Below are 40,869 nucleotides of genomic sequence, written 5' to 3' on the forward strand. Positions count from 1 at the left end.
GCGCGTGCTGGGCGATCTGCCGGACCAGCGTCCGGCGGTAGGCGTCCGGCATCCAGTCGCGGGGCTCGATCCGGTCGGCCCGCGCGATCGTCGCGTCGAACCCCTCCCGCAACCGCTCCTCCGGCTCCACGGGGATGGTCGTCATCGTCCCTCCGAGACTTCGATCATATTTACTTACCGTTCGGTCGGTAATACCGTGACATGGGATGGCGGCCCCGCGCAACCGGCCACAGCGCCCGAACTTCGCCGGGCGGTGCGGCGGCCGCCGCGAAGGACTCACCTCGATGGACCCACGGAAGGAGGCAGCGTGAGCGCGCTGCTGGAGAGCTATGCCGCCGGACGGTGGTTCCGGGCCACCGACGACGGGGACCCCCTGCTGGACGCCGCGACGGGCGAGGAGGTCGCGCGCTTCTCGCGCCGGGGACCGGACATCGCGGCGATGGTCCGGTACGGCCGGGAGGTCGGCGGCCCCTCGCTGCGGGCACTGACCTTCCACGAGCGGGCCGCGCTGTTGAAGGCGCTGGCCAAGCACCTGACCGAGCGCAAGGAGGAGCTGTACGCGCTGTCGGTGCGGACCGGCGCCACCGCACGCGACACCGCGGTCGACGTCGACGGCGGCATCGGCACGCTGTTCAGCTACGCGAGCAAGGGCGTGCGGGAACTGCCGAACGACACGATCGTTCTGGACGGCGGCGTGGAGCCGCTCGGCAAGGGCGGCACCTTCGTCGGCCGGCACCTCTACGCGTCCCGACCGGGTGTCGCGGTCCAGATCAACGCCTTCAACTTCCCCGTCTGGGGGATGCTGGAGAAGCGCCTTCCTCGCGGGGCTGCCGTCGATCGTCAAGCCCGCGAGCCAGACCGCCTACCTCACCGAACTCGCCGTCCGGCAGATCATCGCGTCCGGCATCCTGCCCGACGGCGCCCTGCAACTGCTCTCCGCGAGCCCGGAAGGGCTGCTCGATGCGCTGACCGTCCAGGACTGCGTCGCCTTCACCGGCTCCGCGCACACCGCCGGGATCCTGCGCCGCCACCCGAACGTGCTGGACGGCGGCGTCCGCCTCGGCGTCGAGGCCGACTCCCTCAACTGCTCGATCCTCGGCCCCGACGTCCGTCCGGACGACCCGGAGTTCGACCTGTTCGTCAAGGGCGTCGTCACCGAGATGACCGTCAAGGCCGGGCAGAAATGCACCGCGATCCGCCGGGTCATCGTCCCCGAGACGATGGCCGACCAGGTGATCGAGGCGCTCGCCGCTCGGCTCGCGAAGGTCACCGTCGGCGACCCCCGCAACCCCGACGTGCGGATGGGCCCCTTGGCCGGCCTCGACCAGCGCGACCAGGTACGCAAGGCCGTCGAGGCGCTGCGGGCCGGCGCCGAGGTCGCGGTCGGAGACCCCGCGGGTGCTGCACTGCTCGACGGCGACGCCGAGCGCGGCGCCTTCATGACGCCGCTCGTGCTGCGCGCGCGGGCCGGCGCCACCGAACCGCACGATGTGGAGCCGTTCGGCCCGGTCAGCACCGTCCTGACCTACCGCGGCCTCGATGAGGCGGTCGCGCTCGCCGCGCGCGGCAAGGGCAGCCTCGCCGCGTCCGTCGCCACCCATGACCCGGACGTGGCGCGGTCGGTGGTGCTGGGTCTCGCGCCGTGGCACGGCCGGGTCCTGGTCCTGGACCGCGACGACGCGAAGGAGTCCACCGGGCACGGCTCGCCGCTGCCCGTCCTGGTGCACGGCGGGCCGGGACGCGCCGGTGGCGGTGAGGAACTCGGCGGTGTCCGCGCCGTGCTCCATCACATGCAGCGCACCGCCGTCCAGGCGTCCCCCGATCTGCTCACGGCCGCCACCGGGCAGTGGACGGCGGGCGCCGCCCGTACCGAATCCGGCGTCCATCCCTTCCGCAAGTCCCTGGCGGACCTGCGGATCGGCGACACGATCGCCTCACAGCCGCGGACGGTGACACTGGCGGACATCGAGCACTTCGCCGAGTTCACCGGCGACACCTTCTACGCCCACACCGACCCCGAGGCCGCCGCCCGCAACCCGCTGTTCGGCGGCATCGTCGCCCACGGCTACCTGGTGGTCTCCCTGGCCGCCGGACTGTTCGTCGACCCCGCGCCCGGGCCCGTCCTGGCCAACTTCGGTGTCGACGCGCTGCGCTTCCTCACACCGGTCAAGGCGGGTGACGCCATCGCGGTGACGCTGACGGTGAAGCAGATCACCCCGCGAACCGGCGCCGACTACGGCGAGGTCCGCTGGGACGCCGTCGTGACCAACCAGGACGGCCGGGCCGCCGCGACTTACGACGTGCTCACCCTCGTGGCCAAGACCTGGCCCGAAACCCCGGCGACGGAGGCCTGACATGGACACCGTCACCGACGAGAACGCGCCGGTGCTCCTCGAACGGGACGGGGGCGTGGCGGTCGTGACGCTGAACCGTCCGGACCGCCGCAACGCGCTCGACGCACGGACCAAGACGGCGCTGCGGCGCGCGCTGGAAGACGCGGCGTCCGACGCGGGTGTCCGCGCCGTGCTGCTGACCGGCGCGGGCGGTGCCTTCTGCGTCGGGCAGGACCTCGCCGAGCACGCGGCCGCGCTGCGCGACGATCCAGAGCATGCGTTCGACACCGTCCAGGACGACTATGCGCCGATCGTCCGGCTCCCGGCCACGATGGGCAAGCCGGTCGTCGCGGCCGTGGCCGGCACGTGCGTCGGCGCCGGCCTGGCCCTCGCACTGGCCTGCGACCTGCGGGTTTTCGCCGAGGACGCCGTCCTGGGAACGGCGTTCACCGGGATCGGGCTGACCTGTGACTCGGGGTTGTCGTGGACGCTGCCGCGGGCGGTCGGCGAGTCCCGGGCCAGGGAGTTGGTCCTGCTCGGCGAGACCTTCACCGCGGCGGAGGCCGTCGCGTGGGGCGTCTCGGGCCGGGTGGTACCGCGGCAGGAGGTGGCGGCCGCGGGCCGCGCGCTCGCCGCTCGGCTCGCCGTCGGTCCGACCGCCGCCTACGCCGAGTCCAAGCGGCTGATCGCCGACGCGTGGGAACAGGATCTCGACACGGCGCTCGCGTCCGAGGCGCGCGCCCAGGCGCGCCTCGGCCTGACCACCGACCACGCCGGGGCGGTCGAGGCGTTCCTCGGCAAGCGAAGGCCGGTCTTCGAAGGGCGCTGAGACCGAGGCCGGAATGCCCGGAGGGGCGGCCCCGGAAGTCGGGGCCGCCCCTCCGGCTCTCTCAGGGCCCGCACTGCGGAAGGCCCGCCCCGGCCGGTCGGGGTCAGGCGCGGGCGAGGTCGATCGCCGTCCACGCCATCGCGGTGGCGCCGTCCAGGACGGCCTTGTCGGCTGCCGAGGTGGCGCACGCCGCGGTGAACTCGGGCTGGTGGTTCACCGCGGGCAGGCAGTCCAGCCCGAGCATCGGGTGGATGGTGGGGACGACATGGGAGACGTTGCCCATGTCGGTGGCCGCGCCGGCCGGGGAGTCGCCGGACAGGTCCGGGAAGACGCGCCCGAGCGCCTCGGCGTTGGCCCGGTACAGCTCCAGCAAGGCGGGATCGGGCCGCAGGTCGGCATAGTCGAGGGAGACCGGCGTGGTCGTCAGCTCGCATCCGGTGGCCAGCGCACCGGCCTCGAAGCAGCGCTGCACGCGCCGCTTGAGCTCGGCGAGGCCCTCCATGGTGGACGACCGTACGATCCACCCTCCCCGGCTGGCGTCGGGGATGATGTTGGCCGCGGTGCCCGCCTCGGTGACGACGCCGGCGATGCGGTCGTCCGGGCCCGTCTGCTGGCGGAGCAGCCCGACCGCGACCTGCGCGACGGTCATCGCGTCGGCGGCGTTGACGCCGAGCTGCGGGTACGCGCCCGCGTGCGCCGGCTTGCCGCGGTAGGCGACCTGGAACTGGGAGACGGCCGAGCCCGGCATCGCGGCCATCTCGACGGCGGCGGGGTGCACCATCATCGCCGCGTCGACCCCGTCGAAGGCACCGCGCTCGAGCATGAGGATCTTGCCTCCGCCGCCCTCCTCCGCCGGTGTGCCGAGGACGGTCACCGTCAGGCCCAGGTCGTCGGCCAGTCCGGCGAGCGCCGCGCCGGCGCCGACCGCGGCGGCGGCGATGATGTTGTGGCCGCAGGCGTGGCCGATCTCGGGGAGGGCGTCGTACTCGGCGCAGATCCCGATGTGCAGCGGCCCCGTCCCGACGGTCGCGCGGACGGCGGTGGGCAGGTCGTAGCAGCCGTGCTCGACCTCGAATCCGGCGGCGGTCAGCGCCTCGGCGACCCACGCGCTCGCCCGCGTTTCCTCGAAGGCCAGTTCGGGGTGTGCGTGGATGCGGTGGGACAGCTCTACCAGGCGTTCGCTCCAGGCGCCGACGACGTCCGCGGCGTGCCGCTTCGCTGGCCGCTGCTGCGCGGTGGCCGTCACGCGTCCACCACCGGTGCGGTGTGGATCGAGACGGGACGGGTGGCCGCGTCGTAGGCGGCCCTGGATCCGGTGGCGCCCATCCCGCTGTCGCCCGCCGGTTCGTACAGCCGCTCGGGTCCGCCGCCCTGCCACTGGTTCACCCACACCACGCCGGCGGGGATCGCGCGGGCGGCGGCCATGTGCGCGGGATCGTTGGTGTAGACGGTGGCGGCGAGCCCGAACCGCGTCTTGGCGGCCTTCGCCACCCCCTCCCCGAAGGACGGCACCACCACCACCGGGGCGAGGGGGCCGAAGGTCTCCTCGTTCATGACGAGCATGGAGTCGTCGACGCCGGTGAGCACGGTCGCGGGATAGAAGAAGCCCCTGCCCTCGGGCCTCTTCCCCCCGGTGCGGACGGTCGCGCCGCGTTCGACGGCGTCGGCGACGTGCCGTTCGACGATGTCGCGCTGCCGCTGGTCGACCAGCGGGCCCAGCACCGTCGTCTCGTCGCGGCCGTCGCCGAGGACGTAGGTCCCGGCGGCGTCGACGAGGGCGTCGATGAACTCCTCGGCGATGTCCTGGTGCACGTAGATGCGCTCCATGGACGTGCAGATCTGGCCCGAGTTGGCGAACGCGCCGAACGCGACGGCCGCGGCGGTGGCCGCCGGGTCCACGTCGGCGTCGACGACCACGGGGTCCTTTCCACCGAGTTCGAGGATCGCGCGGTTCAGCCGTCCTCCGGTCTCGGCGCCGACCTGGCGGCCCGCCTCGACGGAGCCGGTGAAGTGGACGAGCCCGATCCGCTCGTCCGCGACCAGCGGCACGCCCGCACGGGAGTCCCCGTGCACGAGGTTCACGACGCCGGGCGGCAGGTCCGCGAGTTCGAGCAGGCGCACCGCCGACATAGGAGACCGCTCGGACGGCTTGATCACGACGGTGTTCCCGGCGGCGAGCAGCGGGCCGATCGCGCCGAGCGTCATCGGCACCGGGAAGTTCCACGGCACGATGACCGCGGTCACGCCGACCGGGTTGTGCAGGATGGTGGTGCTGCCGCCGTCCGGCGCTGGGACGGTCTCCTCGAACGGGTAGTCCAATGCCTCGGCGGCGGCCGCCTTGACCAGCTGCGCGGCGCCGCCGATGAAGCCCGTGCCGAGTGCGACGGGCTTGCCCATCTCGCGGCATTCGATCTCGGCGAGCTCGGTGGCGTGCTCGGCGACCGCGTCCGCCCACCGGGTCAGGCGCGCCACCCGCTCGGCTACGGGCAGCGCCGCCCAGGCGGGCTGCGCTCCGGCGGCCGCGTCCACCGCGAGGCGGACGTCCTCGGGCGAGCCGCTGGGACAACGAGCGACGACCTCCTCGGTCGCCGGGTCGACCACGTCGTGGAACGCGTCGCTGCGGGAATCCTCCCAGACGCCGCCGATCAGGTTCTGCAAAGTCTTCACTGGTGGTGCTCCTTGCGCGGGTGGGCGCGCCCGAGGGAACGGTCGGGGCCGGCGTCGTCGGGGTCAGTTGAGGCGGTCGGCCATGAGCTCGCCGGCCATGATCGTCGCCAGGTTGGTGTTGGCCCGCGGGACGGACGGGAAGATCGAGGCGTCCACCACGCGCAGGCCGCCGATGCCGCGGACGCGGCACGACGGGTCGAGCACCGCGGAGTCGTCGCCGGCCGCGCCCATCCGGCAGGTGCTGGTGCCGTGCTGGGCGTCCACTGCGGTGGCCAGCAGGAGATCGTCGAGTTCCGCGTCGTCGTCCAGCACCGCGAACAGGCGTTGATTGACGGCCTCCACCGATCCCTCGACGACGACGGCGGCCTCCGGGCCGCGCGCCAGATCGACCAGCGTGCGGACACCGTCGCGCAGGCGCGCCAGGTCGCGGGCGTCCGACAGCATCCGCTCCCGTACCTCGGGCTGCGCCTGCGGGTCGGCGGACGTCAGCGTCAGCACCCCGCGGGAGTGGTTCTGGTTGAGCCACACGCCGAAGCCGCCCACCGGGAAGCGCGTGTCGGCGCTCTCCATGGCGAGCACGTTCATGTTCATCGACACCAGCATCAGGTCGAAGGGCGTGCCGCCGGGCGCGCCGCTGCCGAAGCGGACGCAGACGTTGGTATGGCGGTCGTCCGCCGTCTTGACCGCGGCATCGGCGGTCAGCGGCAGCCCGACGACGACCATCGGGTGGTCCTGCATCCCTCGGCCCACCGGAAGGTCGGCCCGCACCTCGATGCCGAGGCGGCGCAGGTCCTCCGCCGGGCCGACGCCCGACCGCATCAGGATCGCGGGCGAGTGGATCACTCCGGCGCTGAGCACGATCTCGTCGGCGTACTCGGTCACCGCCGTCCCGGCGGTGATGACGCGGACGCCGACGGCCCGGTCGCCGTCGAACACGACCCGGTCGACCAGGGCGTCGCCCCGGACGGTGAGCCCGGGCAGGGACCGGGCCGGTTCGAGGTAGCCGTCGTTGACGGTGACCCGGCGCCCGGCCCGCGAATTGATCGGGTACGGCGAGACGCCCGCCGCCCCGGGAGCGTTGACGTCCGGCGCCCAGGCGTGCCCGGCTGCCTGCGCCGCCGCGGCGAGCGCGCCGTCCACGCCGCCCCAGCGCTCCCGCGGCATCCGGAAGATCGGGGTCGGGCCGCCGCGCCCGTGGTAGGCCTCGTCGCCGAACTCCTCGTCGTCCTCCAGCTTCGCGAAGTAGGGCAGGACGTCTTCAGGCGACCATCCGGTACATCCGGCGGCGGCCCAGTCCGCGAAGTCCTCCATCGGCGGGCGGATCGCGATCTGCCCGTTGATCGACGAGCTCCCGCCCGCGCCCCGGCCGCGCCAGTACGGTGCCTGCGGCTGCTTGTCCGTCCGGGACGAGGTGACGCCGTCCCACACCAGGCCGGATACGGCGGCCGGGTCCATCAGCGCGCGTGCCGGGTTCGGCGACCGCCACGCCTCCGGCATCTGCGCCGACCGGTAGTCGGGTCCGGCCTCCAGCAGCAGCACGCGCCTGCCCCGCTCGGCAGAACGGGCGGCGAGCGCGGCGCCCGCGGAGCCCGCGCCGACGACGATGATGTCCCAGCCCGTGTTTGCCACGGCGAACCTCCTGCGTTAGGCCAGGTGAGCGGCTTCGGGAAGGTCCGAACCGCCGATGGCGGTAGACTGCCCTTCACAATTAATTCAGTCAAGAGTGAAAGTTCATTTTTTTCTGATTGAATGGAGGTGGTCGTGTCCACCCCCGCCCGTGACGGCGACCCCACCGGCGGCGACGCCCTGATCGACGACTTCGGCCTGCGCATCGGCCGCGCGATGAGCTGGCCCCCCATGGCCGGGCGAACCGCCGGCGTCCTGATGCTCAGCGAGACGCCCATGACCATGGCGGATCTGCAGAACGCCCTCAACGCGAGCAAGGGCTCGATGTCGGAGATGACGCGCCTGCTGGTGGAGAGCGGCACCGTCCGGCGGTTCAAGCAACCGGGCTCCCGCCAGTACGTGTACGAGTGGTGCGAGGACGCGTGGGCGGGCTGCCTCCGGCACCAGCTTGACGCGACGACCGAACTACTGGCCCTCGCCGAGCGCGCGCACGCGCGAAGCGACAGCCTCCCTGAACGTCAGCGCGAACGCCTCCGTCAGATGCACGAGTTCTACATCTTCATGGTGAGCAGCCTCGAAGCGCTCCTCAGGGAGTACAAGGCGTCCCGCTGAACCGCGGCCCGGGTGAACCGCCTCCCGCCGCGCACTGGGGCACCGCCCCGACTTACTCGCCTCTGCGAGCCCAGTCCGCGCCCCGGCCGTGCGCCTCGTCGAACACCAGCCAGGTCCGGGTGGCGCGCACGCCCGGGATGTCCTGGATGCGCTCCAGCACCACGTGCCGGAGCGCCGTGTTGTCCGGCGCCCGAACCAGCACCAGCACGTCGTAGTCGCCGCCGACCATCGCGAAGTGCTCGACGTAGCGGATCTCCTGCAGCCGGGCCGATACCGCCCGCCAGGAGTTCTGCTCGATGGTGACCGAGACGTAGGCGCTGGTGCCGAGCCCGGCCCGGTGCGGCGCCAGTTCCGCGGTGAAGCCGGTGATCACGCCGTCGTCGGTGAGCCGGGTAAGGCGCGCATAGGCGTTGGCGCGGGAGATGTGGACGTTCTCGGCCAGCGCCCGCACCGAGATCCGGCCGTCCCGCAGCAGCTCGGCGACGATCGCGCGGTCCACTTCGTCCAGCCGGTCGGCAGAACGTCCCGGCCACCCCCCGCCAGGGTCCTCATCGGTCGACATATGGCCTTCCTGGTGTCTCGTAAGAAGCTATCTGTCGCTCATTATGGCCGATCTATTGAACAGATGGACCGCAAACTGGACGCTTGCCTTGTCAAACGTCCACCGAAAGCGAGGGTCGCCATGTCCATGCGGACAGACAGCCGGGTGACCGACGGCCTTCTTCCCGCGCCCGTCCCGGTCCGCTTCGTCGCCGAGGACGGCACGGCCGTCGAACCGCCCGCCGGATACCGGGCACCCGAAGACGAGCAACTCCTAGAGGCCTACCGCCGGATGGTCCTGGGACGCCGCTTCGACCGCCAGGCGACCGCCTTGACCAAACAGGGGCGGCTCGCCGTCTACCCCTCCAGCCGCGGCCAGGAGGCCTGCCAGATCGCCGGCGCCTCGCGCTCGGCGAGGACGACTGGCTGTTCCCCACCTACCGCGACTCGGTCGCGCTCGTCGCCAGGGGCATCGACCCGGCCGAGGTGCTCACCCTGCTGCGGGGCGACTGGCACTGCGGGTACGACCCCGCGGCCGTCCGCGTCGCGCCGCAGTGCACGCCGCTGGCGACCCAGACGATCCACGCGGTGGGGATGGCCGAAGCGCTCCGCCGCAAGGGTGAGGACGCCGTGGTGATGGCGTTCATCGGCGACGGCGGGACCAGTGAGGGCGACTTCCACGAGGCGCTCAACTACGCGGCCGTCCTCAACGCCCCTGTGGTGTTCCTCGTGCAGAACAACAAGTACGCGATCTCGGTCCCGCTGGCCAAGCAGACCGCCGCGCCGGCGCTCGCCTACAAGGGGATCGGGTACGGCGTCCGCTCCGAGCAGGTCGACGGCAACGACCTCGTGGCGACGCTGTCGGTCTTGATGGCGGCGATGGAGCACGCGCGGACCGGAAACGGACCGTTCCTAGTGGAGGCGCACACCTACCGCATGGACGCGCACACCAACGCCGACGATGCCACCCGGTACCGGCAAGCGGAGGAGGTCGAGGAGTGGGAGTCGGCCGATCCGCTCGCGCGGCTGGAGACCTACCTGCGCGGCCGGGGACTGCTCGAAGACGACGGCGTCGAGGCGGCGCGCGAGGACGCCGAGGCGTTCGCCGCCCGGGTCCGCGACGCGCTGAACGCCGACGCCGATCCCGAGGCCGACCCGTTGGAGATCTTCGATCACGTCTTCGCCGACCCCACGCCCCAGTTGTGCGAGCACGCGAGCGGGCCCTGCTCGCGTCCGAACTGACCGCCCCGGAGGACCGACGATGACCGCGATGACGATGGCGCAGGCGCTGAACACGGCGCTGCGGGACGCGTTGGCCGAAGACGCGCGGGTGCTCGTCTTCGGTGAGGACGTGGGGCCGCTGGGCGGCGTCTTCCGGATCACCGACGGGCTGACCGCCGAGTTCGGCGAGGACCGCTGCTTCGACACCCCCCTGGCGGAGGCCGGCATCGTCGGCCTGGCCGTCGGGATGGCGATGGGCGGGTTCCGCCCGGTCGTCGAGATGCAGTTCGACGCGTTCGCCTACCCGGCGTTCGAGCAGATCGCCTCGCACGTCGCCAAGATGCGCAACCGCACCCGCGGCGCGATGCCGCTGCCGATGGTGATCCGCATCCCCTTCGCCGGCGGGATCGGGGGCGTGGAGCACCACTGCGACTCCAGCGAGGCGTACTACGCGCACACCCCCGGCCTGAAGGTCGTCACCCCCGCCACCCCCGACGACGCCTACTGGCTGCTGCGCGACGCGATCGCCGACCCCGACCCGGTGGTCTTCATGGAGCCCAAACGCCTGTACTGGGCCAAGGACGACACCACCATCAGCGAGCGGCGCACCGGCGGCTTCGGGCAGGCGGCGGTGCGGCGCGCGGGAACCGACGCGACGCTCGTCGCCTACGGCCCCAGCGTCCCCGTCGCGCTCCAGGCCGCCGAGGCGGCCGCCGCCGACGGCATCGACCTCGAAGTCGTGGATCTGCGCACGATCGTCCCGTTCGACGACGACACCGTCACCGCGTCGGTGCGCAAGACCGGACGCTGCGTGGTCGTCCAGGAAGCCCAGGGGTTCGCCGGCGTGGGCGCGGAGATCGCGGCGCGCGTCCAGGAACGCTGCTTCCACTCCCTCGCCGCCCCGGTGCTGCGCGTCACCGGGTTCGACATCCCCTACCCGCCCCCCAAGCTGGAGCACGCGCACCTGCCCGACGTCGACCGCGTCCTGGACGCGGTGACCGGCTCCAGTTCGACGACCGGCCCGACATCCTGCACTCGGCCCGGGAGGCATCATGACGACGACCGCTCCCGCCCGGCAGGTGTTCCGCCTGCCCGACCTCGGCGAGGGCCTCACCGAGGCCGAGATCGTCGAATGGAAGGTCGCCGTCGGCGACACCGTCGAGATCGACCAGATCGTGGTGGAGGTCGAGACCGCCAAGGCCGCCGTCGAGGTCCCCGTCCCCTACGCCGGCATCGTGCTGAAACTGCACACCGAGGCCGGCACCGTCCTCGCGGTCGGCGAGCCGCTCATCGAAATCGGCGCGGCCGGCACCGAGGCCGACATCGCGCAGACGCCCGCCCCGGATGTGGATTCAGACGTCGACCCGGCCGCGGCCCGCTACCGCGAGGAGGAACAGGCCGGCTCGGGCAACGTCCTGATCGGCTACGGCACCGGTCACGGGTCCGGCCGGCGCAGGCGGCGCCGCGGCCCCGCGACCACCACGGAGCCGATATCCGTTCAATCAGCCGCCGAGCGTCAGGCTGATGAGGCACCGCCTATGGCGGCCGGGCCGGCACACGCGCCGCGCGTGATCTCTCCGCTCGTCCGCAGGATCGCCGCCGAGCACGGAATCGACCTCGCCGCCGTCGCCCCCACCGGCCCGCGCGGCGTGATCCTCCGCCGCGACGTCGAGCAGGCGATCGCCCGCCGGGCCGAACTCTCGGCCGCACCCGCCGCCGAACCGACGGCGACGCCCGTCCCGGCTCCGGCGGCCGTGGCGGACCGTATCCCGCTGCGCGGCCTGCGCCGGGCGGTGGCCGACAAGATGGCCCGCAGCCGCCGGGAGATCCCCGACGCGACGACCTGGGTGGATGTCGACGCCACCAGCCTGCTCACGGCCAAGGACGAGCTCCGGCAGACCCGCCCCGACCTCGGCATCGGGCTGCTCGCCCTGCTCGCCCGCATCTGCGTGGACGGCCTGCGCCGCTTCCCCGAGCTGAACTCCTCGGTCGACACCGACCGCGCCGAGATCATCCGGCACGGTCACGTCAACCTCGGCTTCGCCGCGCAGACCGACCGCGGCCTGGTCGTCCCGGTCGTCCGCGACGCCGACCGGATGACGACCGCCCAGCTCGCCGCCGAACTGGCCCGGCTCACCGGCCTCGCCCGCGCTGGAAAGCTGCCGCCCGAGTCGCTCACCGGCGGCACGTTCACCCTCAACAACTACGGCGTCTTCGGCGTGGACGGGTCCGCCCCGATCATCAACCACCCCGAGGCCGCCATCCTCGGCGTCGGCCGCATCATCGACCGTCCCTGGGTCACCGGTGGCGCGGTCACCGCACGCAAGGTCACCCAGCTGTCCCTCACCTTCGACCACCGGGTCTGCGACGGCGGCGCCGCCGGCGGGTTCCTGCGCCACGTGGCCGACTGCGTGGAAGCGCCCTCCGTCCTGCTCGCCAACGCGTGACGGCCCCCAACGACGAAAGCGAGACACCATGGTGCACGTGCGGCCGCCGCTCGTCCGGCTTCAGTCCTACGTGCCGGGACGCAAAGCGCCCGGGGCCACCCTGCTGGCCAGCAATGAGTGCCCCTACGGCCTGCTGCCCGGCGTCGCGGCGCGGGTCGCCGACATGACCACCGGACTGTCCCGCTACCCCGATATGGGTGCCGCCCGTCTGCTGGAGGCGCTCGCCACCCACCACGGCGTGACTCCCGACCGCATCGCCGTGGGGGCCGGGTCGTCCGAGGTGTGCGGGCAACTCCTGCACACGGTGGCGGGGCCGGGCACCGAGGTCGTCTACGGCTGGCGATCGTTCGAGGCGTACCCCATCCTCACCACGGTGGCGGGGGCGGCACCGATCCCGGTCCCGCTGCGCGACCACGTCCAGGACCTGGACGCGATGGCGGCGGCCATCACCGAACTGACCCGGCTGGTCTTCGTCTGCAACCCCAACAACCCGACCTCGACGGCCATCGACGAGGCCGCTCTGCGCGCCTTCATCGACCGGATGCCCGACCACGTCCTGGTCGTTGTCGACGAGGCCTACCGCGAGTACGCCGACCCGTCCGCGGTGCCGGACGCGCTGGAACTCTTCGGGGACCGGCCCAACGTCGTCGTCCTCAGGACCTTCTCGAAGGCTTACGGGCTGGCGGGCCTGCGCGTCGGCTACTGCGTCGGCGCACCGGAACTGATCGAGCAGGTCCGCAAGACACAAACCCCGTTCAGTGTCAGCGCGCTCGCCCAGGAGGCGGCCATCGCCGCGCTCGGAGAGCAGGAGGAGGTCGCCAGACGCGCCAGTCTCACAATCACAGAACGCCACCGCGTCACCCGGGAACTTCGCCGTCTCGGCTACGTCCTACCGGGCTCCCACGCGAACTTCGTCTGGTTGCCCCTCGGCGAAGACAGCACCGCCTTCACCGACCACTGCCTCGACAACGGCGTTATTCTTCGCGCCTTCCCCACAGAAGGCGTGCGGATCACCATCGGGCTGCCAGAGGAGAACTCCGCATTCCTCGCCCTCGCCGAAACCTGGCGGGCGAGAACCGCTGAGTGACCCGAGTAACGACGGCATTTCGCAAGCCGGTCCGATGCAAGACGAGCCCGGCTCGGCCAGCTGCAAACCGGCTTCGGCCGTATCAAGATGGGTGTAGCTCGAACTCAGGGGCGCGGTTGATCAGGCGGTGAGGGCGTATTTACGTAGAAGCTCACTCCGCCGCCCGACCCGGGACCATCCCCGCGTGCGCGGGGAGCACACTGCCCGGCCTGCGACTTTACAAGCGCAGGAGGCCACCGCGTCCGGACGGCGTGGTCGCGCTGGAATCCGTCGGCCGGGTCTTATCGGTGGGCCGCCAGCCAGCGGGTTGCAGCCGTGTCGACGCGCCTGATCTCGGTGTTGCCGCGGGACCGATACGGGGAGGCCGCGGAGCGGATTCCGGTGACGGCCGTGCGGGCGCGGGCGGAGTTCACTCCGTCGAGCAAGCCCAGCGCTTCGCTCCATGCTCCGCAGGCATGTTCGAGGTTGCCGCGTTCGGCGTGGTAGCCGCCCAGGTCGATCAGGTTCAGGGCGCGGACTCTCGGGTGCGTGACAGGGTCGAAGCGGTCGACCGATGCCTGCAGGTGCCCGGTCACGGCCGGGTCGTTCAGTTCTCGCAGGGTCTTGGCGGTGTGGGTGGCCAGCAGCGGCTCGGGGACGCCCATCGCCAGCGCCCACCAGGGACGGTCCGCGTCGGCGGTCGGACGGGCGATGCATCGTTCGGCCTCGCGCAGCGCGACGCGGGCTTCGTGGCCGTCGCCGGCTGCCGCGCGGGTACGGGCGACCGCGAGATGCAGCTGCCCAAGTGTCGCCGGATCGACGCGGCCTTTCCCCGCCGCGACGGCGGACTCCGCCAGGTCGACGCAGGCGCGGCCGTGGCCGAGGTCGATCGCCTGGTGCGCGCGGAGGCGGCGGATGAACGCCGCGTGGCCGGGCGCGGACTCGGCGGCCAGCCGTTCGGCGTACAGGTAATAGCGCTGCGCCAGGCCGGGACGTCCGGTGTCATGGGCGGTCCATCCGGCCAGGCGCGCCAGCTCGGCGACCGCGGCGTGCATCTCGGCGCGGGTGCGGTCGTCGGTGAACCGGCCGCGCAGGTAGGTGGTCGCGTCGGCCGCGAGGTACTCGGCAACGGCGGTGCGGCCGACGCCACCGCCGAGGCGTTCGTCCGCGGCGGCGAAGGTGTCGATGACCGACCGGACGGTGACGACCTCGGCTCGGCCGACGGCCCCGCGTCTGGCTGCGGTGCGGGCTCGCGCGGTGGCCTCGGCAGGGTCGATCACCGTGGCCAGAGGCAGGGAGAAAACGGCAAGGAAGCGGCGCCGTTGCACCTCGAGGCTCCCCTATCGTTCGGCGGATGAGTGCCGAGAATTCGACCCGGTCAGAGCTGGCGATGTTGTCCGGTCAGGCTATCGGCGTCGTGGACCTGGAAGCCATGCTGCCACCCGGCCGCTTGATCAGGGCGGATGAAGGTGAAGGGAAGGTGAGTCTCTGGCTGTCCTCGACCACGCCCTCGGCGGCGCTGTGGGCGGCCATCTATCGGCTCCGCGATCGAACGGGGCTTTGGCCTCTGCTGTTGAAGCCTCTCGCACATGACAGTGAACTCCGGCCCTGGGAATCGGGTGAGCTCTTTCCGGAGATGTTCAGTTCTCCCCACATTCATGATCATCAGAATCTGCTGGAGACCTGGTGGCAGGAGTACACCGATACCGGCTCGGACGACGATAAATTGTCTGAAGACGAACGGCTCGCTGTGACCGCGCCATACGGCCGGCGGTGGCCTGGCCCGGCACCGAGCATGACGTCACGGGGAGAGCCGGACTCATTCGCCATCGGGTATGCGGAACACCTGACCGACCGGCTTTCGTCTCTGCGCCTCGGCCTGGCCGCCGCCGAGCAGGGCTCGGACGCGCTGGTCTCAATAGGGTGGAGCGGACCGCTGAACCACACCAATGACACCGGAGAGATCGCCTCGGTCGTCCGGGGCTGGGAGGACCGCTTCGGCGCCCGGGTCGTCGGTGCCGGTTTCTCCGACCTCTATCTGAGTGTCTCGGCTCCGCCGTCGACAGACGAAGAAGCACTCCGACTCGCCGCCGAGCATTTCGCATTCTGCCCGGACAACATTTGGCAGAACACCAATCCAGCCACGCTCACCTCATATGCCAGGGGTCTCATCGGCCTGAACGCCTGGGAGTTCTGGTGGGACTGACCTGGCCGTCGCCGGTGCCGTCCGAACCGATGCTGCGAACTTGTTGTTGTAGGGCCTCCGTAGCGGGACCCGGCCCCCCTCAGTGGTCGTTGGGTTCGGTGCTCGGACGTCCGGCCAGAGCCAGCGGCGGTAGTACCTCCATCCGTGCGTGGAGATCGATCACCTGGCGGCTCGGGGTTCCGGGAGTGCGGCGCAGGTCGACGCGCAGGGCGTTGAGACGGTCGCGGCTGGTGGCGCGTAGGGCGTTGGGGGCGATGGTGTCGAGTACCGCTGTGGCGAGGGCGGCCGCGTCGTCGCCGCGTCCTTGGGCGGCTTCGGTGCGGGCCAGCACGATCGTGGCGGCCGCCCAGCCCGGACGTCCGTGCGGGATGTTCTGCAGCGATTCGTCAGCGTACCGGGCGGCTTGAGCGGCGTCCCCGGCCAGCAGGGCCGCTTCGGCCAGATGCATCTGGAGTTCGGCGCGGTCGAACCCGAAGCGGCCGGGAACGTCGCTGTCGGGTGCGGTGTCCATGGCGTCCAGCGCGCGTCCGGAGATGCGTGCGACCTCGGCGCGTGAACCGGGGCCGAGTGCGGCGGTAGGGCGCAGAAGGCCCCAACCGAGCATCTGCGCCTGCCACAGCGGTGACTCAGCCAGCGAGTACGCGTGCTGTGCCAGTTCGATCGCGACGGGATGGCGATCCCCGTAGTAGGCGGTCATGGCCCGGGCTCCGATGGCCCAGGAGGTCAGCCGGCGGTCTGCGGTGTCGCCGCCGATCCGGGCTGCGGTCGCGAGATGCACGTCCGCAGCAGCCTGGTCGCCGAGGTGGAAGGCCAGATTTCCAACGAGGGCCGACAGCCATCCGGCGATCCGGCGAAGCTCGCGGCGTTCGCCGTCCGCCTGCGGGTGCTGGAGCATGGCGTTGACCAGTGTCCGGCACCGGTGCACCTCCGCGGCCAGTACGCCTGGCTCGTATTGGGAGTACCGCAGGTCGTAGTGGGCCAGCGCGGCGGTCAGGTTGTCGCGGGTCTGCACGCCTCCGGACGGGCCTTCGACCTCCAGCGCCAGCTCGATGCTTTCGCGCAGGGCCGCGAGGTTCCCAGCCGCCATGAGGACTCCAATTCGTGGTCGCCGTCCCGGTCGCTTCTGCCAGGCACCGTACTGCGGACATCGGTCATCGGCGGGTGGGCTCGCCCAATCGGCCAGTCCGAGCTGGGTCGGGGTGGCGTCGTAAAGGCGGCACAGAGCCATGCCGTACTCCGGGCTGGGCGGGAACGCGCCGTGCTCCCAGCGGCACAGCATGGCGGGGTTCACCGGCGGGACGCCCAGCCCGTCCGCCCGGTACAGCTCGGCGATGCCGCGGATCGCGTCCGCTCGGGTCCAGCCGTACGCCCATCGCCACGCCTCGAGCGGCAGTACCTCGGGAAGCCGGGCCTGGATGTGCGCGGCGATCTTCTCGACCGGCCAGCGCCCGCGCTGGCCCCGGGCTCGGATGCCGCGGGCCTGCTCGGCGAGTTGCTTGCGGCGGGCTCTGCTGATCGTGTGCGGCAACGCCAACCTCCGGCGGGCTCGGCCTCACCCCGCTCCCGAGCGTAACCATCCGTAGCGCGGCGCTGCATCGCCGTGACCGGCAACGGCCGCGTCATTGCCGCGGTGCACGGTCGGCGGCAATAGGGCGGCGGCAATGGGACGGCCGCGACGGCGGCATTGATGCTCTCGCGGGTCGGGGCGGACGGTGAAGGCATCACTGGTTCGGGGACCAGCCGGTCCCCTGGGAGAGGAGAGCCGATGGACGGCACTACCAGTCTCCAGAACGGCGAGGCGACCGCGCCGGCGATGTTCCAGCCGCCCGCCGAGGAGACGTCGAGCGTCGAGCACCTGTTCGCGGGAGGGCCGCGACACATCGTCCAGACGCCGCTGGTCCGCAACACCTACAAGAAGAAGTCGGGTTCGTCGGACGGGGCCAGGACCTACGACACGACGTCCGTGTGATCTGCAAGCCGGCCAAGTCGAGGGGCCCCGCCCACGGGCCGGGCCCTCGATGCCCTGAGGACGAGAGGAGACGGTTGTGCTGACCCTGCGGATCGCCCCGGACGCCTCACCGGTGTGGAGCTGGGACGGGAACTCGTACGTAGCCGACGGCGGACGGGTGACGCCCTACGCGCATCCGATGGTGGAGCACCTCGCCGCCACCGACGGCACCCGTACCGTGATCACCGTCCGCGAGCGTGTGCCCGGCCGCGCGGCCGCGTCCCCGGCACCGGCGACGGTCACGGCGGACAGCCTCGATGAGATCGCCGCCCATGCCCGACGGTGGCCGGTCGACTACGTACTGATCGAGACCGCCCCACATCGACCGGTACGCGTCACCGTCGGCGCGGACCGCTCGACCCCCCTGTTCCTGGCTCACCGGGACGGCACCCTGCACGGCTCCTGGGACATGGCCGACCTGGCGCCGTTCGCGACCGGGATCAATCCCAAGGAAGCGACCCGCCTGCTGATCTACCAGCCCCGCTACACCACCGAAACCGCCTTCACCGGAATCCATCGGCTAACGGAGCGGGCCACCGCCACCTTCGGCGGTGACCTGATCATCAGCTATCCGGCCCCCGTGGTGCACGCCGAGCCACGCGAGCTGGCCGACGGAGCCGACGTGCTCACTGCGTTCATCGATGGGATCGACACGGCCCTGGACGCGCGCCCCCTGGAGCCCGCCGTGACCGTTTGCCACCTGACCGGCGGGCTGGACTCCGGCTCGATCGGCACGCGCGCGGCCAAGCGCTGGCCCGGGCAGCTCGATACGGCGACGCTGATCGTCATCGGCCCGGGGCGCGAGCAGCAGATCCGGCGCCGGGCCGAAATGCGCGACCGAGTGTCCTTCGGACCGCACGACCTGAGGGTCGACACCCGCGACCGTCTGATGTTCGGTGCGTCCTGCGCCCGGGTGCGCGGGGAGCTGGTCAGCCCCTACGACGAGCCGCTCTACCAGCATTTCGGTGAGCTGAACGCCCTGATCGCCGCGCTGGGCGCGCACACGGTGGTGACCGGGCTGGGCGGCGACGAGATGGTCGCGGTCGGGTCGGCCGAATCGGCGCAGGCCGCTGCCGACCGAACCGATGAATTCACCCTGGCCTGGCTCGGTCCTCGTGCCCGAGCCGCGATCGAGTACGGCGACGACGCCATCGCTCCCCCGGCCATGGCCGGGGGGATCACCCTCCTAGCGGCGGAGACGGTCGCGCCGCCCCTCCTGCGCGCGGGACTGTGGCCGGTGCACCCGTTCGCGCACCGAGCGCTGATCGAACTGGGCGACCAGCTCCCGTTCTACTGGCGCGAACTCAAGCAACTGCAACGTCGGCACCTCGGCACGTTCGGGCTCAGCCACGACGCCTGCAACCCCGAACGGCGCGAGAGCTTCGCCGAACTGGTCGAGGAATCTCTCATCGTCAACGGACTGCCCCTGTTGCGGCGCATCCTGAACGAAGGATCGCCGCTGATCGAAGCAGGACTGCTGGACCCCGACGGCCTCAAGGCCGCCGTCGCCGCACTGGAGACCGAGCTGTACCACGAGGAGCCGCATTCCAAGCTGGTCGAGGTCCTCACCCTCGACCGGGCCGTCAAGGCGTTCCTGTCCTGACTCCGAACCACGACGACAGATCGAGCCGCTCGGCCCGCCTCGCCATCATGTACAACCGGGCGTGCGTCCGCTGCTCCTCACGCACCAACGCGAAACCTTGCGTCCGGTTGTAGCGGGCCACCTGCTCGAAGTGGCAGTGCCGCCGAACCCATGGCACCTTGAGCCGAGCGGCCCGATCGACCGCCCACCACGCCATCAACGTGCCCGGCTTCCGCTCTCGACGGGCGGGATCGGTGACCGACCCCGACAGGTACAACGCGGCCTCGCCGCGCTCCTCGTCGGTCCACCCCCACGGCGGCCCCTGGTCCTGCACCAGCATCTGCCCGACGACACCATGCTCGTCGTCCGCCAAGACCCACACGTCCCCGTCCGGGTTGTCGCACTGGGCGACCAAGTCGTCCAACGCGCCCCGCCAACTCGGCAGGCCCCGCCGCTCCAACCAGGCACAGCGAGCCTCCACCATCCTGGCGACCTCAAGACGATCAGCACTCACCGCAAGACGCATCTCCATCACCGGCCCATTGTGCGTCGGCCGGCATCCGCCGCGCAGCCAACTCCGTAGGCGAACATCACCGTCCGCAACATCGGTAAGTGCAGGGCTGAACAAGGAGCGCTACGGCAACCCCTAGCTCCGATCCGCTCGTCCGCCCGATCACAACCGCGATCGTTTCGTGCGGCGCCGGGCAAGGAACGGAGTCGCACAGGTCAGCAGTAAGCACGCCCCGGCGGCCGTAGCCCATCGGCGGGCTGCGGCGTACGGGTGTGCGGGGTCGATGTAGACCTCGATCGTGTCAACGGGCGCGTGGCCTTCGTTGGGGACCCCTTCGTAGGCGTGCCCGTAGGACCGCGGCGGAGAGACGCAAGCGACGTCAAAGGTTCCCGTGACCGGAGCTGCGAACGACGCGATCACGACTTTCCGTCCGGGGGTGGGTCGCTCTGTTACCGGCTGGATCTGAAAATCGCGCTGGAAGACCTGGTCGGAGCCGTAGTCCTGGTTGAAGAAGCAGCGAACCCGGTAGTCTCCGGGGGCTCCTTTGACGACGTACCGCCCGCCTTCCTCAAGCTCCACGGTGTAGTCCCGGCCGTTCGGATCGAGGCCGTGATATCCGTCGGCAGTGAAGGCCGCTGCCGTTGCGAACATACCGCAGCCCACCGCCGCCACTGCGGACACGGCGGCCAGCCGCTTCCAGCCGCGACGTCGTCCGGGCCCGGCGTGGGAACCCGGCGGCGGGGGCAGCGGAGATGGGGCTGAGTCCATGGCGGTAATCCTCGGCCCATGAGCAGGCCGAGGAGATGAGCACTGATACTCACATCAGCATGGAGGAGTGCACGGATCGTGCAGTCGCTGCCGTCCTGTGCCACCCGAGCACCCGGTGCGCGCCGTACTCAGCTCGGGCACCAAGGGACCATCCCCGTGCAGGGGGATGGTCCCTTCGTAGTCAGCGACGGCGACCACAGCGTCGTCGCTTCACCGACGCCGCGGCGTCGTCAGTGCCATGTGCCAAGCCTCGCCTCATCGTGGGGCTAACTCGCTTTTCGTGCCGAAGCCAGTATCGGCCGCGGTGTGAACCCGCTGGCCACCGACCTCGACGTCACGTGACCGCCTAACAGGAATTCTGGTGGCCACCAGCGCGGAGGACGTCTTGTCTGTCCGCACCTTCCAGGAGGACGTTCCGCCCGGGAGCACGGAGGCCGGGTGTTTACCGCGGTAAACACCCGGCCTCCGGCGTGTTGACGGTCTAACGCTCCTGGAGCAGGGAGACCAGCGTCGGGATCTCAGTGGACGGGACGTTCCGCCGAATCAGATCCGCCAAGGACTCGAGCGAGTCCCATGGCACCGTTGCCGACCCGTTCGTCCGTCGGCTGGCGGCCCGCGAAACACGAGCCCCGTTGCCCTTGGCGTCTTTCGGCTCAGCGTTGGTCCGTTGTTCTGGAGCGGCGGTCGTCTCTCTGGTCTCCCCCAGCTCCTCCGCAGGTCTCGGAGTTGGAACCTGAGGCGGCGTATCGGCAGAGTCGGGCGTGGCCGCATTGGAGCCGGCGACCTGTTCCTTACTGCGCTGCCGAGACGCGGCGGCCTCTTGCCGTCGGGTCTCCTCCTGCCGCCGGGTTTCTTCCCAGGCTCCCTTTTGCTCGTCCGGAGGAAGCGCCGCGATGGACCGCGCGATGCGGACGGGCAGAGCCCCGGCGCGGACCTTCGTCTGGAGTTCCGAGTTGAGCTTCAGGAGAGCCCGCCGCTGGGACACCCAGGTCTTGTGGCGGCGGAACTGCTCCGCGGCGGCAGTCGCGCTTCCCAGCTCGGCGACCATCGCCTCGACCGCGTTCGCCTCTTCGATGGGGTCGAAGTTCTTGCGGTCCAGGTTCTCCCGGAGGAGAGCGTCCAGGAACACCGCGCGCGAATCGGCGAGCTCTTCCCTGTGCACCGCGTCCAAGCGGTCCACGTCCGCTTGGCGGGCCGCCCGGTAGCGGCGTTCGCCATTGACAAGGACATGGCTGGCGTCGCCGATCTCGTCCGCGTGCTCGGGCCACAGCTTCAGGTACGCGGTTCTGCTGACCACCACCACGGGCTGCAGCTGCTTGACCCGGATGCTCTCACCGAGATCGGCGAGCTCCTCCGAGCTGCCGAAGCTGTTCCGGGGATTGAGCGGCGTCGCAGCGATGTGCTCCGTCCGGAGCCGGACGAGGGTCGCGACGCTGTGGCCCGGGACATCCTCGACCTTCTCCTTCGCCAGCGAGGCGAGGCTGGTGCGGCGTCCCATCAACCTCTCCCGCCGTAGCCGAGTTCCAGGGCGAGACGGAAGAAGTCCTCACGGGCTTCCATCGCGACCCGGTTCTTGGGGTACTGGGTGACGACCTGTCCCTCGACCGACGCGCGGGTGTGAACCTTGTATCGACGGACCACCGCGTTGGCGCGGGGCCATCCCTGCGCGTCGATGTAGGAGAGGGTGTCGGTGAGGTCGGCTTGGCCGTCGCGCGGGTCCCATGCGTTCACCAGCACGCGGTATGGGAGACCGCGCGGCTCGATGACCTTCCGGATGGTGCGGGCCGTCGCGTCGAACGCGAGCGGCTCCGGGGGCATGGGGACGACGACGTCGTCCGCGACGTCCAGGCAGGCGGAGAGGATGTGCTCGTTCTCAAGGCTGCCGGGCGTGTCGATGAAGACGTGAACGTAGTCGCCCGAGTGGGTTCCCAGGGCGCTGTGGGTGACGGCTGCCAGGTTCATCGCCGTGGTGGTCTTGCCCACCCCGCCCTTCTGGTTGGCGATGACGTGGATCTTCGCGCCGAGCTTGGTGAGGTTCGAGATGCCCTCGATGTCGTCGTGCGACTGGGCGAAGTCGAAGGGCAGTGCGTCGTCGTCTACTCGGTCGGCCCACCAGACCGCAGAGCCCTGCGGGTCTGTGGACACGACGAGAACACTCGATTGCATGGTGCTCCGTATGCTTCCCGTAACGGTACTTCGGACGCCCAACATCATGGCAGAGCCGACAGGGCCAGGTCAGGACCACGAGTGTTTACCGCGGTAAACACTCGCCTCGGCGCTCCCAAGGGCGATTTGCCTGGACAACGGCGCTGAGGGGCGAGGGCAGAGCGCCTTCTGCGGTAGGCCGCGGCCGTGGGGTTCGGTGGCGACTGCTCGGGGCGAGCCGGAGTCGAGCGTCTTGCAACCTCTCCCCCGCTCTCGCCGATCGGCTCTCCGCTTCGCGGATCGAACCTTCTGCCGCGGTCACCTCGTGCGGTGCCGCCGCGAAGATCGGCCTTGAGTGTTTACCGCGGTAAACACTCAAGGCCTCCCGACGCCTGCTTGGCGGACGTGGTTGCGGTCTTCGTCTGGACGACAGCGACCGCGCACGTCCGCTCTCGCGTCCGGTTCATGTGGTCGCGGCGAGGTACTCGGTCCGGAGTTCCGCGGCCGTACGGACCGCGGGGATGGTTGCGACGTGCTCCCCGAGTGCGGCGGCGAGTGCACCGAAGTAGTGCAGCAGAGCCGCGTGCTGCAGATGGCTGGCGCGATAGCCGTCCAGGCAGGAATCCAGATCCTCCATCACGTCGAGGACCTCTGCGTCGCCGACGGCCGCGATGTCGACGGAGGCTCGTACCAGTGCCGCTGCCGCCGACCTGATGCGAGCACCGTTCTGGAGGGTCCAAGCGCGTTCGGCGTCCGCAGGGTCGGTGGCGGCATGGCGGATACGTGCGGCCACCGCCACGCGGAGCCGGTCCCGTCTTTGGTCGGCGGCCTGCGGACTGGACAAACCCATGTCTCCCGCGAGCGCGCTCCACGGAACGCGATGCTCGGGATCTTCCCGGCATGCCTCCAGAGCTTCCAGTTCGAGCGCGTCGAGTTGAGCGCGCTGATCCCTGATCAGCAGCAGGGCGGCGCGTGCGTCCGCGACTCGGATGTGGCGGTGCACGCGCCGGTTCCGTACCGCGTAGACGATCACGTCCGCGGTGGTGTCCGACCATAGATGCAGGTCGTCGTCGCCTGCAGCCAGGCGCCGAGCATGTATCTCGTCCACCTTCTCCTGCACCTGGACGGACGTCGGCGGCGGGCCCATCGGATTACGCGCGGCCATCGAGGTGGCCTCCCTTCTACGGCTTCAACATGATGTTGACGTAGAAGGAGGGCAACTCGGCCGTCCGGCGGGGTCAGGCTTCGCCGGCCACCGAGAGGAGCCCGGCGAGTTGCAGGTTGACCAGCTTCAGCGCGTCCTCGGTCTCATCGAGGCTGGTCGAGCAGGTCCGAGTGCTGCTTCGTCGTGGCACGGAGTTCTTGGAAGCGGCGGTAGAGCTGTTCCACGTCTGGTCCGTGGGCACCCGACGACTGTGCGGTGGCGATGTCGTGCGCGAGGCTTTCCAGGTCGTCTCGCGCCTTGGTGGTGAACGCCGCGATGATCATCTCGCGCATCTCGTCCTGGTCCGGGATGGGGACCCGCACGAGGCTGCTGTCGCCGCCCATGCGGCTCACCAGTTCGCGGAGCGAGGCCAGGCGGTCGGTATGCGCGCGATGGACGAAGTAGACGCCTCCGCTCGGACGAACGCGAAGCGCGTCCATGCTCTCGACGTAGGCCCGGATCAACGCCCGCAGCCGGTCGGACGTGAAGAAGACGCAGCGGTGGTCGTAGGACTCGCGCAGCTTCGCCAGCACTGCGTGGACGGTGCTTCGTTCGTCCGGCGACAGTTGGGCGATGGCCGCGTGGTCGGGAGTGATCTGCAAACTCCCCGCGCCGGGTCCGGCGGCCCCGCTGGAGTCACGGGCGAACACGAGCTCGGCCAGATCGGTGTCGTAGGTCAGTCTGGCCTGCTGCTCGTCGCGCACTTCCCGAACCAGGTGCCTCACGATGCGCCGACTGTCTCGCCGCACATGCCGCAGCATCAGCGTGGCCTCGTGGGCCGTCCCGTCGGTCGCGCGCCGCGCGCGCTTTCCTCCGGCGATGACGGGCCGCTGACCGTCCAAGGGGTACGTCAGCCGGATGGCCTTGCGGCCGGTGATCTGTTCGAAGGCGTCGACGGGCCGGATGGGCGGAGGGAGGAACGCGGAGTCCAGGCCGAGTTCGAGGAACCAGCGCTCCAAGTCGTCGCGGGTGACGCGTCCGTCGAACACGCTGTAGAGCACCAGGTGTCCGAGCAGCGGCGCCCCCTCCCCCTCCAGCGCCGCCGTGTAGGCATCGAACCCTGCCTGCACGGCATCGGACGAGGGCGCTCCGCCACCGGCCGTTCCGGTCTTGGGCGACGCAGCGCCGATGGTCCCCTGGTCGGTCATAAGAGTTCCTCCGCCTTGAACGCTGAACAAAAACGCTCGTTTTTGAACCTTAGCAATCGTGTGCCCCAGGCCCTCCGTGAGTGTTTACCGCGGTAAACACTCACGGCCGATCCTCGAGGCGGCACCGCCCGAGGCGACCGCGGCAGAGGGTTCGATCCGTCGTGTGTGCCTGCGCCTCTTCGCGTCCCGTCCATGTCAGATGAGATGGAACATCTCCCGCGTGCTCCCTGGATCGGCGAGGTCGGTGATGACTCGCAGGTTGTCGGCGAGGGCGTCCAGGACGGGTCCGGGGGAGTGGTCGACGGCGACGCCGAACACTCGGAAGCCAAGGGCCGCCTTGCGTTCGTGCCAGGTGCGCATCCAGTCTTCGGTGACGTCGCATTGCCCGTCGGTGATGAAGACGATGTCGCCGTTGCGGTGTCCGGAGTCTGCGTGCCCGTCCGACAGGATGTCGGCGGCGGCGTCCAGCGGGGCTTGATAGTCGGTGCACCGCCGTAGAAGCGTTCGGCGAGGTCGATCACGTCGGCGATGTCGACCGGGTCGGCGGCGGGAAAGCGGAACACCGCAGTCTGTCCCTCGCTGGAGAACAGGATGGCGGCGAAGTCGCGGCGCGGACGAGCGGCTCGGGCCTGATCCAGGAGGGCGAGCGCACACGCCTTGGCCCAGGCTTCACGGGTGACGCTCTCGGCTCCCGTCCGGCGCATCGAGCCCGAGCAGTCGACACAGGCGACGATGGCTCCCTTGGCGGGGTTGTCGTCGCCGCGTGTCTCGTAGATCATCAGCCGGTTCTCGGCCAGGCGGGCGGCGAAGGACGCGCGAAGCGCGGGCACACCGAGGGCGGCGAGCTCGGACGGGATCAGGCGGGAGACGTCGTCGCCGAGGGTGATACCGACCAGTTCCCCGGCAGCGTGCTCGACTTTGCGGGCGCGTTCGGCACCAGCCATGACTCGGAAACGGCCGATGAGATCGGCGAACCGTCCGAGGCGTCCTCCACGGAGGCGTTCGGCCAGGCGGGCACGGGCGGTGAAGTCCATGCGCTGCAGCTGCCCGGGGCTCACTCCCCAGGCGGCCATCAGCGCCTTCTCCGCCCGGACTCGTTCGGCGGCGTCGACAGCGGCGGCTCGTAGCGCGGTCCGTATGGCGGGGGAGGCGTGGGCCATGGCCATGCGAGACCGTTCCTCGGCCTCTGCGGCCTCCTGCTCGGCCAGTTGCGCCCCGTCGATCGCTTCGGTGACGGCTTGAGCCGCTGCCTCGGGGACGGTTCCGTCCTCGCTGGTCTGCGAAGCCGCTTCCTGGAGCGTCCACTCGACCCGCTGTGCGGCCTCGGCCACCGTCTCCCGGATGCGGGCGGCGGTCTGGACGGCACGATGCGCTTCCTCGGCGTCCTCCAGCAGCCGGGTCAGGCGGTCGCGCTGGGAAACGACGGCCAAGGCCGAGGCGTGGGTGTCACCGGCGGTCTCGCGGCGCAGCTCCGCGAATTCGGGTGCGGACATCAAGCTCGCGGCGACCTGGCGGTTCAGCGCCCGGGACGGCTCGACTTCCGCGGCCTCGCGCAGCCGCGGCGCGGTCTTGTAGGCGGCGGTCCAGACGTCGGCCAGCAGATCCGTCGCGTAGTGGTGGTGTTCGGAGAGTGCTTCTGCCACGTCCTGGAGCGCCTTCGCAGAATCAAAGACCTCGCGCCACTCCATCTGGTCGAACCGGTCGGCCTCGATCGCCCGGGAGGCCAGTGCGGGCGGCGCGGCTAGCCCCAGCCATCGCCCGGCCCGCGAGGCCAGGTCCTTCAACGCCGTCTTCACCCGGCCCCTAGCGGGCTTGGGCTTGCCGCCGCCCGGAGAAACGCCGGCCGCTTCGCCGGATGCACGGTCGGTATGGCGATCGCTTGCCATCGTGAAACGTCCTTGTCTGCCGGTCGCGCGGGTCAGATGGCGCCCGACACCATGCTGGCGTCCACGCCCAGGGCCTCGACCATGACGCGGGCGTGAACCGCCTTGCGCCGGGCGATCACACGATCGAGGGCGGCGGTCGAGCGTCCGGAGTCCAGCGCGTCCTTGCGCATCTCTTCGAGGCGTTTCCCGGCCTTGGCCAGCTTCTTGTTCGCCTCCTTGATCGCCCATTCGCTGAGCGCGTCCTTGGACTGTCCGGCCTTGGAGTCGAGCTGCGCCTCCAGCTCGTCGATCGCGTCAGACCAGTCGAGCGCCTCGCCGGCGTCGGGATTGACCAGCGAGAGAACCTCGCGTTCGACGCTCGGCCGTTCGGTGGGGGAGTCCCACAGGACGTTGGCCAGGACCGCCAGGTCGGACTCGTCGGCCTCGGTGCGTCCGGCCAGGAACGCGCTGGCCTGCACCAGCCGGACGGACGCCTTCCACCGTCGGTCGGAGACCACCAGTTCGGCACGTCGCAGAGACGCCCGCAGCTGGCAGACTGCGTCGACCACGCCGTCGCCGATCCCGATGGCGGGCACGTGGGTGCGTACGGCGGTCTGCAGCGCGTCCAGCTTGACCGTGGTCGGATCCGCTCCCACGTCCGTCTGGACGGCGGACCTGATGAGGGACGCGAAGTTCGCCGGGTCGGTCAGGTAGCCGACCTCGAGCCGGACCAGCAGTCGGTCGTAGACCGCCGCGGTCTCCTCGCCATCGCCCAGCTCGTTGCTGGCGGTGACGGCACTGATCAGCGGGCAGGGGATCGGGGCGCCGCCGTTCTCGGGGTGGTAGAGCCGCTCGTTGAGGAAGGCGAGCGTCTCGTTCAGCGCACCGGCCGAGCACTTGAAGATCTCGTCGATGAACGCGATGTGCGCCTGCGTGGCACGGCCGTCGAACACCTGCGTGTACCGGCCCTGAACGAGCTCAGCAACATCGATCGGCCCGAACATCCGCTTGGGGTCGGTGAACCTGCTCAGCAGAATCTCCCAGTAGCTGGCACCGGTCACCCGCCCCGTCAGCTCCCGCGCCAACTCGCTCTTGGCCGTCCCGGGCGGCCCCAGCAACAGGCTGTGCTGCCCGGCGAGCATCCCGGCGACCAGAGACCGCACGACCGTCTCGCGTTCATAGAACCGATCGGACAGCTCGGCCACGATGGCCCTCATGCGCGTGCTCGTCGCATCAGGATTCAGGGAATCGCCGTCCGGATCATGCACGTGCGTCGACACAGTCGTCATGCCTTCCTCGTCAAAGAAGGAGAAGCTAAAACGTACGTTTTGAACGTACTCCGAGCGGGAGAGCAACTCCACCGATCTCTGAAGAACAGGCGAAAGTGGCCCGGCAACACCTCGAGGAACGAGGAACCCCGTACTCCCGGTCGGCTCCTCCCATGGACTGACCGACCGCACGACCGGCGGTGCCCGGATTCTGGCGTATCGGCCAGTCGAGCATCCGGGGACCGCCGGAACGATACCGATGAAGACACAGTCAGACGTGCCGGTACCTACTGGCGTAACGGTCGTTAGGGTGACGGCCGGAAGAACGTCGCCGTGGTGGTGACCGCGTCCGCCCCGGCCTCGGGACTGACGCTCCTGCGTGTGGAGAGGGCCGGCATATGGCGTGGCAGAAAGACCATCTGGCCTACCCGGCAGTCGTGCAGGCGTTCTTGCATGGCGATCCGCAGGACCACCAAGGGGGTCCTCTCGATGTCCGGGCCGTGATGGCGTCCTTGCCCCAGCGGGCCAAGGATACGTTCGAGTATGACCATGTTCCCTGGGGACGGTTTTCACGCGGCCCCGAGACCCGGGCGGACCTGGAGCACCTGCGAGACGACGACGCCGAGACCGCCCGCCGTGCACTCCGCGGCTTGCAGGGCGAGTTGGCCACCAGCGCACGGTCGGCGTGCGCCCTGACCGTGCCCTTCCTGCTGCGCATCGGGGCCGATACGCACGCCCATCTCCGCGCCGACATCCTGGTCCTAGCATCGGAAATCGCCCGCCAGACGAGGGGCCCTGCCATGTGCACACGCATGGAACTGCTGCGCGTCGCCTACGCGGACGATAAATGGATCATCGAACCCAGCGTCTACCCGGGGCACTGGTCGATCCAGGCCGCCCGGGACTCGATCACCGCGGACGCTGACCTCGTCATCCCCCTACTCGCCGCCCCCGACCCACAAGTGCGCTGTGCGGCCGCCTACATACTGGCCGCCGCATCGGGCGCGAGGACGACATCAAGCGTGCCTTGCATGCGCGCATGAGCACCGAGAACGACCCAACGGTGCGCGCTGGCCTGGTCCTCGCCACCGCGCAGCTGGCCCGCGAGCACGGCGACGCCGATGGCGAGGCATGGACCCGGACGCTGTGGTCAGACTCCAAGGCGCCGCCCGAGGTGAGGGTGAGCGCCGCCTTGGGGTGGCTGTGCCTGACCGATGCGGCCATGCCGGACGACTTGCCCGCCATCGTGGACGAGTGCGCCACCGACACCACAGCTCGGCTGATGGCGCCGCTGCCGTGGATGCGCGCGGTTGACGACGGACGTAACGCGGGACTGCAACGCTGCATCCAAACGCTGATTCACCCTGACGCCCCGGTGCCAGCATCGAGCGCGCCGACGGCATCCACCTGAGACCAGCCCCACAACGGCGGCCAACGTGCTGGTGCGGTCTCGGAGGAGAGCAGGCCCGACTGTCGAGAGCCGATCGATTTCCAACACCCGATGCTGGCCGGGCCAGTCGGATCAAGGCCACGTGCGATCGGATCGCGTTGCGCGGACCTCTGAAGAGGATGGCGGAGTCCGACAACACCCCTGCCGAGTCCGATGAAGCTCCCGGTGGGGATCCTGTGGTGCCTGCTTCGCCGCCTCCTCAGCCCGGGCCCGCTGGGCCGCCGCTGTCCGGAGCAGGTGGGGCGGCGGCGCCTGATCCGGCAGGGGTGTCATTGGCTGGGTTGGTTCACCCGTTGCGGCGGCCCGGGTGGTGTTGATATCAGGTGATTTTGGAGTTCGCGGTGGCGGAACTGGTAGGCGATGCCGGCGGTGCGGATCAGACCGGCGTCGGTGTAGCACCAGTTCAGGAAGCGGCCGAGGCGTAGTGGGAGGCGCCGTTTCATGCAGATCAGCAGCATGAGATAACGCGCTGACGCCAGTCCGGCGGGCCTGACCGTGAACCCACTGAAAGCCCAGATAATAGCCCCGCCCGCAAGCCCGTACGCGAGCCCATCTGTGAGCCCGTCGTACGTGAGCCCGAACGTGAGCCCGAACGTGAGCCCGCCCGCGAGGCCGTACGCGAGCCCATCTGTGAGCCCGCTTGTGAGCCCGCCCGCGAGCCCGAACGTGAGCCCAAACGTGAGTCCGAACATGAGCCCGTCGTCGGCGAGCCCGCCCGCGAGCCCGAACATGAGCCCAAACGTGAGTCCGAACATGAGCCCGCCCGTGAGCCATCTGGTGAGGTCTTGACGGATAAGGTCGCGGGAATCTGTCCTGGCGCTGGTGTCGGAGGGGTCGAGCCCGACCGTGAGCGCGACCGTGAGCGCGACCGCGAGCCCACCCGTGAGCGCGACCGTGAGCCCGAACATGAGCCCATCCGCGAAGTCCGCGAGCACGGGCGCGAGCCTGCTCGCAAACTCCGGGAACATGTCCGCGAACCCGTCAGTGCGCCAGTCCTCGAAGGCTTCCATAAGTAGGGGCACGAGCCCGCCCGTGAGCGCGTCCGCGAGCACGGTCGCGAGTCCGAGCGCGGGTCCTGCCACGAGCCCGATCGCGAGCCATTTGGTGATTCTTCGGCGGCCGGGGCGGGTTTTGAACCGGGACAGGTCCAGGCGTGTGGGGGCGGGCCGCGGGCGTGCCCAGGCAAAGATCCCGGGGATCAGGGCGAAGATCTCGGCGCACCAGACGGCAGTCGGCGCTGGATCGTCGCCGTCTGTGGTGACTATGGCCAGCATCGTAGTGATCGGTAGAGCGGTGAGGAGGACGGCGAGGAGGGAGGTGAGGACGCGGGGGCGGTTTCCGGCGATGGGCCAGAGTTCGTGCAGGACGATGTCGGTGTTGGTGTCGAGGTGGCGGGCCAGGACGGTCAGCCATGTGTGGACCTGGTCGGGCCGGTAGCGGTGAGGGTTGCGGTTGTTGAGGGTGGTGTTGGCGACGGAAGCGGGAATGAACTGTTGCAGCAGGTGGTGGTGGATGGCGTCGGGATCGTCGTATCCAGTGAGGTCGGCGGGGTCGCGGATGTAGTCGCCGGTGTCGGCCGATCGCTGCTGGTAGACGGTGACGGCCAGGGTCAGTCGCCAGGGGGTGTTCAGGGCTCGGGCCAGGGGGTGGGCCGGCTGCTGGAGGGCGTGCAGGACGGGGTGCCAGCGCGGGATCTGGTCGGGACCGGCGTGGGAGGCGATGAAGCGTGCGGCCTGGTCGGCGGTGACGGGGGACAGGTCGACGCGGACGGCGTCGCGGGCCTGGGCTTGGCCGCCGGTCAGGGCCTGATACTGGCCGGTGCGGCAGGTCAGGATCACTGGAGCCTTGTCGCGGCCGTGCCGGTAGCGGTTGAGCTTGGCCAGTGTGCGGCCGGCGGCGGAGTTGTAGCCGGGCCGGTCGGTGCGGTCCATCTCATCGAGCCCGTCGATGACCGGCAGCACCATGGCGTCGCGCACCAGTGCCCGGGCCGTGACGGAGCGCAATCCGACGTCCGGATCAGGTGGTCGACCAGCATTTCCTGCAGTTCTGGCCCAAGGTCCCGCTTGCCGGTCCGGGGGTCTTTTCGCCCGGTCCCCGGGTCCCAGGCGGTGGCCGAGATCCGCACCGGCACCGGCTCGTCGGGTTTGCGCACATCCAGTAGTCCCAGGATCAGCTCGATCGCCAGGACGGTCTTGCCTGCCCCGGGCACCCCAGTGATGATCAGTCGCTGCGGACAAAGGTCCAAGAAGTAGCCGACCACATCGTTGAGCGTGCCGGTGTCGGCGGCACCGTCCACTTCGTGCTGGACCGTCAGGGCGAACCCCACATCGATCGTGCGGGCGTCATCGCCCAGCAGCTGCCCGAGTTGCTGGGCCTCCCTTTCCCGCACCAGCCCGGCCAGGTCGTTGGCCCGGGTCTTGGTGTCGGTCTCACCCAGACGCAGTGTCCGGTAGGCCAGCACTCCCGACGAGGCCGAGACCCCGAGTGAGACCAGCGCGATGAACGCACTCAGGCCATCGGTGTCGCCACCGAACACCTTCGTGTTCTTCGCCGCCAGGACGAACACCGCTGCCGCGGTGACCAGAAAGGCCCCACTCGCGATCCCCCAGAGACGACCCGATCGGCGTTCACCCATGACCCGGCAGAATGCACCCACCTACGGTGGGACGGCGCACACCAACCGCCGGTTCGGAGCTTGAGGAACATCTCTGCGAGATCGTGCGCTAAGCCTCTGCTGCTCCTGGCGGGAGCTTGCAACCTCAGGGGCTCTTGCCAAGATTCTGGTGGTGACGGAGAGTTCCATTTCAGGCGAGCAGGATGCGTTTACGGAGGAGCGCAAAGCTGTCGAAGTCCCCCTCGTCGTGGGCCCAGCGCCAGCCCAGGGCCCATCGACCGTAGCGTTCGGCGAGGGCGTGAGACATGGCATCCCCCCAGAGCTTGCCCTCGCCGTCGCCCCAGGCGCTCATCTGGGGATCGGCGTAGGAGACCTCGGGACGGCGAGGCACACACCGGCCCAGTCCGAGCGCCCCCACAACCTGCGCGGCCGTCGAGGGGTCGAACGGGTGACGGGAGGGATCGGCCTCATCCCAGGTCAGGAAGTAAGGAGCCAGATCAACGATCACCGCGCAAGCCTGCCACGCCTCCCAGCACCCGATAAGAGGTTTTTCGTCGGCACTGGAGGCCGGGGGACACGAATAGGAACAGAACACCGCACTCCATCGGAGTTCTGTTCGCGGAGGGGCAGCCTGCGGGCGAGCACGACGCTGTGCCGAGGCCCGAGAACGTCGAGTGGTGTGGGCGGTGCGGCGCGTTTCCGTGCCCCCTCCTGCGCAAAGCGGTATTCTTCGTGGGCCGATTCCATTCTCCAGGCCGCCGCGCCCGATGAGCTGAGTGCCTGATGACCACATCGACGAACGATTCTGCAGCGATCCCGTCCGTCGTGCGCATGTTCTACGTTGATGACTCCGGTGCGCATGCCACGGGATACGTCGTCTACTCCTGGGTCGAGCTCGCCGTGCACCACTGGAAGTCCGGGCTGCGCTGCTGGCTGGACCTGCGCAAGCGGATGTACGCCGAATTCAGGATCCCGCCGGCCGTCAGCTGCACGCGACCAAGCTCGCCGGGGGACGCGGGGAGCCGTCGACCGATCCGGCCGTCAACGCCTCCAAGCGCGATCGGCGGAGGGTCGTGCAGCTCGCGCTGGAGACCATCGGGTCGATGGCGGGGGTTCGGGTGGGGACCGTTTACCGGGTGACCGGCGCGACCGGGCGTGCGTACGCGCGTGAACGCGACGACCTGTACGCGCGGCTGGTGGATCACCTCGACATGCGGCTGGGGACGGTCGACGAGCTGGGCATGATCTTCATGGACGGCGACGGGACCGCCCACGGCTATTACAGCGCGCACCGGGGTATGAAGCTCGCGCACCGCAGCATCATCGAAGACCCGCTCTTCCAGCACTCGCATCGGTCGCAGCTCGTGCAGATGGCCGATCTCGTCGCCTGGACGTCCTACCAGGCGCTGCTGCGGCATCCGGGCAAGTCCTACGCCTGGGAGTGGTACGACACCTACCTCAGGAGCGCCGACATCAACGGTGGCCCGGTGCCCTGCTGATCGACGCATCGATCGGGGTTCGAAAAGAAGCTAGACCCGCTGATCCACTTGTGTGGGGCGGGTCCGCATTTCACACGGTAGCACATTCGTCGCTCTACGTCCCGGACGGACGGAGGTCACGCGGTGCGGCGGTCTTCGAGGGCCCGCTTGCGGCGCCACTGTGCCGCGACGGCCGCGTTCTCCTCGGGGGCGCCGTTGAGGTCGTCCTCGGCGATCGCGTCTCGTGATTATGTGAACTGTCAAGCTGTCGCAGGGCGGTAAGTGTCGCAGGGGGAGCGCACGCGAGGGTGGCAGGTGCGGATCGCTGCTCCTCGGCGGTGGCCAGGCATTTCGGATGCGCTGCCCTGTCGGTGTTGATGGCTTGAGCTCAACTCCGGACGGCTCCGCGCCCAACGGGTCCCCCGCCGGGTCGCGGGCGATGGTGTTGACGGCGTCTCGGGCGTTGATGCCGGAGCCGATGGGGGTGGCGGGGCCGGGGCCGGTCCAATCTCCGTAGCCGATGGGGTGGAGGCGGGGTTCAGCGTGGGTACCGGTCAGGCGGATGTGCCGTCGCCGTCACGGAGCCGGAGCAGGGCGAGGTGGCGCAGGGCGGAAGCCGGTGCCCAAATGATGGGGTCGCAGTCCAGGCGGGTGCCGTCGGGCCGGGCGATGCCGGTGGTGGTGAGCCGGTCGAACATGGGGTGGGCGTGGAGGTCTCCGCGTTCGCGTGCAGCGCGGACGGGCGGGACGGCGACGATGTCGCCGAGGTCGGCCACACCTCCGTCGTCGTCGGCTCCGGAGAGGATGGCCGCGCGTCGGCGGGTGGCGATTTTGAACAGGGCGCGGCCGTCCACGTGGACTAGGAGAAGACGTGGTGGGCGCGGGGTAGCCCAGGACGTCTTGATGTCGAGGTCGGCGGACAGGTCGGCGACGACGTGCGTCGCGTCGGGGTAGCCGTCGGTGGCGGGCATGGGACGGCCGGGCAGGGAGCTGTACTGGGCGGGCGGGAACAGGCGGAGCGAGGGCCGGGTGTGCCTCCATGCGCCGCCGGGCTCGTCGTGCGCGTCGAGGATCGCGAAGTCCAGGCCGGCCCGGCGCAGGTAGGAAACCGGCGGCCAGACCGGCCCGGGCGCGCCGATCACCACGACGTCGACCAGGCCGGGTTGCGGGGAGGCGGAGGTCAACCTCGCGCTCCCTGCGATTCAGCCGACCGGGAGTCGATACGGCGGCGCAGCCAGAGGGAGACGTAGACCAAGGCGACCAGGACCGGCACTTCGATGAGGGGGCCGACGACGCCGGACAGGGCCTGCCCGGATGTGACGCCGAAGGTGCCGATGGCGACGGCGATGGCCAGTTCGAAGTTGTTGCCTGCGGCGGTGAAGGCGAGGGTGGCGGTGCGGTCGTAGGGCAGGCCGATGCCGCGTCCGAGGGCGTAGGAGCCGCCCCACATGACCGCGAAGTACACCAGCAGCGGCAGTGCGATGCGTGCCACGTCGGCCGGCTGGGAGGTGATCGTTTCGCCTTGCAGGGCGAACAGGATCACGATGGTGAACAGTAGTCCGTACAGGGCGGTGGGGCCGATGCGCGGCAGGAAGCGGTTCTCGTACCAGTCGCGGCCCCTGGTCTTCTCTCCATAGCGGCGGGTGAGGTAACCGGCCAGCAGGGGGACGCCGAGGAAGACGAGCACGTTGATGATGATCTTGCCGGTGGAGAAGTGCAGGTCGTCGGTGGCCAGGCCGAGCCATCCGGGGAGGATCTGGAGGTAGAACCAGCCGAGGCCGCCGAAGGCGATGACCTGGAAGATCGAGTTGAGGGCGACCAGGACGGCGGCGGCCTCGCGGTCGCCGCAGGCGAGGTCGTTCCAGATGATGACCATCGCGATGCAGCGGGCGAGCCCGACGATGATGAGGCCGGTGCGGTACTCGGGCAGGTCGGGCAGGAAGGTCCAGGCGAGCGCGAACATCAGCGCGGGGCCGATGATCCAGTTGAGGACGATCGAGGAGGCCATCAGGCGGCGGTCGCCGGTGACGGTGGCGAGGCGGTCGTAGCGGACCTTGGCCAGCACCGGGTACATCATCACCAGCAGCCCGAGCGCGATCGGGAGGGAGATGCCGCCGACTTCGACCTTGGACAGTGCGTCGTCCATGCCGGGGACGGCACGGCCGAGGAGGAGCCCGGCCGCCATCGCGGCGATGATCCACACCGGCAGGAAGCGGTCGAGAGTGGACAGCTTGCCGACGAGCCCCGCTTCGGAAGCCGGGGCTTGCGTGGTGGGCGAGGACGTCACGGGCATGGCCTCTTCCGGGTCTGGGCGCGGGCGGCCTCGGCGGCGCCGGCCAGCTCGTCCAGCCGGGCGGACGCGGCCCGCAGGGGTTCGGGCCGGAGCCGGTAGTAGGTGAACCGGCCGCACGGCTCGGTCTCCACCAGTCCGGTGTCGCGCAGGACACGCAGGTGGTTGGAAATGTTGGTTTGCCGGGCTCCGGTCTCCTCGACCAGGTGGCACACGCACAGCGCCTCGACCGCCAGCAGTTGCACTATCCGGGCGCGCAGCGGGTCGGCCAGGGCCCGCAACACATCAGCGTCTGTTGATATCAGCACAGACTGATGATATCTGTTGCGCCCGAATGCCCGTGTTCGTGCCGCTTGACCGGGTAATTTTCCTCAACATACATTGAGTCAATGGATGCTGAGCGATCTCGCCTGGTGCGGCGGGCGGCCGTGCACGCCGCGCTGGCCGAACCGGTCCGGCTGGCGATGGTGGACGCCCTGGCGCTGCAGGACGTCTCGCCGAAGGAGCTCGGCGCGCGGCTCGGCCTGCCGTCCAACTTGCTGGCGCATCACCTCGGGGTGCTGGAGCGGGCGGGCCTGGTGGTCCGGGGGCGTTCCGAGGCCGATCGCCGCCGCAGCTACGTCCGCCTGGTCTCCGAGACGCTGGACGGTTTGGTGCCTGCGGCCGTGCAGGACCTGGCCCGGCCGCCCCGCGTGGTGTTCGTGTGCACGCACAACTCCGCGCGATCCCAGCTCGCCGCCGCGCTGTGGGCGCGGCGCAGCCCGGTGCCCGCGGCGTCGGCGGGGACGCGGCCGAGCCCGCACGTGCACCCCCGGACGGTCACGACCGCGCGGGCTCACGGGCTCGACCTTCCGGCCGGGGGCACCGCGCACGTCCGGGACGTCCTGGAGCCCGGCGACCTCGTCGTCGCCGTGTGCGACAACGCCCACGAGCACCTGGACCGGCGGTCGGCCGGAACGAGCATGGACCGTCTGCACTGGTCGGTCCCGGATCCGGTGCGCGCCGACACCGACGCGGCCTTCGAGGAGGCGCTGGCCCTCATCCGGCATCGCGTGGGGCGGCTCGCCACGGCCGTGGACACGCCTGCTCCGGGGAGATCGGCGTGAACGGGACCGGTGAGCGGGCGGTGTTCGAGCGGATCGCGGCGCGGCTTGCCGTCCGGTTCCACGGGCTCGCCTCCGCCGAGACGATCGGGCGGCTGGTCGCCGATTCCTACGAGCGGCTGCGGGCGCCTCGCGCGTCGAGGCCCATCTGGTCGTGCTCACCGAACGGTTCGCCGCCGTGCGGCTGGCCGCGCTCACCCAGGCTGAGGGCCGCCGCGGCAAACCGGTGCCGGAGGTGCTGTTCGTCTGTTCCGGGAACGCAGGCCGCTCCCAGATGGCCGCGGTCCGTGGCGCCGGGCGTCTCCACGCCCGCAGCGCGGGGACCGCGCCCGCCGCCGACCTCGAACTCGTCATCGTCGAGGCGATGCAGGAGATCGGGGTGGATCTGTCTCCGAAGTTCCCTAAGCCGCTGACCGACGAACTGGTCGCGGCGGCCGACCTGGTGGTCACTCTCGGCTGCGGGGGCCGTGCCCGGTGCTGCCAGATATCCGCTACCTCGACTGGGGCGTGCCCGATCCGGCCGGACGGCCCCTGCCCGAAGTCCGCCCTATCCGCGACGAGCTCGATCTTCTCGTCACCGACCTGCTCACCACCATCCGGCACAAGGAGAACGCGTGACCCACAACCCGGCGACGACCGGCAATGGCGCCCCCGGAACGTCCGGCAAGCCGAGCGTGCTGTTCGTGTGCGTGCACAACGCCGGACGCTCGCAGATGGCCGCCGCCTACCTCACCCACCTGGCCGGGGACGCCGTCGAGGTGCGGTCGCCGGGTCCGAGCCGGCCGACCGGGTGAACCCGGCCGTGGTGGCGGCGATGGCCGAGGAGGGCATCGACGTTTCCGCCGAGTCGCCCAAGATCCTGACGATCGACGCGGTGCGGGCGTCCGACGTGGTCATCACCATGGGCTGCGGCGACACCTGCCCGGTCTTCCCCGGCAAGCGCTACCTCGACTGGAAACTCGACGACCCCGCCGGGCAGGGTGTGGAGGCGATCCGGCCTATCCGGGACGAGATCCGCGCCCGGATCGAGACGCTGATCGGCGAACTGGCCGACCTCTGAGCGCCCGGGAGCCCCGCGCCGCGGCCCTTCCCGGTACTCATTGATTGCGCGCCGCACGTTCGGGCGCCCCCGCGGTCAGCCGGACGGCTCGGGCTTCGGCGGCGGGCAGCAGGTGTGCAGGTACGTGCGCAGTTCGGTGAGGGAGGCGTCGACTGCGGCGGAGTCGACGCGGTAGCGGACCTGCTTGCCGACCTTGCGGGAGGTGAGCAGGCCGCCGCGGCGCAGGATCGCCAGCTGCTGGGACGCGGCCGGCTGGGAGATGGCCAGGCGCTCGGCGACGGCGCCGACGGTGATCTCGACGCCGCCGGTGAACAGTTCCAGCATCTGCTGCCGCTGCTCGCTGGCCAGCGCCTTGAGGAACTGGCGTGCTCCCGGGCCGAGCGGCGCGGTGCCGTCGCATCCGGCCGGGGGTCCGTCCCGGTCGCCGTCGTGGGCCGGCGTGTCCGGTTCTGCCGCCCCTCGGGCCGCAGGCTGTGTGGTCACCCGGTTCCTCCCGTCCTCCGGCCCGGACGCCGCCTCCCCACCCTACGCGACACATCGTCATATTGACATATAAGAAAGTGGCGATATGTTGCGGGCATGAGCACGCACACCGCATCGCTGATCGTCATCGGCGGCGGGCAGGCAGGGCTGGCAACGGCCCGCGTCGCCCGGGACCTGGGTTTGGCTCCGATCGTCTTGGAGGCGGCCGACCGGGCCGAAGGGTCCTGGCCGCACTACTACGAGAGCCTCACCCTGTTCTCCCCGGCCCGCCGCAGCGCACTGCCCGGCGCCGATTTCCCGGGCGATCCCGACGGCTACCCGACACGGGACGAGGTGGTGGCGTATCTGTCCGGTTATGCGAAACGGCTGGACGCCGACGTCCGCACCGGCCATCGCGTCGAACGAGTCGACCGGGGCGCCTCGACGCAGGGCGGGGACGGGTTCCGGATCGCCGTATCCGGCGGGGAGGAGTTGACTGCACCGCTGGTGGTCGCGGCGACGGGGGCGTTCAGCCGACCGCACCGTCCCGCACTCTCGGGCCTGGACACCTTCGACGGGACGGTGCTGCACTCGTCGGACTATCGGCGTCCCGAGCCGCTGGCGGGCAAGCGGGTGGTGATCGTGGGCGGCGGCAACTCGGCGGTGCAGATCGCCATCGAGCTCGCCGGGGTCGCCGACGTCACCCTGGCGACCCGCCACCCGCTGCGGTTCATGCCGCAGCGGATCGCCGGACGGGACGTGCACATCTGGCTGCAGCGCACCGGCCTGGACACCGCAGGCTGGGCCAAACCGCTGCTGACCGGCGGCAAGGGCACCCCGGTCATGGACACCGGCACCTACCGCGACGCCATCGCGACCGGCAATCCCGACCGCCGCCCGATGTTCACCCGGCTCGACGGCGACCAAGTGATCTGGGGCGACGGCACGCGCGAGCACGTCGACGTGGTGCTTCTGGCCACCGGCTACCGGCCCGGCGTCGACTATCTCACCGGCCTGGGCGCCCTGGACGACGGCGGGCTGCCGCGCCACCGCGGCGGCGTCTCGACCACCCACCCGGGCCTGGGATACGTCGGGCTGGAATGGCAGCGCTCGTTCGCCTCGGCCACCCTGCGCGGCGTCGGCGCCGACGCCCGCCACGTCCTCACCCGGCTGCTCAAGCAATCCCAGACCGGAGACAAGAAGCCGACGCAGGCCGCGAACTGAGCCCCCTGCATGGTTCGGCGAGGCCTCGCGGGGGTCAACTGCCGACGAGGACGGGCAGCGCGAACAGCCCCGACAGGCGGGTCACCTGCTCGCCGACGACCCGGTAGTACACCCACGTCCCGCGCCGCTCGCCCTCGATCAGACCGGCGTTGCGCAGCACCTTCAGGTGGTGGGAGATCGTCGGCCCCGACAACTCGAACGGCCCGGTCAGATCGCAGACGCACGCCTCACCGTCCTCGGCCGAGGCGATCATGTTCAGCAGCCGCAGCCGGACCGGATCGGCCAGCGCCTTGAACACCCCGGCGAGTTCGGCGGCCTCGTCCTCGCTCATGGCCGGGCCGCTCAGCGGCGCGCAGCACGCTCGAGCACCGTCGTCCGCAGAACCCCGCAACTTAGACATACATCTAATTTGACACCTGTCTAGGCAAGGTCGCAAACTAGATGCCTGTTTAGACGTACTTCGAATCAGCTGCCCCGCCATCGACGAAGGAGTCAACGATGAGCACCGACACCGGCCCGCAGGACGCCGCCACCGGGCCGAACGGCTGTTGCGGCGTGAGCGCCTGCTGCACCGACGCCGAGCAGCCCCTGGAGTCGGGCGTCACCGCCCACCAGGCCAAGACCGATGCCGGTTGCGGCTGCGTCACCGGAAAGGACGACGGGCAGGGCCTGCCGGTCGTGGTGATCGGGGCCGGGCCGGTCGGGCTGGCCACCGCCGCGCACCTGGCCGAACGCGGCCTCGACTTCCTCGTCCTCGAAGCGGGCGACCAAGTCGGCGCGGCCGTCCGCCAGTGGGGCCACGTCCGGCTGTTCTCGCCCTGGCGCTACGACACCGACGCCGCCGCCCGCCGCCTCCTCCAGGCCACCGGCTGGGTTCTTCCCGACCCCGACCATCTGCCCACGGGCGCCGAACTCGTCGACGGCTACCTCGTGCCGCTGTCGCGGGTGTCCGCACTGGACGGACGCGTCCGCACCCGCACCCGCGTCCTCGCCGTCACCCGCCGCGGCGTCGACGCCACCCGGACGATCGGCCGCGACGAGCGTCCGCTGCTGGTGCGCGTCCGCGAGGCCGACGGGACGGTCCGCGACATCGACGCCCGCGCCGTCATCGACGCGTCCGGCACCTGGGGCAACGCCAACCC

35 protein-coding genes and 8 pseudogenes are annotated in these 40,869 nt (G+C 70.4%); 21 read left to right on the top strand and 22 right to left on the bottom strand.

From position 1 onward, the window contains the following. Positions 1-145, bottom strand: a pseudogene (locus BJF79_RS54665) (1,2-phenylacetyl-CoA epoxidase subunit A); the annotation flags it as partial. A 162-nt stretch (positions 146-307) separates the two neighbouring features. Between BJF79_RS54665 and paaZ the strand changes: the two are divergent. Both paaZ and BJF79_RS42460 read left to right on the top strand, forming a co-directional pair. After that, a pseudogene (gene paaZ / locus BJF79_RS42455) lies at positions 308-2,354 on the top strand (phenylacetic acid degradation bifunctional protein PaaZ). A gap of 1 nt (position 2,355) precedes the next feature. Then, positions 2,356-3,162, top strand: coding sequence for an enoyl-CoA hydratase/isomerase family protein (locus BJF79_RS42460; protein WP_075905956.1), 807 nt, complete (start codon positions 2,356-2,358; stop codon positions 3,160-3,162). Positions 3,163-3,265: 103 nt separating this feature from the next. Here BJF79_RS42460 and BJF79_RS42465 read toward each other — a convergent pair whose 3' ends face one another. The 3 genes from BJF79_RS42465 to BJF79_RS42475 all read right to left on the bottom strand — a co-directional run bounded on the left by BJF79_RS42465 (position 3,266) and on the right by BJF79_RS42475 (position 7,458). Continuing rightward, the gene (locus BJF79_RS42465) at positions 3,266-4,408 is read right to left on the bottom strand and encodes a M20 family metallopeptidase (protein ID WP_083734651.1); all 1,143 of its coding nucleotides are present in this window, start codon (positions 4,406-4,408) and stop codon (positions 3,266-3,268) included. Beyond that, positions 4,405-5,829 (bottom strand): aldehyde dehydrogenase family protein, encoded by a 1,425-nt coding sequence (locus tag BJF79_RS42470; RefSeq protein ID WP_075905958.1) that lies wholly within the window; start codon positions 5,827-5,829, stop codon positions 4,405-4,407. Before BJF79_RS42470 ends, BJF79_RS42465 begins: the two co-directional genes overlap by 4 nt. Positions 5,830-5,892: 63 nt before the next feature. Further along, entirely contained in the window at positions 5,893-7,458 is a 1,566-nt protein-coding gene (locus BJF79_RS42475) for a GMC family oxidoreductase (protein ID WP_075905960.1), read from the bottom strand. 132 nt (positions 7,459-7,590) lie between these two features. Between BJF79_RS42475 and BJF79_RS42480 the strand changes: the two genes are divergently transcribed. Next, complete coding sequence (locus BJF79_RS42480) at positions 7,591-8,067, top strand: GbsR/MarR family transcriptional regulator (protein WP_262403418.1); 477 nt, start codon at positions 7,591-7,593, stop codon at positions 8,065-8,067. A 52-nt stretch (positions 8,068-8,119) separates the two neighbouring features. Here the strand turns inward: BJF79_RS42480 and BJF79_RS42485 are convergent, their stop codons facing one another. Continuing rightward, on the bottom strand, positions 8,120-8,629 hold the full coding sequence (locus tag BJF79_RS42485; protein WP_075905964.1) for an Lrp/AsnC family transcriptional regulator: 510 nt from the start codon (positions 8,627-8,629) through the stop codon (positions 8,120-8,122). A 120-nt stretch (positions 8,630-8,749) separates the two neighbouring features. On the opposite strand from BJF79_RS42485, the pseudogene pdhA reads away from it, so the two are divergent. The 5 genes and pseudogenes from pdhA (at position 8,750) to hisC (ending at position 13,362) form a co-directional block, all read left to right on the top strand. Continuing rightward, positions 8,750-9,849 (top strand): annotated as a pseudogene (gene pdhA / locus BJF79_RS42490) (pyruvate dehydrogenase (acetyl-transferring) E1 component subunit alpha). Positions 9,850-9,868: 19 nt separating this feature from the next. Beyond that, positions 9,869-10,884 (top strand): annotated as a pseudogene (locus BJF79_RS42495) (alpha-ketoacid dehydrogenase subunit beta). Continuing rightward, positions 10,881-11,066 (top strand): annotated as a pseudogene (locus BJF79_RS66170) (biotin/lipoyl-containing protein); the annotation flags it as partial. The pseudogenes BJF79_RS42495 and BJF79_RS66170, both read left to right, overlap by 4 nt. A 330-nt stretch (positions 11,067-11,396) precedes the next feature. Then, entirely contained in the window at positions 11,397-12,275 is an 879-nt protein-coding gene (locus tag BJF79_RS66175; RefSeq protein ID WP_316043562.1) for a dihydrolipoamide acetyltransferase family protein, read from the top strand. A gap of 28 nt (positions 12,276-12,303) precedes the next feature. Next, positions 12,304-13,362 carry a histidinol-phosphate transaminase gene (gene hisC, locus BJF79_RS42505; protein WP_075905968.1) on the top strand — a complete coding sequence of 353 codons (1,059 nt, stop codon included), beginning with the start codon at positions 12,304-12,306 and terminating at the stop codon, positions 13,360-13,362. Positions 13,363-13,643: 281 nt separating this feature from the next. Here hisC and BJF79_RS42510 read toward each other — a convergent pair whose 3' ends face one another. After that, a complete protein-coding gene (locus BJF79_RS42510) occupies positions 13,644-14,621 on the bottom strand; it encodes a hypothetical protein (protein ID WP_143220864.1) in 978 nt (325 codons plus the stop codon). A gap of 74 nt (positions 14,622-14,695) precedes the next feature. Here BJF79_RS42510 and BJF79_RS42515 point away from each other — a divergent pair, with 74 nt between their 5' ends. Further along, the gene (locus BJF79_RS42515) at positions 14,696-15,547 is read left to right on the top strand and encodes a DUF4253 domain-containing protein (protein WP_262403419.1); all 852 of its coding nucleotides are present in this window, start codon (positions 14,696-14,698) and stop codon (positions 15,545-15,547) included. Positions 15,548-15,626: 79 nt separating this feature from the next. Here the strand turns inward: BJF79_RS42515 and BJF79_RS54670 are convergent, their stop codons facing one another. Then, positions 15,627-17,075 (bottom strand): XRE family transcriptional regulator, encoded by a 1,449-nt coding sequence (locus tag BJF79_RS54670; protein ID WP_143220865.1) that lies wholly within the window; start codon positions 17,073-17,075, stop codon positions 15,627-15,629. 237 nt (positions 17,076-17,312) lie between these two features. On the opposite strand from BJF79_RS54670, the gene BJF79_RS42525 reads away from it, so the two are divergent. Beyond that, complete coding sequence (locus tag BJF79_RS42525) at positions 17,313-17,516, top strand: hypothetical protein (RefSeq protein ID WP_075905972.1); 204 nt, start codon at positions 17,313-17,315, stop codon at positions 17,514-17,516. 178 nt (positions 17,517-17,694) lie between these two features. Beyond that, a complete protein-coding gene (locus tag BJF79_RS42530; RefSeq protein WP_143220872.1) occupies positions 17,695-19,158 on the top strand; it encodes an asparagine synthase in 1,464 nt (487 codons plus the stop codon). Here BJF79_RS42530 and BJF79_RS42535 read toward each other — a convergent pair. The 8 genes from BJF79_RS42535 to BJF79_RS42570 form a co-directional block, all read right to left on the bottom strand. Next, positions 19,139-19,561, bottom strand: a complete 423-nt coding sequence (locus tag BJF79_RS42535; protein WP_316043560.1) for a GNAT family N-acetyltransferase — start codon at positions 19,559-19,561, stop codon at positions 19,139-19,141. The two genes, BJF79_RS42530 and BJF79_RS42535, sit on opposite strands and share 20 nt — an antisense overlap. Positions 19,562-19,810: 249 nt before the next feature. Next, positions 19,811-20,320: a hypothetical protein gene (locus BJF79_RS42540; protein WP_143220867.1), complete on the bottom strand. Its 510-nt coding sequence runs from the start codon at positions 20,318-20,320 to the stop codon at positions 19,811-19,813. A 577-nt stretch (positions 20,321-20,897) separates the two neighbouring features. After that, the gene (locus BJF79_RS42545) at positions 20,898-21,914 is read right to left on the bottom strand and encodes a ParB/RepB/Spo0J family partition protein (RefSeq protein WP_075905978.1); all 1,017 of its coding nucleotides are present in this window, start codon (positions 21,912-21,914) and stop codon (positions 20,898-20,900) included. After that, a complete protein-coding gene (locus BJF79_RS42550) occupies positions 21,914-22,582 on the bottom strand; it encodes a ParA family protein (protein ID WP_143220868.1) in 669 nt (222 codons plus the stop codon). Before BJF79_RS42550 ends, BJF79_RS42545 begins: the two co-directional genes overlap by 1 nt. A 442-nt stretch (positions 22,583-23,024) precedes the next feature. Next, positions 23,025-23,681, bottom strand: a complete 657-nt coding sequence (locus tag BJF79_RS42555; RefSeq protein WP_143220869.1) for a hypothetical protein — start codon at positions 23,679-23,681, stop codon at positions 23,025-23,027. A gap of 188 nt (positions 23,682-23,869) precedes the next feature. After that, positions 23,870-24,913 carry a DUF6744 family protein gene (locus tag BJF79_RS42560; RefSeq protein WP_075905982.1) on the bottom strand — a complete coding sequence of 348 codons (1,044 nt, stop codon included), beginning with the start codon at positions 24,911-24,913 and terminating at the stop codon, positions 23,870-23,872. Beyond that, positions 24,910-26,799 (bottom strand): hypothetical protein, encoded by a 1,890-nt coding sequence (locus BJF79_RS42565; protein WP_262403420.1) that lies wholly within the window; start codon positions 26,797-26,799, stop codon positions 24,910-24,912. Before BJF79_RS42565 ends, BJF79_RS42560 begins: the two co-directional genes overlap by 4 nt. A 32-nt stretch (positions 26,800-26,831) precedes the next feature. Beyond that, positions 26,832-28,139, bottom strand: a complete 1,308-nt coding sequence (locus BJF79_RS42570; protein WP_262403421.1) for an AAA family ATPase — start codon at positions 28,137-28,139, stop codon at positions 26,832-26,834. A gap of 305 nt (positions 28,140-28,444) precedes the next feature. Between BJF79_RS42570 and BJF79_RS57630 the strand changes: the two genes are divergently transcribed. Then, positions 28,445-29,089 (top strand): hypothetical protein, encoded by a 645-nt coding sequence (locus BJF79_RS57630; RefSeq protein ID WP_083734652.1) that lies wholly within the window; start codon positions 28,445-28,447, stop codon positions 29,087-29,089. Next, on the top strand, positions 29,086-29,457 hold the full coding sequence (locus BJF79_RS57635) for a hypothetical protein (protein ID WP_083734653.1): 372 nt from the start codon (positions 29,086-29,088) through the stop codon (positions 29,455-29,457). The genes BJF79_RS57630 and BJF79_RS57635 overlap by 4 nt, the downstream gene beginning before the upstream one ends. Positions 29,458-29,765: 308 nt before the next feature. Here the strand turns inward: BJF79_RS57635 and BJF79_RS42580 are convergent, their stop codons facing one another. Together BJF79_RS42580 and BJF79_RS42590 are read right to left on the bottom strand one after the other, a co-directional pair. Then, complete coding sequence (locus BJF79_RS42580; RefSeq protein WP_143220870.1) at positions 29,766-31,460, bottom strand: hypothetical protein; 1,695 nt, start codon at positions 31,458-31,460, stop codon at positions 29,766-29,768. An 840-nt stretch (positions 31,461-32,300) separates the two neighbouring features. Then, a complete protein-coding gene (locus BJF79_RS42590; RefSeq protein ID WP_075905990.1) occupies positions 32,301-32,618 on the bottom strand; it encodes a hypothetical protein in 318 nt (105 codons plus the stop codon). Between the two features lie 565 nt (positions 32,619-33,183). Here BJF79_RS42590 and BJF79_RS64295 point away from each other — a divergent pair. Further along, positions 33,184-33,609: a DUF3800 domain-containing protein gene (locus BJF79_RS64295; RefSeq protein WP_262403422.1), complete on the top strand. Its 426-nt coding sequence runs from the start codon at positions 33,184-33,186 to the stop codon at positions 33,607-33,609. 533 nt (positions 33,610-34,142) lie between these two features. Here BJF79_RS64295 and BJF79_RS42600 read toward each other — a convergent pair. The 3 genes from BJF79_RS42600 to BJF79_RS42610 are packed head-to-tail and all read right to left on the bottom strand — an operon-like array spanning position 34,143 to position 36,159. Next, a complete protein-coding gene (locus BJF79_RS42600; RefSeq protein WP_075905992.1) occupies positions 34,143-34,772 on the bottom strand; it encodes a hypothetical protein in 630 nt (209 codons plus the stop codon). Continuing rightward, the gene (gene arsB, locus BJF79_RS42605) at positions 34,769-35,881 is read right to left on the bottom strand and encodes an ACR3 family arsenite efflux transporter (protein WP_075905994.1); all 1,113 of its coding nucleotides are present in this window, start codon (positions 35,879-35,881) and stop codon (positions 34,769-34,771) included. Before arsB ends, BJF79_RS42600 begins: the two co-directional genes overlap by 4 nt. Next, positions 35,872-36,159, bottom strand: a complete 288-nt coding sequence (locus BJF79_RS42610) for an ArsR/SmtB family transcription factor (protein WP_262403423.1) — start codon at positions 36,157-36,159, stop codon at positions 35,872-35,874. The genes arsB and BJF79_RS42610 overlap by 10 nt, the downstream gene beginning before the upstream one ends. A 108-nt stretch (positions 36,160-36,267) precedes the next feature. Here BJF79_RS42610 and BJF79_RS42615 point away from each other — a divergent pair, with 108 nt between their 5' ends. The 5 genes and pseudogenes from BJF79_RS42615 to BJF79_RS42625 all read left to right on the top strand — a co-directional run bounded on the left by BJF79_RS42615 (position 36,268) and on the right by BJF79_RS42625 (position 38,041). Beyond that, positions 36,268-36,984 (top strand): helix-turn-helix domain-containing protein, encoded by a 717-nt coding sequence (locus BJF79_RS42615; protein WP_075905998.1) that lies wholly within the window; start codon positions 36,268-36,270, stop codon positions 36,982-36,984. Between the two features lie 20 nt (positions 36,985-37,004). Beyond that, positions 37,005-37,064: pseudogene (locus tag BJF79_RS67910) on the top strand (hypothetical protein); the annotation flags it as partial. A 191-nt stretch (positions 37,065-37,255) separates the two neighbouring features. Then, positions 37,256-37,411: pseudogene (locus BJF79_RS66180) on the top strand (hypothetical protein); the annotation flags it as partial. A 44-nt stretch (positions 37,412-37,455) separates the two neighbouring features. Beyond that, entirely contained in the window at positions 37,456-37,599 is a 144-nt protein-coding gene (locus BJF79_RS66185) for a hypothetical protein (protein ID WP_316043561.1), read from the top strand. A 95-nt stretch (positions 37,600-37,694) separates the two neighbouring features. Further along, positions 37,695-38,041 (top strand): annotated as a pseudogene (locus BJF79_RS42625) (arsenate reductase ArsC). A 75-nt stretch (positions 38,042-38,116) separates the two neighbouring features. On the opposite strand, the gene BJF79_RS64300 reads toward BJF79_RS42625, so the two are convergent. Further along, positions 38,117-38,524 (bottom strand): ArsR/SmtB family transcription factor, encoded by a 408-nt coding sequence (locus BJF79_RS64300; protein ID WP_083734654.1) that lies wholly within the window; start codon positions 38,522-38,524, stop codon positions 38,117-38,119. Positions 38,525-38,620: 96 nt separating this feature from the next. On the opposite strand from BJF79_RS64300, the gene BJF79_RS42635 reads away from it, so the two are divergent. Continuing rightward, entirely contained in the window at positions 38,621-39,727 is a 1,107-nt protein-coding gene (locus tag BJF79_RS42635; protein WP_075906000.1) for a flavin-containing monooxygenase, read from the top strand. A 34-nt stretch (positions 39,728-39,761) separates the two neighbouring features. Here the strand turns inward: BJF79_RS42635 and BJF79_RS42640 are convergent, their stop codons facing one another. Beyond that, entirely contained in the window at positions 39,762-40,058 is a 297-nt protein-coding gene (locus tag BJF79_RS42640; RefSeq protein WP_262403424.1) for an ArsR/SmtB family transcription factor, read from the bottom strand. A gap of 167 nt (positions 40,059-40,225) precedes the next feature. Here BJF79_RS42640 and BJF79_RS42645 point away from each other — a divergent pair. Then, on the top strand, positions 40,226-40,869 hold a 644-nt coding region (locus BJF79_RS42645), incomplete at its 3' end, for an FAD-dependent oxidoreductase (RefSeq protein ID WP_143220871.1).

The organism is Actinomadura sp. CNU-125, assembly GCF_001942465.1.
Lineage (GTDB): Bacteria > Actinomycetota > Actinomycetes > Streptosporangiales > Streptosporangiaceae > Spirillospora.

Bases quoted from the DNA above. Each gene is read 5' to 3' on its own strand.
- BJF79_RS42460 (WP_075905956.1), top strand. From the start codon at position 2,356: ATGGACACCGTCACCGACGAGAACGCGCCGGTGCTCCTCGAACGGGAC.
- BJF79_RS42485 (WP_075905964.1), bottom strand. From the start codon at position 8,629: ATGTCGACCGATGAGGACCCTGGCGGGGGGTGGCCGGGACGTTCTGCC.
- hisC (WP_075905968.1), top strand. From the start codon at position 12,304: ATGGTGCACGTGCGGCCGCCGCTCGTCCGGCTTCAGTCCTACGTGCCG.
- BJF79_RS42515 (WP_262403419.1), top strand. From the start codon at position 14,696: ATGAGTGCCGAGAATTCGACCCGGTCAGAGCTGGCGATGTTGTCCGGT.
- BJF79_RS42525 (WP_075905972.1), top strand. From the start codon at position 17,313: ATGGACGGCACTACCAGTCTCCAGAACGGCGAGGCGACCGCGCCGGCG.
- BJF79_RS42530 (WP_143220872.1), top strand. From the start codon at position 17,695: ATGGTGGAGCACCTCGCCGCCACCGACGGCACCCGTACCGTGATCACC.
- BJF79_RS42545 (WP_075905978.1), bottom strand. From the start codon at position 21,914: ATGGGACGCCGCACCAGCCTCGCCTCGCTGGCGAAGGAGAAGGTCGAG.
- BJF79_RS42550 (WP_143220868.1), bottom strand. From the start codon at position 22,582: ATGCAATCGAGTGTTCTCGTCGTGTCCACAGACCCGCAGGGCTCTGCG.
- BJF79_RS42560 (WP_075905982.1), bottom strand. From the start codon at position 24,913: ATGACCGACCAGGGGACCATCGGCGCTGCGTCGCCCAAGACCGGAACG.
- BJF79_RS42565 (WP_262403420.1), bottom strand. From the start codon at position 26,799: ATGGCAAGCGATCGCCATACCGACCGTGCATCCGGCGAAGCGGCCGGC.
- BJF79_RS57630 (WP_083734652.1), top strand. From the start codon at position 28,445: ATGGCGTGGCAGAAAGACCATCTGGCCTACCCGGCAGTCGTGCAGGCG.
- BJF79_RS57635 (WP_083734653.1), top strand. From the start codon at position 29,086: ATGAGCACCGAGAACGACCCAACGGTGCGCGCTGGCCTGGTCCTCGCC.
- BJF79_RS42580 (WP_143220870.1), bottom strand. From the start codon at position 31,460: ATGGTGCTGCCGGTCATCGACGGGCTCGATGAGATGGACCGCACCGAC.
- arsB (WP_075905994.1), bottom strand. From the start codon at position 35,881: ATGCCCGTGACGTCCTCGCCCACCACGCAAGCCCCGGCTTCCGAAGCG.
- BJF79_RS42615 (WP_075905998.1), top strand. From the start codon at position 36,268: ATGGATGCTGAGCGATCTCGCCTGGTGCGGCGGGCGGCCGTGCACGCC.
- BJF79_RS42635 (WP_075906000.1), top strand. From the start codon at position 38,621: ATGAGCACGCACACCGCATCGCTGATCGTCATCGGCGGCGGGCAGGCA.
- BJF79_RS42640 (WP_262403424.1), bottom strand. From the start codon at position 40,058: ATGAGCGAGGACGAGGCCGCCGAACTCGCCGGGGTGTTCAAGGCGCTG.